Genomic DNA, 57,671 nt, shown 5'->3' on the forward strand with positions numbered 1-57,671 from the left:
ATCACCGACGTGGTGCCCTGCTTCGTCGACACCGTCGAGCACATCGGTGCGGACGGCGGTGCGACCGGCGTGAAGGTGCAGCACTTCTTCGTCTGCCACCTGGAGTCCATGGACACGTCGCTGCGGCACGGCCCCGAGGTGGACGAGCCGGCCGGCGAGTACGAGATCGTGCGCGTGCCGTTCACCCGTGTCGGGATCGCCTCGGTCCATCTCGTCCCGCTGTCGCTGCGGCACTACCTGGACGGCAACATCGAGGGTGTACGGGCCATGCACGCCCCGGACCTGGGCTGACCCCGGCCGGCTCAGCCCCCGGTTCCGACCAGTTCCTCGACCGAGTCGTGCCATATCCGCTCCGACGGGATGCCGATGTTCCGGAGGACGTCGACACCGCTGCGGATCATGCCGGGTGGGCCCGACAGATAGGCGTCGAACTCGTACCACGGGCCGTACTGGCGTACCGCGTCGGGGAGTTGGAGGTGCCCCTGCTGGTCGATGACTGCGCGGACCGAGAGCCAGGGGTGTGTCTGCTGGAGCCGGAGCATGGTGTCGATGTCGTACAGGTCGTGGTCGGTGCGGGCGCCGTAGAACACCTCGACCCGTCGGCGCTCACCGTGCTCGGCGACGTCCTCCACCAGGGCCTTGATCGGCGCTATGCCGGTGCCGCCGCCCAGGCACAGCAGTCCGCTGTCTGTGGTGTGGTCCACGGTCATCGAACCGGCCGGCGGACCGAGCCGGACGACGTCGCCGGGCCGGGCGCGGTGGACCAGGGCGTTCGAGACCCAGCCCGCCGGGACCGCCTTCACATGGAAGGTCAGCAGACCGTCGGAACGGGGTGCCGAGGCGAAGGAGTAGTGCCGCCAGATACGCGGCCACCAGGGCGTCTCCACGCTTGCGTACTGCCCGGCCAGGAAGGGGTAGGGCTGGTCCGGGCGGACGGTGACGACCGCGACGTTTGAGGTCCTGAGGTCGTGCGCGACGATCTCAGCGAACCACCAGGCGGGCGCGCGCAGTTCGTCCGCCGCCGCGGCATCGATCATGACCTGCGAGATCGTGGTGTACGCCCGGACCCAGGCCGCTTCCGTCTCCGCGTCCCAGACGCCCGTCGCGTACTTGCTCAGGGCCCCGATGAGGCACTCGCCCACCACCGGGTAGTGCTCGGCGCGGGTGCCGTACTTGCGGTGGCCGCGGCCGAGGTTCTGCAGATAGGCGACGAGGACCTCGGTGTTGTCGATGTGCTCGGCCGCCGTGAGCAGCGCCTTGAGCAGCCGGTCCCGCTGGGTGTCCATGGAGGCCGGGAACAGCGACCGCAGGTCGGGGTGTCGGACGAAGAGCAGTGCGTAGAAGTACGAGGTGACCTTGTCCGCGACCGGCGCGACCTCGGACATCGTCCGGCGGATGAGGACGGCGTCCGGTGACGCGGTCTCGGCCCGCACCGGGGCGAGGGAGTGCGGCGGTGCGGACCGGGCGGGGCGTTGGACGGGGACGCGGAGGCCGGCCGGGGGCAAGGCGGCCGTGGAACCGGCCGAGGCGAGGCGGGCGGGTGACGTGGCGGCTCCCTGCGTCGGCCTGGCCGGTACGGCGTCCGCGGGGGCCTCAGGCTGAGCGTGCGGCGTGAACCAGCCGCCCCCGTCGCCGGAAGTGCCGTTGTCGGCCGACGACGCGGTCGGAGCGTCCATGGTGTGCCTCGCCTCGAACATCTTTCGGTCGGTCTGCGCCCTTCCTCGCTCGGAAGGTGCCTGCTTTCCCCCGCAGACGGCTTACTTTCGTACGGACAAGTAAGGCGAGAGTGTGACATTGGCCGCAGTGCCCACACCGCAGCATCGCACCCCATTCGGACGGTGCGACCGCATAACCGAAAACACGGGTCTTCGATCTCCGCGTCCCGTTAGGCTGCAGTCGACCCTACCGGTCACCGATCCGATCAATTACCGGGCGCGGCGCACCAATTCATAGGCATCCCACAGATCGCCGCCCATGTACGAGTGTGTCGCAAGACCGGCGAGATGCCGGTCCGCATTGACCGCCACGGAGACCGGCACCGCACCGAACAGATCCCGGTCCGACAGCGAATCGCCGTAAGCAATGCAGTCCGCACGGGTCACTCCGAATTCCGCGCACAGACGGTCGGCAATCTCGACTTTCGCGGCCGCACTGAGAACTCCGGCCGGGTCCACGGGCTCGCTGAACGGCACAGCCGGAAAACGCGACCCGAATGCCGCGTGCGCACCCCAGCCAATGAGCCGCTCCACAAAGAACGAAGGCGAGAGCGATACGACGGCGCAGTATTCGCCCTGCTCCCGGATCTCCGCCCAGACTTCGCGGATCCGCTCCAGCCAGGGTGCTCCTTCGAAAGCAGCCGTCACATGCGCCTCGGTGAGGTCCGCCCAGAGGGCATACACCTCAGCCGCGTACTCCGGAGGGCCGATCAGTCCCGCCGAGATCGCCTCGTCCAGGGCCACCGCCTCGGCTTCGAGCCCCAACTGTCGTGAGATCTCCACGGGAGACGTGGTGCCGCGCAGCAGCGTGCCGTCGAGATCGAAGAGATGAAGTCTCGCCATGGGACCCGAGGCTAACCGGGCACCCCAAGGACCCCCTCGTGAGCCCCCGGACGCTCGCCGTTCGCTCATGTTTCACGTGAAACACCCGGCATCTGTCGGCGCCCTGTGCGGTTGACCACGACATGGCCAAAAGCTCTCGCGTCTCGGTGGAAAGAGGTGGACGCCGAGGGCACCCGTCAGACAGCCTGACCTGCGTGGCGACTCCTTCCCTCACTGCTCTCCCCGTCCGCCGTCTGACGCTTCGCGATCTCACCGCCTGCGCCGACTTGTCCGAGGACCGGGGGTGGCCACGCGAGGAGCACAAGTGGGGCTTCCTCCTCACAGCCGGGAAGGGGTACGGCATCGACGACCCCGACGGCGGTCTCGTCTGCGCCTGTGTCGTCACCGAGTACGGACCGCAGGACCGGCCCGATCTCGCCGCCATCGGGATGGTGTTGGTCGCCGAACGGCACGCCCGCCAGGGCATCGGGCGCCATCTGATGCGGCACATCGTCTCGGCGATGGGCCCCACCCCGCTGACCCTGCACGCCACCCCGAACGGCCGCCCGCTCTATGAGGAACTTGGCTTCAAGGTCACCGGCCGGGCCGAGATGCTGCGCGGACACTTCACTTCCGGCGGACCGGAGACCGAGGTCGTCACGAGGGCCGCGACCGCCGAGGATCTCGCCGCGATCGTCCGCCTCGACGAGGAGGTGTTCGGGGCCGACCGCACGCACATCGTCACGCGGCTGCCGGCCTTCGCCGACCGCCTGTGCGTCGCCGAGGAGAACGGCCGACTCATCGGATACGCGGGCGCCTGGCCGAACATGGAGACCCATGTGGTCGGCCCGCTGATCGCCCGGGACACGGAGACCGCGAAAGCGCTCATCGCCTCCCTCGCCGCCCAGACCGACCGCCCCTTGCGCACAGACATCGACGTACGCCACGAAGAGCTGCTGGCGTGGGCGAAGGAGCGAGGGCTGGAGTCCGTCGCGTTCAACGCCGTGATGGCGTACGGCATCGCGGAGCTGCCCGGCGACTGGACCCGGCGGTTCGCCCCCGTGACGGTGGCGGCAGGCTGAACCTGCTCCAGAAGGCCGGTGCGTAGGGTTGCCGGCATGGGAGATCTTGAGATGCGGCCCGCCACAGCGGAGGATGTGCCCGCGATCGTCGCGATGCTCGCCGACGACCCCCTCGGCGCCCAGCGCGAGTCGCCGGACGATCTGACGCCCTATCTGAGGGCTCTGGAGCGTCTGGTGGCCGACCCGAACCAGCATCTGATCGTCGCCACCCGCGAGGGCCGTGTCGTCGGCACACTTCAGCTGACGATCGTTCCCGGACTGTCGCGACGGGGTTCCACCCGGTCGATCATCGAAGGCGTCCGTATCCACGCGGCCGAGCGGGGCAGCGGGCTGGGCACGCGGCTCATCGAGTGGGCGATCGACGCGTCTCGGCGCGAGGGCTGCCAGTTGGTCCAGCTGACCTCCGACAACACGCGCACCGACGCTCACCGGTTCTACGAACGGCTCGGCTTCACGGCTTCACATGTGGGCTTCAAGCTCCAGCTGTGAAGGTGAGGCGTGGTGTTTCACGTGAAACACCACGCCGGGCCCGCCGATGGGGTCTAGCCGATCCCCCGCCATCCGTCCGGGTCCACCCCACCCGGCACAGAAGCCTCCTCGTCGTACGGCTGACGCGTGAACACGAACGACCCGAGGTCCAGGTGGCTCACGGTCCCGTCCGGGCGCCGTACGGCCCTCAGGAGCTCTCCGGCGTAGTAGCCCTCCAGTCCGGTCCAGGTGCCGTCGCCGTTCGCCCTGAAGCGCGAGCGTCGGCCCTTGCCGGTCAGCGGCTCCAGCGAGACGAGCCCGTCGGCCGTCAGTCTCAGAGCGAAACCGTACGTGCCCCAGTACCACTGGCCGGCCAACTCCAGTACGTCCGGCTCGACTTCGCGCATCGGCCGCCACGGCTCGGGAATCCGGGGCTCGGCCTCGGCGACGATCCGGACGAGATCGGCGGCCACGGTGCCGAGCAGCGGACCGGAGGTGCAGTTGGCGAGGACCACGGCCGCGACGTCGTCCTCCACGCTCATGGCGAGGCAGGCGAGGAAACCCGGCAGGGATCCCGAGTGCCCGACGAGGAGCCGCTCGTCCTGGCGCCGGATCTCCATGCCCAGGCCGTACGCATAGCCCGCGGCGACGTCCGGAGCCTCGGGCGGAGCCGCCGGGGTCCGCATCTCCAGCAGCGACTCGGCGCTCAGAACACGGTCGTCCCCCTTGGCCAGGAAGGCCGCGAAGCGCGCCAAGTCCCCTGTCGTCGACCAGAGTTGACCGGCCGGAGCCATGCGGCCGAGGTCCTCCGCGGGCTCCGGCAGCATCACGTCCGCCCAGGGGTGCACGGCCCAGCCGCCCGCGTGCGGAGCACGCGGTCGTCCGCTCGTGCGGTGGAGGCCGAGAGGTTCGAGCACTTCCCGCCGAAGAACCTCCTCCCAAGGGGCCCCCCGCAGCTCCTCGACCAGCGCGCCGAGCAGGGTGAAACCGGGGTTGGAGTAGTGGAATCTCCGGCCGACAGGATGCACCAGGGGCTGCTCGCCGAGAACGTCGCCGAGTCCGGGGCGCAGCACACCCGGTGTCCGCTCCCACCACGGTCCCGGTGACTCGGCGGCCAACCCGGCGGTGTGCGCGAGCAGTTCGGCGATGGTGGCCTCCCCCGCCCCGGTGCCCGGCAGATGCTTCTCCAGGGGGTCACCGAGGTCGAGCGCACCCTCGTCACGCAGCCGCATGACGAGAACGGCCGTGAAGGTCTTCGTGATCGAGCCGATGCGGTACTGCACGTTCTCGTCCGGCCCGTGCCCGTCCACGGAGGTCCGCGCGCCGTGCCACACCGCCTCCCCGCCCCGCACGACCGCCGCGACCAGCGACGGCGCCCGCCCCTCGGCTTGGGCCAAGGCGATCCGGTGCAGCAGGGACCTGCGGGTACCGGCGAGCAACTCTTCCTGGGATGTCGTCATGCCCCCAAGTGCATCGCGTGAGGTGCTCGGCCGTCGAGCTGATTTGCCCGACTCCTCGCAAGGGCGACGACCACCGGCGAGCCCGGATCGCGCACCGATGAGTTTCCCGCGCCACGCTGGTCTGTATCCCGGAGACCCGCGGACGGAAGGCTGAGCCATGCGCAAACTGATCTACGGCATGAACCTGACCCTGGACGGCTACATCGCCGCGGTCGGCGACGACATCGGCTGGAGCGGACCGCCGAGCGAAGAGCTGTTCCAGTGGTGGCTCGACCACGAGCAGGCGAGTGGCCTGACGCTGTACGGGCGCAAGCTGTGGGAGACGATGAGCTCCTACTGGCCGACCGGCGACCAGCAGCCGGGCGCCACCCCGGCGGAGATCGAGTTCGCGCGGACCTGGCGGGACACGCCGAAGGTGGTCTTCTCCTCGACGATCGACAAGGTCGACTGGAACACCCGTCTGGTCACCGGCGACGCGATCGCCGAGATCACCCGTCTCAAAGCCGAGGACGGCGGCCCGATGAACATCGGCGGCGCGACGCTCGCCGGGGCGGCCATGCGCGCCGGACTGATCGACGAGTACGTGATCGCCACCCATCCGGTCCTGGTGGGCGGCGGCACGCCGTTCTTCACCGCGCTGGACAGCTGGGTGAACCTGAACCTGGTGGAGACGCGGACCCTTCCCGGCGGCGTGCTCCTGACCAGGTACGAGACGAGGCGCTGAGCAGCAGCACCCACGCGCCGGTCTCAGGGCTCAGGTCTGCGCCATGTCCACGAACCGCGAGTAGTGGCCCTGGAAGGCGACGGTGATCGTCGCCGTCGGGCCGTTACGGTGCTTGCCGACGATGATGTCCGCCTCGCCCGCGCGCGGCGACTCCTTCTCGTAGGCGTCCTCGCGGTGCAGCAGGATGACCATGTCGGCGTCCTGCTCGATGGAACCGGACTCACGCAGGTCGGACACCTGCGGCTTCTTGTCGGTGCGCTGCTCGGGTCCACGGTTGAGCTGCGAGAGCGCGATCACCGGGACCTCCAGCTCCTTGGCCAGCAGCTTGAGGTTTCGGGACATGTCCGAGACCTCCTGCTGACGGCTCTCGGAGCGCTTGCCGGACTGCATCAGCTGGAGATAGTCGATGATCACGAGCTTGATGTCGTTGCGCTGCTTCAGGCGGCGGCACTTGGCGCGGATCTCCATCATCGACAGGTTCGGGGAGTCGTCGATGTAGAGCGGAGCGGACGAGACCTCGGGCATCCGGCGCGCCAGCCGGGTCCAGTCCTCGTCCGTCATCGTCCCGGAGCGCATGTGGTGCAGGGCGACGCGGGCCTCGGCGGACAGCAGGCGCATCGCGATCTCGTTGCGGCCCATTTCGAGGGAGAAGATGACGCTCGGCAGGTTGTGCTTGATCGAGGCCGCTCTCGCGAAGTCCAGCGCGAGCGTGGACTTGCCCATGGCGGGACGGGCCGCGATGACGATCATCTGACCCGGGTGCAGCCCGTTGGTGAGCGAGTCGAGGTCCGTGAACCCGGTGGGCACACCGGTCATCTCGCCGCTGCGCGAGCCGATCGCCTCGATCTCGTCGAGCGCGCCCTCCATGATGTCGCCGAGCGGCAGATAGTCCTCGCTGGTGCGCTGCTCGGTGACCGCGTAGATCTCGGCCTGGGCGCGGTTGACGATCTCGTCGACGTCGTCGTCGGCCGCGTATCCCATCTGGGTGATGCGGGTGCCCGCCTCGACCAGCCGGCGCAGGACCGCGCGCTCGTGCACGATCTCCGCGTAGTACTCGGCGTTGGCCGCCGTCGGCACCGTCTGGACAAGGGTGTGCAGATACGATGCGCCACCGACCTTGTTGATCTCGCCGCGCTTGGTGAGCTCGGCGCCGATCGTGATGGGGTCGGCGGGCTCGCCCTTGGCATAGACGTCGAGGATCGCCTGGAAGATCGTCTCGTGTGCCGGCTTGTAGAAGTCGTGGCCCTTGATGACCTCGACGACGTCGGCGATGGCATCCTTGGACAGCAGCATGCCGCCGAGGACGGACTGCTCGGCATCGAGATCCTGGGGCGGCACGCGTTCGAAGGCGACGCCACCGTCCCATTCGCCGTTCTCCCGGCCCCGCTCGTGCTGCTCCTCGCGACCCCGGCCCCCGTCGCCGCGTCGGCGGGAGGCAGGCAGACGATCACTGGGCCCGCTGTCGGCCCACGGGTCGTCCAAGGGCTCGGAAACGCTCACCGAGCCACCTCCTCCCGTCCGCAGGGCGGACCTAGCCATGCCCTCAGTTCTACGGCACGGCACTGACAAATGAGAGGCCCAACTCCGCTTGTGGCGCGTCGGTTTTGTGATGGTTTCCCGGCCGGCGGACGGAGTGGGCGCCGGACCACGGTAGGCCTGTGGGCACCGTCAGCCAATCTGGTTATCCACAGGCCATGTGGACGACGGCCCGGATGCTGTGGAGAACTCCGCAAAACCTGTGCACGACACGGTGGACAGCCCTGTGAACAAGCTCGGGCCACTTCCATCACACCTACCCTGACCTGCACCTTTCCCGTCCACCGGCTGTGCAGAAGAAAAACTTCCCCAGTCGGATCAAGATCGCCTCGAACGCCACGCCAAAGTACACACCCCGAGTGAATCGGTAAGGGTCACAAATACTTTGCATCTCTTACCTGTGGACGATTAGATTGGTGCACATGACACAGGCTCCCGCGACCCCCAGGGCCACTCGGCGACAGCACGATCGAGAGATCGTCGCACTGGCCGTCCCGGCCTTCGGCGCGCTCGTCGCCGAGCCGCTTTTCGTCATGGCCGACAGCGCGATCGTGGGCCACCTCGGCACGGCACAACTCGCCGGACTCGGCGTCGCCTCGGCCCTCCTCACGACAGCGGTCAGCGTCTTCGTCTTCCTCGCCTACGCCACCACCGCGGCCGTCGCCCGCCGCGTCGGCGCCGGCGACCTCCAGGCCGCCATCCGCCAAGGCATGGACGGCATCTGGCTGGCCCTCCTGCTCGGCGCCGCCGTCATCACGGCCGTACTCCCCACGGCACCGGCCCTGGTGGACCTCTTCGGCGCCTCCGACACCGCGGCCCCGTATGCGACCACGTATCTCCGCATCTCCGCTCTCGGCATCCCGGCCATGCTCGTCGTCCTCGCCGCGACCGGCGTCCTGCGTGGGCTGCAGGACACGAAGACGCCCCTCTACGTCGCCGTCGCCGGCTTCATCGCCAACGCCGCCCTCAACCTGGGCCTCGTCTACGGCGCCGGTCTCGGCATCGCCGGCTCCGCGTGGGGCACCGTCATCGCCCAGTGCGGCATGGCCGCGGTCTACCTCGTGGTGGTCGTCCGGGGAGCCCGCAGGCACGGGGCCTCCCTCCGCCCCGACGCCGCCGGGATCAGGGCCTCCGCCCAGACCGGCGTACCCCTGCTCGTCCGGACGCTCTCGCTGCGCGCGATCCTGATGATCGCGACAGCCGTCGCCGCCCGGCTCGGCGACGCCGACATCGCGGCACACCAGATCATCCTGTCCTTGTGGAGCCTGCTCGCCTTCGCCCTCGACGCCATCGCCATCGCGGGCCAGGCCATCATCGGGCGCTATCTCGGCGCCGGTGACGTCCAGGGAGCCCGTCAGGCATGCCGGCGGATGGTCGAGTGGGGCATCGCGGTCGGCGTCGTCCTCGGCGTGCTCGTCGTGATCACACGGCCGGTGTTCCTGCCCTTGTTCACCAGCGACTCGGTGGTGAAGGACGCGGCTCTGCCAGCCTTGGTGATCGTCGCCCTCTCCCAACCGATCTGCGGAGTCGTCTTCGTCCTCGATGGCGTCCTGATGGGCGCAGGTGACGGGACCTACCTGGCGGGTGCCATGCTCATCACGCTCGCGGTCTTCGCGCCCGTCGCCCTGCTCGTTCCCACGCTGGGCGGTGGGCTGACCGCCCTGTGGGCCGCGATGACGCTGATGATGGCCGTACGGATGCTGACCCTGTGGCTACGCGCCCGCTCGGGCCGCTGGCTGGTGACGGGAGCGACCCGCTGACAGAAGCGACCCGCTGGCGCGAGCGCTCTACTGACGGTTTCACGTGAAACACGTCCGCTCGGCAAACCCGTTCGGTCGGCCGGACTGACCGTTTCACGTGAAACATGTCGACCCGATCGGCGTCTCGGCACGCAGAAGGGGCCGCACCCGTGGGGGTGCGGCCCCTTCTCAGCTGTTCAGCCGAAGCTGTTCAAGCCGAGCGCAGCGATCAGGCCGCGACGACCTCGATGTTGACCTTGGCGGCAACCTCGGGGTGCAGACGCACGGACGTCTCGTGGGCGCCCAGGGTCTTGATCGGAGCGGTCAGCTCGATGCGGCGCTTGTCGACCTCGGGGCCACCGGAAGCCTTGATCGCCGAGGCGATGTCGGCCGGGGTGACGGAACCGAAGAGACGACCGGCGTCGCCGGAGCGGACGGCCAGACGGACCTTGACGGCCTCGAGCTGGCCCTTGACCTGGTTGGCCTGCTCGATGGTCTGGATCTCGTGGATCTTGCGAGCACGACGGATCTGCTCGACGTCCTTCTCGCCACCCTTGGTCCAGCGGATAGCGAACTTCCGCGGGATCAGGTAGTTGCGAGCGTAACCGTCCTTGACGTCGACGACGTCGCCCGCGGCACCGAGGCCGGAGACCTCGTGGGTGAGGATGATCTTCATGTGTCGGTCACCCTTCCCTTATCGCGCGGTGGAGGTGTAGGGCAGCAGCGCCATCTCACGGCTGTTCTTGACGGCCGTGGCGACGTCACGCTGGTGCTGCGTGCAGTTGCCGGTCACGCGGCGGGCACGGATCTTGCCGCGGTCGGAAATGAACTTCCGCAGCATGTTCGTGTCCTTGTAGTCCACGTACGTGACCTTGTCCTTGCAGAAAGCGCAGACCTTCTTCTTCGGCTTGCGCACAGGCGGCTTCGCCATGGTGTTTCTCCTGTGTGATCAAGAAGTTTGGGTACGACCCGCCCTCGACCCTGAGGTCTAGAAGGGGGGCTCGTCCGAGTAGCCGCCGCCACCGCCGCCGCCGGAGTTTCCACCCCAGCCGCCGCCACCGCCCTGGGTGCCACCGGCGGGAGCGCCGGTCGCCCACGGGTCGTCGGCGGGAGCACCGCCGCCGCCCTGCTGGCCGCCGCCGGAGCCACCGCCCCAGCCGCCGCCACCCTGGCCGCCACCGCCGCCGTAACCGCCCTGGCCACCGCGGCCGGCACCGCCGGCGGTCTTGGTGACCTTGGCCGTGGCGTTCCGCAGGCTGGCGCCCACTTCCTCGACGTCCAGCTCGTAGACCGTGCGCTTGACACCCTCACGGTCCTCGTAGGACCGCTGCTTCAGCCGGCCCTGCACGATGACGCGCATGCCTCGCTGGAGCGACTCGGCGACGTTCTCAGCCGCCTGACGCCAGACCGAGCAGGTCAGGAACAGGCTCTCGCCGTCCTTCCACTCGTTCGTCTGACGGTCGAAGGTGCGGGGAGTGGACGCGACACGGAACTTCGCGACCGCCGCACCGGAGGGGGTGAAGCGCAGCTCGGGGTCATCGACAAGATTGCCGACGACCGTGATGACGGTCTCGCCTGCCATGGGGGAACCTCTCGGCGGGTTTGCTGCTCTGGCTGCTTGGTTGCTGCTACTCGAATCCCGAGATCAGCTGAGCGGGAGAGCTCAGTGGGTCTCGGGGCGGAGGACCTTGGTCCGGAGGACCGACTCGTTCAGGTTCATCTGGCGGTCGAGCTCCTTGACGACCGCAGGCTCGGCCTGCAGGTCGATGACCGAGTAGATGCCCTCGGGCTTCTTCTTGATCTCGTACGAGAGACGACGACGGCCCCAGGTGTCGACCTTCTCGACCTTGCCGTTGCCCTCACGGACGACGGAGAGGAAGTTCTCGATCAGGGGGGCGACAGCGCGCTCCTCCAGATCGGGGTCGAGGATGACCATCACCTCGTAGTGACGCATGTGGAACCCACCTCCTTTGGACTCAGCGGCCACGGTCGTTCCGTGGCAGGAGGGTCGTGATGCGTACGCAACGGTATCGGCCGCCACTGACAATCCGGGCTGACCTCGCGGTTCGCCCGAGCTGGCCTGGGCAGACACCGGTGCAGACGGTACAGAGTACCCGCACACCGGCTTCCGGTTGAAATCCGGCCGTGCGGACCGTCAATCTGTACACATCGGGTGTGTATGGCGCTACGATGCGCCGCCTTTCGCAGGAGGTGCCCCATGGCACAAGCATTGCGACCCAACACCGTCGGAGGCCTCTTCGCCACGGACGGAAAGCCCCACCCGCTCCAGGACACACTGCTCGCGGTGACCCTGGTGCTCGGTCTGACGGCATTCGTGACGGGCTTCTTCCACAACCTGCACCTGCTCAGCTCCTGGACCGGCCTGGTGGGGATCCTCACCGGCGCGTACGGCCAGTGGATCTCGGAGACGACACGCGAGCGCTTCGGACTCATCCTGGGTCTCGGCGCCGCGGGTGTCGGCTTCTTCCTCGGCATGGCGCACGGCGGCCTCTTCGGCGGGGTCATCAGCTGATGCCAGGGACACCGTCCCCTTAACTCCACGCAAAGCACCGCGGAACGCCTCGGTGGCCCATGAGCCGGGGCGCAGGTTCCGTACGCCCAGTCGGGGCGCTCGCAAGGCGCAGTAGGCTTCGGCGCGAGAGCCGGAGCCCCTGTACCCATGGGGACACACCAGCCCGAGGAGCGCCCCGAATGAGCCTGACCCTGAGGACGATCAGCCGCGAGCAGCATCTGGCGTACATCCAGAGCCTGCCGGCGGCGAGCCACATGCAGGTTCCGGCCTGGGCGGACGTCAAGGCGGAGTGGCGCTCGGAGAGCCTGGGCTGGTTCGACGAGCGCACCGGCGAGATGGTCGGCGCGGGCCTCGTCCTCTACCGGCAACTCCCCAAGATCAAGCGCTACTTGGCCTATCTGCCCGAGGGCCCGGTCATCAACTGGTTCGCGCCGAATCTGACCGAGTGGCTGGAACCGATGCTCGCGCACCTCAAGCAGCAGGGCGCCTTCTCCGTGAAGATGGGCCCGCCGGTGATCATCCGCCGCTGGGAGGCGAACTCCATCAAGGCGGGCATCCAGAACCCGGATGTGAAGCGGCTGCGCGACATCGAGGCCGACTTCATCGAGCCGCGCGCCTTCGAGGTCGCCGACAAGCTGCGCCGCATGGGCTGGCAGCAGGGCGAGGACGGCGGCGCCGGCTTCGGCGACGTGCAGCCCCGCTATGTCTTCCAGGTGCCGCTGGCCAACCGCTCCCTGGAAGAGGTCCACAAGAACTTCAACCAGCTGTGGCGCCGCAACATCAAGAAGGCCGAGAAGGCCGGCGTCGAGGTCGTCCAGGGCGGCTACCAGGATCTCGAGGAATGGCAGCGGCTGTACGAGATCACGGCCGTGCGCGACCACTTCCGGCCCCGCCCGCTGTCGTACTTCCAGCGCATGTGGACGGCCCTCAACACCGAGGACCCCAACCGCATGCGACTGTACTTCGCCCGCCACAACGGCGTGAACCTGTCGGCGGCGACCATGTTGATCGTCGGCGGGCACGTCTGGTACTCCTACGGCGCCTCCGACAACATCGGCCGTGAGGTCCGGCCCTCGAACGCGATGCAGTGGCGGATGCTGCGCGACGCCTACGCGCTCGGCGCGACCGTCTACGACCTGCGCGGGATCTCCGACTCGCTGGACGAGACCGACCACCTCTTCGGCCTGATCCAGTTCAAGGTCGGCACGGGCGGCCAGGCCGCCGAGTACCTCGGCGAGTGGGACTTCCCGCTCAACAAGCTGCTCCACAAGGCGCTCGACATCTACATGTCGCGCCGCTGACGTCGCGTTCTTCGCTTCAATTGGTTCCATACCTCTGATACACCGCAGCCACGAGAAAGGTTCCGGGTCCGGCCATGGCGCTCACGCTCTACGTCGACACCGCGCGCTGGCGTGCGCACCACAAGCACGTGCAGGACCAGTTCCCGGGGCTCGTCCCGGTCTGCAAGGGCAACGGCTACGGCTTCGGGCACGAGCGGCTGGCCGAGGAGGCCACGCGGCTGGGCTCCGACGTCCTCGCCGTCGGCACCACGTACGAGGCCGCGCGCATCAAGGACTTCTTCGGCGGCGACCTGCTGGTGCTGACGCCGTACCGGCGCGGCGAGGAGCCCGTCCCGCTGCCCGACCGGGTCATCCGCTCCGTGTCGTCCATCGACGGCGTGTACGGCCTCGTGGGCGCCCGCGTGGTCATCGAGGTGATGTCCTCGATGAAGCGGCACGGCATCAGCCCCCAGGACCTGCCCCAGCTGCACGCCGCCATAGAGAACGTCCGACTGGAGGGCTTCGCCATCCACCTGCCGCTGGACCGCACGGACGGCTCGGACGCCGTCGAGGAGGTCATCGGCTGGATGGACCAGCTGCGCGCCGCCCGGCTGCCACTGCACACGATGTTCGTGAGCCATCTGAAGGCCGAGGAACTCCACCGGCTGCAGCAGCAGTTCCCGCAGACCCGGTTCCGGGCCCGTATCGGCACCCGGCTGTGGCTGGGCGACCACGAGGCCACCGAGTACCGCGGAGCGGTCCTGGACGTCACCCGCGTCGCCAAGGGCGACCGCTTCGGCTACCGCCAGCAGAAGGCGGCCTCGGACGGCTTCCTGGTGGTCGTGGCGGGCGGAACGTCGCACGGGGTGGGCCTGGAGGCCCCGAAGGCCCTGCACGGCGTCATGCCGCGCGCCAAGGGCGTCGCCCGGGCCGGCCTCGCCACGGTCAACCGGAACCTTTCTCCGTTCGTCTGGGGCGGCAAGCAGCGCTGGTTCGCGGAGCCGCCGCACATGCAGGTGTCGATCCTGTTCGTGCCGTCGGACGCGCCCGAGCCGAAGGTCGGCGAGGAACTGGTGGCCCATCTGCGGCACACCACCACGCAGTTCGACCGGATCGTCGACCGCTGAGCCACCGGGCGGACCGACCAGGCCGGGTCCGGGTCACAAGGCAGCAGCGGACAGAGCGAAGGCCGTACACGGGACTCCGTGTACGGCCTTCTGCGTGAGCCTCGCTGGGCCTCGCTCGCTCTGTTCGCTCAGAGCGAACTGTCCGTGGAGGACGCCGATCCACGACTGCCCCACTCCACCTGCTGGCCCTCGAAGTAGGCCGCGTGCCGCGGGGGATGGGCCGCGGGGCCGACGACGAAGACGTCCTCCGCGCCGTCCAGCACGCCTCCTGAGGGGTCGTCGTCCCCGGAGCTGCGCACCGGATCCCGCTCCGGCATGAGGATGTCGCGCACGATGACGCCGCACAGGTAGAGCGTCCCCACCAGATGCACGCCGATCGCCCAGTGGTAGCCGTCCTGCGGCAGTCCCTTGTGGGCGTCGCCGCTGGTCGTGTACGCGAGGTACATCCAGATACCCAGGAAGTACGCGACCTCGCACGCCTGCCAGATCAGGAAGTCCCGCCACTTGGGCCGGGCCAGAACGGCCAGCGGGACCAGCCACAGGACGTACTGCGGCGAGTAGACCTTGTTGGTGACGATGAAGGCCGCGACGATCAGGAACGCGAGCTGGGCGAAGCGCGGGCGGCGGGGAGCGGTCAAGGTGAGTACCGCGATGCCGACACAGCAGAGCACCACCAGCGCGGTGGCCAGGTTGTTGACGGTGTCGGTGGTCAGCGGGTCGGACGAGTTCTGGGCCATGATCAGCCAGAACGAGCCGAAGTCCACGCCCCGGTCGTGGCTGAACTTGTAGAACTGCGACCAGCCGTCCCAGGCGAAGAGCATCACGGGCAGGTTCACGACGATCCAGGCGACGACCGTGCCCCCCAGCGCCTTGCCGAAGTCCCGCCACTTGCCGGCCCGCCAGCACAGCAGGAACAGCGGGCCGAGCAGGAAGACGGGATACAGCTTGGCGGCCGTGGCGAGCCCCAGGAGGACGCCGAAGGCGAGGGGGCGGCTACGGGACCACATCAGCATCGCCGCGGCCGTCAGCGCGACTGCCAGCAGGTCCCAGTTGATGGTGGCGGTCAGCGCGAAGGCGGGCGCCAGGGCGACCAGGAGACCGTCCCAGGGCCGGCGGGCGTGCGTCCGGGTCACACAGACCGCGATGACGGCCGCGCAGGCCATCAGCATCCCGGCGTTGACCATCCAGTACCACTGCTCCTGGTCCTGGATGCTGCCGCTGCCCGGTGTGAGCCAGGCGGCGACCTCCATGAACACGCCGGTGAGTACCGGGTATTCGAGGTACGGCATGTCGCCGGAGAGCTTGTCGAAGTACGGCACGAGGCCGTCGGCGAAACCACGGCCCTGGTAGAGGTGGGGGATGTCCGAGTAGCAGGCCTTCGTGTACTGCGAGCTGGCGCCGAAGAACCAGGCGCCGTTGTAGCAGGGCGCCTTCTGGATCAGGCCGAGGGCGAACATGCCGATCGCGACGAGCGCGACGACCCGGACGGGAGTCCACCAGGACGTCCCGAGCAGGGCGCGCCGCCCGAGGGGGCCGCCGATCAGCTCGCTGCCGGCCGTGGCGACCTTGTCCTCCTTGGTCGGCCGCACGGTGTCCGGCTCGTGCACGCTCGCTTGCGTCGATTCTGCGCTGGGCATGGCGCACATCCTGCCGTACATGTCTAGGAATACGCCGAGGGCCGCCGCACCTACTCAGGTGCGGCGGCCCCTGTTTCACGTGAAACATGTGGACGTTTCACGTGAAACACCTGTGCCGGATGCTTTGACGCTTAGCCGGTCGAGCCTCCGAAGAGGCCTCCATTGCCATTGCCTCTGGTGTTGCCGTTGCCGCTGCTCTCGGTGGCCGTCGGCGTAGAGGTCACCCCGCCGTCGGTCCCGCCCGTGTCCGTGCCGCCGGTGTCGGTGCACTGCCAGCTGAACCGGCAGGACTCGCTCGCCGTGGGACTCGGGCTGGTCAGCGTCTCGCTGGGCGTCGGGCTCGGCGTCGGGCTGGTCAGCGTCTCGCTCGGCGTCGGAGTCGGCGTCGGGCTGGGCACGTCGTTGACGACCTCGCCGATGGGCTCGGGCGTCGGGAAGTCCTTCGCCTCCGTGCCCTTCAGCGCTTCGGCCATGTAGTCGTGCCAGATCTCGGCCGGGAACGAGGCACCGTGGATCTTCTCCTGACCGCCCGTTCCGTACATCTCCAGGAAGGTGCGGTTCTTCTGGGACTCGTCGTCGTCGTACCGGAACATCGTGATCGACGTCGACAGCTGCGGGGTGTAGCCGACGAACCAGGCGGACTTGTTGCCGTCGGTCGTACCGGTCTTGCCGGCCACCTGACGTCCGGGCAGCTGGGCGTTGGTACCCGTACCCTTCTCGACCACCGTCTTGAGCACGTCGGTGACGTTGTCGGCGACGGCCGAGGTGAACGCCTGGGTGACCTTGTCCTCGTGGGTGAAGACCGTGCCGTCCTTGCTCGTCACCTTGGTGACGGAGAAGGGGTCGCGCTGCTTGCCGCTGGAGGCGAAGGTGCCGTAGGCGCCGGCCATGCGGATCGCGCTCGGGTCGGAGATACCGATCGAGAAGGACGGGAAGCTGGTGCCGGCCAGGCTGTCCTTCTTGAGGCCGGCGGCGATCGCCGCTTCCTTCACCTTGTCCAGCCCGACGTCCATGCCGAGCTGCACGAAGGCCGAGTTCACCGACTCCCGCATCGCCTCACGCAGGTCGATCTGGTAGTTGGGAGGACTGCCGTACGACTCGTTGCCGTCGTTGGTCTGCAGCCACTCCTGGCCCTTCTCGTTCTTCCAGATCGTCCCGTCGTAGTCCTTGATCTTGAGCTTGTTCTTGCCGCTGTACAGGCTCTTCGGGGAGACCTGGGTGCGCTCGTCCTGCGCCTGCTCCGGGCCGAGGCTCTTGTCCCGCACGCCCCACTGCATGGCCGCCGCGAGCACGAACGGCTTCATGGTCGAACCGATCTGGGCGCCGGTCACGTCCGCGTTGTTGGTGAAGTGCTTGGTCGCGTCCTCACCGCCGTAGATCGCCTTGATGGCGCCGGTCGTCGGATCCACGGACGCACCGCCGAACTGGACGTGGGTGTCCGTCTTCGGGCGCTGCTTGGGCTTGATGTTGGCCTTCTGGACGTTCGTGACCGCGGTCTCGAGCTCCTTGACCTTCTTCTTGTCGAAGGTCGTGTAGATCGAGTAGCCGCCCTTCTGCAGGTCGTCGGCGGAGATGTTGGTGTTGTTGACCAGGTACGCCTTGGCGAGGTCGACGAGATAGCCGACCTGGCCGCTCAGCTTGTTGTTCGAGCGCGGGTTCTGCCACTTGGGGAGGGTGGTGTACTTGGCCCGCTCCGTGGCACTCAGGTGGCCGTACTCGACCATCTTGTCGAGGGTGTCCTGCATCTGCGCCAGCGCCCGCTTGCTGTTGGCCTGCGGAGTGGCGGCCGGGTCGAGGGAGGTCGCGCCCGCGGGGTCGTAGTACGTGGCGCCCTTGAGCATCGCCGCCAGGAACGCGCACTCGCCGGGCTTCAGATCGACGGCGTCCTTGTTGAAGTACGCGCGCGCGGCCGCCTGGATGCCGTAGGCCCCGCGTCCGTAGTACGCGGAGTTCAGGTAGCCGGCCATGATCTGGTCCTTCGAGACCGTGGTGCCCACCTTGATCGAGACGAAGATCTCCTTGAACTTCCGGGAGATCGTCTGCGACTGGTCGTCCAGCATCGCGTTCTTCACGTACTGCTGGGTGATGGTGGAGCCGCCCTGGGTCTCACCGCCCCTGGCCATGTTGAACACGGCGCGGGCGATGCCCTTCGGGTCGATGCCGCTGTCGGTGTAGAAGGTCTTGTTCTCCTGGGAGATGACCGCGTACTGCATCGCCTTGGGGATCTGCGAGAGGTTCACGATCTGGCGGTTCGTCTCACCGCCCGTGGCGACCATCTCGCTGCCGTCGGCCCAGTAGAAGACGTTGTTCTGGGCCTCGGCGGTCTTCGCGATGTCCGGGACCCCCACCATGGCGTACGCGATGCCCGCGACGGCGACCATGCTGCCGAAGAACCCGATGAAGAGGCCCGCCACCAGCTTCCACGACGGCACCCAGCGCGCCACGCCGTACTTGCCGGCGCGCGGGTAGTCGATGATCCGCTTCTTGCCGGGAACGGCGGCGCGTCCTCGGCCTCGCCCGGGTCCGGTGGGACCGTCGGGCATGCCGCGTCGACCTCCGCGGCCAGGTTCGGCCGCTCTGCGCCGGCCGCCCCCACTTCTCTGGGCCGCGCGACGGGCCTCGGCGCGGCCACCGTAGGAAGGCTCCTCGCCTGCCGACCCGTAATTCAACCCGTACGCGTCGGAGGGAGACCCGGTGGCGCCTCGCGGTGCCGCGCGGCGGCCGGAGGACGAGCCGGACTGGCCGCGTCGGGCCGCGGCACGTCCGCCTCCCTGCGGCTGCGGCGGTTTGCGACGGTGCTCGCTCATCGAACGACTACTCCTCGGGCAGGCGCACGCCTGTGCGCCTGGAGACGACGGCTGGTTTCCGGTCCCCCCGAAGTACGGATGTGGTCGATCGCGCATTCATCCGTACTGCACCCAGGACGACGACGCCCCCCTGCGTCACTCGGTTCCCGGTGGTGTGCATGGCGCACAGACTACGCACCGTCAAAACCCTCCGAGCCCCGAAGTTCACCCCAAATCAGGCAACTTGCCTCGGATGAATAAGTGATGTGATCCCGTTCACCGTCTCCCCACTTGTCGCATCCGGAAGGCCGTTCTATCGTCTGGATGTATCGAGTCGATACATCGGAGCGAGATAAGGGCGAGGAGGCGAGGGGATGAGCCGCAGGTCCGGGATCCTCGAGTTCGCCGTACTCGGCCTGCTCCGCGAGTCCCCGATGCACGGCTACGAGCTGCGCAAGCGGCTCAACACGTCTTTGGGCGTGTTCCGCGCGTTCAGCTACGGGACGCTCTACCCCTGCCTCAAGACGCTGGTCGCCAACGGCTGGTTGATCGAGGAAACGGGGAACACCCCCGAGGACGCCCTGGCAGCTCCACTCGCAGGGCGTCGCGCCAAGATCGTCTACCGGTTGACGGCGGAAGGTAAGGAGCACTTCGAGGAGCTGCTCTCGCAGACGGGCCCCGACGCGTACGAGGACGAGCACTTCGCCGCCCGCTTCGCCTTCTTCGGGCAGACGTCGCGCGATGTGCGCATGCGCGTACTGGAGGGCCGCCGCAGCCGGCTGGAGGAGCGCCTGGAGAAGATGCGCGCCTCCCTGGCGCGCACCCGGGAGCGCCTCGACGACTACACGCTTGAGCTCCAGCGCCACGGGATGGAGTCCGTGGAGCGCGAAGTGCGCTGGCTGAACGAGCTCATCGAGAGCGAGCGGGCCGGACGGGACCTGAAGGGTCCTGCCTCCGGGGGGTCCGCTCAGCAGAACAACACATCTGGAGCGCCGGGCGTCCTGCCCCGGCCCGGGGACACCCCCGGGCCGGATACGCCCGACGACACCGCCACGTGAGCGCCCAGTCAGGGCCTCACTCGTACACACAGGGAGCAACCGGAATGGGTTCGGTTCGCGTAGCCATCGTCGGCGTGGGCAACTGCGCCGCGTCGCTGGTGCAGGGAGTCGAGTACTACAAGGACGCCGACCCGGCGTCGAAGGTCCCCGGCCTGATGCACGTTCAGTTCGGTGACTACCACGTCGGCGACGTGGAGTTCGTGGCCGCGTTCGACGTCGACGCGAAGAAGGTCGGCCTCGACCTCGCGGACGCCATCGGCGCCTCCGAGAACAACACCATCAAGATCGCCGACGTGCCGAACACCGGTGTCACGGTCCAGCGTGGCCACACCCTCGACGGCCTCGGCAAGTACTACCGCCTCACCATCGAGGAGTCCGCCGAGGAGCCGGTCGACGTCGTCCAGGTCCTCAAGGACAAGCAGGTCGACGTCCTCGTCTGCTACCTGCCGGTGGGCTCCGAGGACGCGGCGAAGTTCTACGCCCAGTGCGCCATCGACGCCAAGGTCGCCTTCGTCAACGCCCTTCCGGTCTTCATCGCCGGCACCAAGGAGTGGGCGGACAAGTTCACCGCGGCGGGCGTCCCGATCGTCGGCGACGACATCAAGTCCCAGGTCGGCGCCACCATCACGCACCGCGTCATGGCGAAGCTGTTCGAGGACCGAGGCGTCATCCTGGACCGCACGATGCAGCTGAACGTCGGCGGCAACATGGACTTCAAGAACATGCTCGAGCGTGACCGCCTGGAGTCCAAGAAGATCTCCAAGACGCAGGCCGTCACCTCCCAGATCCCCGACCGGGACCTCGGCGAGAAGAACGTCCACATCGGCCCGTCCGACTACGTCGCCTGGCTCGACGACCGCAAGTGGGCGTACGTGCGCCTCGAGGGCCGCGCCTTCGGTGACGTCCCGCTGAACCTGGAGTACAAGCTCGAGGTCTGGGACTCCCCGAACTCCGCGGGTGTCATCATCGACGCCCTGCGCGCCGCGAAGATCGCCAAGGACCGCGGCATCGGCGGCCCGATCCTCTCCGCGTCGAGCTACTTCATGAAGTCCCCGCCGGTCCAGTACTTCGACGACGAGGCCCGCGAGAACGTCGAGAAGTTCATCAAGGGAGAGGTCGAGCGCTAGCGAGACCCATCGCTGCACGCTCGAGCTCGCTACAACGCTCCTGCCAGGGCTGTGAGGGTCCCCGGGTCCACGACCCGGGGACCCTCTCCGTATGTGAGGCTGTGCCCCATGGCCGTCGTCCGTGACCTGCGCGTCCTGCTCCGCTTCCGGAACTTCCGACGCCTGCTCGCCGTACGGCTGCTCTCCCAGGGCGCGGACGGTGTCTACCAGGTCGCGCTCGCCGCCTACGTCGTCTTCTCGCCCGAGAAGCAGACCTCGGCCGCCGCGATCGCCTCCGCGATGGCGGTCCTGCTGCTCCCGTACTCCCTCGTGGGCCCCTTCGCCGGTGTCCTCCTGGACCGCTGGCGCCGCCGCCAGGTCTTCCTCTACGGCAACCTGCTACGTGCCCTGCTGGCCTGCGCCACGGCCGTGCTGATCCTGGCCCAGGTCCCGGACTGGCTGTTCTACGTCTCCGCGCTGTGCGTCACCGCCGTCAACCGCTTCGTCCTCGCCGGCCTGTCCGCCGCCCTCCCGCGCGTGGTCGACGCCGAGCGACTCGTGATGGCCAACTCCCTTTCCCCGACCGCCGGTACGCTCGCCGCGACCGCGGGCGGCGGACTTGCCTTCGTGGTACGGCTGGTGGTGGCGGACTCCGACGCCGCCGTGGTGCTGCTGGGCGCGTTCCTGTACCTGTGCGGGGCACTCGCCTCCTTGCGCTTCTCGCCCGAACAGCTGGGCCCCGACCGCGCGTTGGTCCGGCCGAGCCTGACGGTCGCGCTCTCCGGCACCGCCCGCGACCTGACCGCGGCGGTACGCCATCTCGCGACACCGGCGCGCCGGGAGGCCGCCTGGGCGCTCCTCACGATGACCCTGATGCGGTTCTGCTACGGCGCCCTGCTGGTCATGCTGCTGATGCTGTGCCGGTACTCCTTCTCCTCGGACACGGACGAGGGACTACGGCTGCTGGGGCTGGCCTTGGGCACGTCCGCGGCCGGCTTCTTCGCGGCGGCCGTGGTGACGCCCTGGGCGGCGGGCCGGCTCGGGCCGGGCCGCTGGATCGTCGTGTGCGCGGCGTCGGCCGCGATCCTGGAGCCCGCTCTGGGCCTCCCGTTCGCCGTCGGCCCGATGCTCGCCGCGACCTTCGTCCTCGGCCTGACCACCCAGGGCGCGAAGATCGCGACGGACACGCTCGTGCAGTCCTCGGTCGACGACGGCTTCCGCGGCCGGATCTTCTCCGTCTACGACGTCCTGTTCAACATCGCCTTCGTCGGCGCCGCCGCGGTGGCCGCCCTGATGCTTCCCCCGGGCGGCCGCTCGGTGGTGCTGGTGGTGACGGTCGCCGTTGTCTACGGGGCGGTTGCTGGGGCTATGGCCCGCTTTGAACACCGGTAAGTGTCACATCAAAGCCACAGAGTCCCTCTGGAGCACATCAGTGTCAGTGGGGGCCGGTAACTTACCTGCGTCTTACGCGCCTCTTATGTGCGCAGCTCATCTACTTGTTCTAGGGGGACCCCCAAGTGACCACACCGCCGCCCCAGGGCCAGAACCCGTTCGCTCAGGGCCAGCAGCCGTACGCCCAGCCGCAGCCCCAGGCCCCGTACCCTCCGCAGGGCGGCTACCCGCAGCAGCCGGGCCAGCCCGGGTTCCCCCAGGGCGGAGCGCCTTACGCCCCGGTTCCGCAGCAGCCCCGCCGCCGCTTCAGCTTCAAGGCGATACGGATCGCCGTCGTCCTCGTGATCGCCCTTGTCGCGGCCATCGGCGGCTACATAGCCAGCCGGGACGACGCCAACACGGCAAAGGTCGGCGACTGCATGCACCGCGGCAGCACCTCCGACACCAACCCGGACCTCGAGGTCGTCAAGTGCAGCGACTCGAAGGCCCAGTACGTGGTGCTGGCCAAGATCAAGGGCTCGTACACCACCGAGATCACCGCTTCCTCGAAGTGCGAGGAGGCGGCCAAGGACTTCCAGTACACGTACACCGAGTCCGGTGACGGCAGCGACTTCCTGCTCTGCCTGAAGGACTACAAGTAAGTAAAAGGAAACGCGATGGGGGGGCGTTGTTTCACGTGAAACAACGCCCCCCGTGCCATGTTTCACGTGAAACATGGCCTCGCTACATGGCCTCAGCCCTGCTCGGCCCACCACTCCTTGAGGGCCGCCACAGCCGCGTCGTACTCCATCGGCCCGTTCTCCAGCCGGAGTTCCAGCATGTGCTTGTAGGCGTTGCCGATGACCGGGCCGGGACCGACACCCAGGATCTCCATGATCTGGTTGCCGTCGAGGTCCGGACGGATCGAGTCCAGCTCCTCCTGCTCCTGGAGCTGGCCGATGCGCTCCTCCAGGCCGTCGTACGCCCGTGAGAGCGCCGCCGCCCTGCGCTTGTTGCGGGTCGTGCAGTCCGAGCGGGTCAGCTTGTGGAGGCGGTCGAGGAGCGGGCCCGCGTCACGGACGTAACGACGGACCGCCGAGTCCGTCCATTCACCGGTGCCGTATCCGTGGAAGCGCAGGTGAAGTTCGACGAGTCGTGAGACGTCCTTCACCAGTTCGTTGGAGTACTTCAGCGCCGTCATGCGCTTCTTCGTCATCTTCGCGCCGACCACCTCGTGGTGGTGGAAGGAGACCCTGCCGTCCTTCTCGAACCGGCGGGTGCGCGGCTTGCCGATGTCGTGCAGCAGCGCGGCCAGCCGGAGGGTCAGGTCGGGACCGTTCTCCTCCAGGGCCATCGCCTGCTCCAGGACGATGAGCGTGTGCTCGTAGACGTCCTTGTGACGGTGGTGCTCGTCGCTCTCCAGCCGCAGGGCCGGCAGCTCGGGCAGCACATGATCGGCGAGGCCGGTGTCGACGAGGAGCGTCAGACCCTTGCGGGGGTGCGCGGCGAGGATCAGCTTGTTGAGCTCGTCCCGGACCCGCTCGGCGGAGACGATGTCGATGCGCCCGGACATCTCCTTCATGGCCGTCACGACCTCGGGAGCCACCTCGAAGTCCAGCTGTGCCGCGAAACGGGCGGCACGCATCATCCGCAGGGGGTCGTCGGAGAAGGACGCCTCGGGGGTGCCGGGGGTGCGCAGCATGCGTGCCGCGAGGTCGGCGCGGCCGTTGTGGGGGTCGATGAACGTCTTCTCCGGCAGCGCGAGCGCCATCGCGTTCACGGTGAAGTCGCGCCGGACGAGGTCTTCCTCGATGGAATCGCCGTACGAGACCTCGGGCTTGCGTGAAGTCCGGTCGTAGGCCTCGGACCGGTAAGTCGTGACCTCGATCTGGTAGCCGTCCTTCTGCGCACCGACGGTGCCGAAGGCGATGCCGACCTCCCACACGGCGTCCGCCCACGGCCGGACGATCTTGAGGATGTCCTCGGGGCGGGCGTCGGTCGTGAAATCCAGGTCGTTGCCGAGCCGCCCGAGCAGCGCGTCCCGGACCGAGCCGCCGACCAGGGCGAGTGAGAACCCGGCCTGCTGGAAACGGCGGGCGAGGTCGTCGGCGACAGGCGCCACCCGGATCGCGTCGCTCGACGCGGCGGGCTGCACCCGGCTCAGGGCACTGGAAGTGTCTTCGTTGGCGTTCGGCACAACAGAAGAGGGTACGTGGCCCTGGCGACCGCGAGCGCCTCCATTAAACGTCCACACTCCACCGAGGGCGCGTCTTTACACCGATACATAAGGGACGCCCCGGCCTTGCTGCCCGATCTTGTGGAGCAGACCGCGGCACTTCACCTCAGCGCGCATCGTTACCATGCGTGGACGCACATTGCGACGACCACTGACGACGACGAGGGACGGGCGAGCGCGTGGCCGAAGCGGCAGACCACCAAGGGACGAGTCCCTCACCTGCCCGCCGCTGGCTGCGGCGCTCCGGAGCACTGCTCGCCGGAGCGCCTCTGCTGGCAGGCCTGCTGCAGCTGCCCGCCGCCGCGCCCGCGGGCGCCACCGGCCAGGCCTCGCTGCAGGACGCCTCCGGCGCCGGCTCGGTGTCCGTCGCCCTCGACTCCCTCAGCCCCAGCGCCCCCACCGACGGAGACACGCTGACCGTCTCCGGCACGGTGACCAACAACGGCAAGCAGGCCGTCACCGGCGCCCACGTGGACCTCCGCGTCGGCCCCCAGCTCAGCACCCGCTCGGGCATCGAGACCGCCGCCAAGGACAGCGACAGCGTCCAGGGCACGACCGGCCCTGTGATCGGCGGCAAGTACGTCGAGAAGTTCACCAAACTCACCCCGGGCGTCGCCGAGCACTTCAGCATCTCCGTACCGGTCGACAAACTGGACCTGGGCGACGACGGGGTCTACCAGTTCGCCGTCTCCCTGTCCGGCGAGACCTCCGCGCAGCCGTGGGACCAGGTCCTCGGCATCCAGCGGACCTTCCTGCCGTGGCAGCCCGAAGGGGCGGACACGAAGACGAAGACGACGTTCCTGTGGCCGCTCGTCTCCACGGTCCACATGACGGCGGAGACGGGGTCGAACGAGCAGCAGACGCCGGTCTTCCTCAACGACGACCTCGCGAAGGAGATCAGTGCCGGCGGCCGCCTGGACGAGATGCTCTCGCTCGGCAAGGACCTCGACGTCACCTGGGTGATCGACCCGGACCTGCTGGCCTCCGTCGACGCGATGACCGGCAGCTACAAGATCCGCAACGCGGACGGCACCACCACGACCGGCACGCACCAGGCGATCGCCAAGCAGTGGCTGGCCGACCTGCAGACGGCGGTGGCGGGCAACGAGGTCGTCGCCCTGCCCTTCGCCGACCCGGACCTGGCCTCCCTGGCCCACAACGGCACCAGCGTCACCGGCTCCCTCAGCCACCTCAAGGAGGCCACCGACGTAGCCGCCACCACGGTGGAGACGGTGCTGCACGTGACGCCGAGCACCGACTTCGCCTGGCCCGTGGACGGCGCCGTCGACCCGTCGATCGTCAAGGTCGCCACCTCGGCCGGAGCCGACAACGTGATCGCCCGCAGCGACAGCCTCCAGGAGACCGGCAACCTGCCCTACACGCCCTCCGCGGCCCGCCCGATCGGCGGCGGCACGACCGCGGTGGTCGCGGACGCCCGGCTGTCGACGGCCTTCCAGGGCGACCTGACGAAGGCGAACGCCACGACGCTCGCCGTACAGCAGTTCCTCGCCCAGAGCCTCGCGCTGAACGCCCAGACCGACCAGCAGCGCAGCATCGTCGTCGCCCCACAGCGCATGCCCACGGCCCGCCAGGCCCAGGCGATGGCCGAGGCGCTGACGGCCCTGCAGGGCGGGAACTGGAACCAGACCCAGAAGCTCAGTGCCGCCGCCAAGGCCAAGCCGGACTCCGGCGCCACCACGAAGGTGCCGTCCTCGTCGGCATACCCCTCCTCGCTGCGCAAGCAGGAGCTGCCGCGCTCCGCGTTCGAGCAGATCGCGGCCACGCAGGACAGCCTCGACAACTTCCGGGTGATCCTCACCGACGAGTCGCGGGTGGTGACGCCCTTCGGACGGGCCACGAACCGCGAGATGTCCACGTCCTGGCGCGGCCGCCCCGGCTCCGCGCAGAGCTTCCGCGACGACGTCCAGACCTACCTCACCGGCCTGACCAGCCAGGTCAAGCTGATCGACAAGTCCGACACCAAGCTCTCCGGACGCAGCGCCACGATCCCCGTGACCGTCCAGAACAACCTGGTACAGGGCGTGGAGCACCTCACCCTGCGGCTCACCTCCAAGAGCCCCAACCGCCTCCAGATCGGCGGCCACGACTACGACGAGCAGCCCGTCGAGGTCTCCGGCGGCCACAGCCAGACGGTGAAGTTCACCACCTCGGCCAAGGCCAACGGCCAGGCGACGGTGGTCGCCCAGCTGTACACGCAGGACGGCCAGAAGTACGGCGCCGAGGTCGACTTCGACGTCAAGGTCACCGAGTTCACCGCCACGGTGATGCTGGTCATCGGCGGCGGCTTCCTGCTGCTCGTCCTCGCCGGTTTCCGGATGTACACCCAGCGCAAGCGGGCCGCCGCCCGTGAGGCCGAGGAGAACGGTCCCGAGGAGACGGACGAGGGGGCCGACGCGCCGGAGAACCCCCAGGGCCCCACGGATCGTCTTGATGAGGAGTCGGGCACGAAGGCGCGGGCAGGCGACCCGCAGCAGCCGAGTGACCCTGCACCGGACACCGCAGCGGAAAGCGCCGACCCGTCCGGCACGGGTGAGAGAGTGGACCGTTGAGCGATGTCGTGGCCGGTGGGCCCGGGACGATGAGGTGGGGTAACCATGAACGCGCCGTACGACGGTGACCGCGGCCAGGCCGCAGGTCCCTCGGGTCACCCCGAGGGCCCGCCGCCCGAGCCCGGTCAGGTGCCGCCGCAGCCGCCCGCCGACATGTACCTCCAGGACGCCTACGCCCAGGACCCGTACCGCGCGCAGGACCTCTCCGCCCAGGACCCGGTCGCCGAGGCGCTCTACGACCGCGCCGCGCACCCGCCGCCGCCCCCGGGCACGTACCAGCCGCAGCAGCCCCTGTACGGCCGGCCCCAGCAGTCCCCGTACGCCCCCGACCCGAACATGTGGGCCCGGCCCCCGGCGCCGGAGCCGGAGGGGCCGACCCAGTACCTGCCCTACGGCGACAACCCCCGTACGACCCAGTTCGTGGGCGTCGACGACCTGGTGACCCAGGCCGGCGAGGAGCGCCACGAGCCCGACGCCTTCGCCCACCTCTTCCGGGACCAGCAGCAGGGCAGTGGCCGCCCGACGGATCCCCCGTCGGTGCCCGGCCCCGCCGCCGCGCCCGGCGAGCCGGCCCCGGCGTCGCAGTACGCGCAGCCGACGGCTCCCGTGCCTGCCGACCAGACCATGAACCTCGGCGCCGTGCCCGCGGCCGACCAGACGCTGAACCTGGGCGCCGCGGCACCGGCCCCCGCCGCGCAGAAGGGCGGGAAGGCCTCGGGCCTGCTCAAGTCGAGCGCCGTGATGGCGGCGGGCACGATGGTCTCCCGCCTCACCGGCTTCGTCCGCTCGGCGCTCATCGTCTCCGCCCTGGGCACGGCACTGCTCGGTGACACCTTCCAGGTCGCCTACCAGCTGCCGACCATGATCTACATCCTCACCGTGGGCGGCGGCCTCAACTCCGTCTTCGTGCCGCAGCTCGTGCGGGCCATGAAGGAGGACGACGACGGTGGCGAGGCCTTCGCCAACCGGCTGCTGACCCTGGTGATGGTGGCGCTGGCGGCGCTCACCGCGGTGGCGGTGTTCGCCGCGCCGCTGCTGGTGCGGGTGCTCTCCAGCTCCGTCGCCGGCGATCCCGCCGCCGACGACGTCGCCATCACCTTCACCCGCTACTTCCTGCCCTCGATCTTCTTCATGGGCATCCACGTGGTGATGGGCCAGGTCCTCAACGCCCGCGGCAAGTTCGGCGCGATGATGTGGACCCCGGTCCTCAACAACATCGTCATCATCGTGACGTTGGGGATGTTCCTCTGGGTGTACGGCACCTCGGCCGGCTCCGGCATCACGGTCACGAACATCCCGCCGGAGGGCCAGCGGCTGCTCGGCATCGGCGTCCTTCTCGGGCTCGTCGTCCAGGCCCTGGCCATGATCCCGTACCTGCGCGAGACCGGGTTCCGGCTGCGGCCGCGCTTCGACTGGAAGGGCCACGGCCTCGGCAAGGCGGCGATGCTCGCCAAGTGGACGGTGCTGTTCGTCCTCGCCAACCAGGCCGGCGCACTCGTCGTCACACAGCTGGCCACGGCGGCCGTGAAGGACACGAACATCGCGGGCACGGGCTTCAGCGCCTACGCCAACGCCCAGCTGATCTGGGGCCTGCCGCAGGCCATCATCACCGTCTCCCTGATGGCCGCCCTGCTGCCGCGCATCTCGCGCTCTGCGGCCGAGGACGACGCCGGTGCCGTCCGCGACGACATCTCGCAGGGACTGCGCACCACGGCCGTCGCCATCGTGCCGATCGCCTTCGGCTTCCTCGCCCTCGGCATCCCCATGTGCACGCTCATCTTCGGCACCTCGGGCACCGGCGCCGCCACCAACATGGGTTACATGCTGATGGCGTTCGGCCTCGGCCTGATCCCGTACTCCGTGCAGTACGTCGTCCTGCGAGCGTTCTACGCCTACGAGGACACCCGGACGCCCTTCTACAACACGGTGATCGTGGCGGCGGTCAACGCGGTCGCCTCGGCGCTGTGTTACTTCCTGCTGCCGGCCCGCTGGGCCGTGGCCGGCATGGCCGCCGCGTACGGACTCGCCTACGCGATCGGTGTCGGCGTCGCCTGGAACCGGCTGCGCAAGCGGCTGGGCGGCGACCTGGACGGCGCCAGGGTCCTGCGGACGTACGCCAGGCTCTGCATCGCCTCGGTGCCGGCCGCCGCGCTCAGCGGCGCCGCCTGCTACGCGGTCGGCCACACGCTCGGCCAGGGCGTCGTCGGTTCGTTCGCGGCCCTCCTGGTCGGCGGGGCGATTCTCCTCGGGATCTTCTTCGTCGCCGCACGCAAGATGCGCATCGAGGAGCTGAACTCGCTGGTCGGCATGGTCCGCGGGCGTCTGGGGCGCTGACGCGGGGGTACGCGCACAACCATCGTCCGCCACCGTGTGTCGTGCATAGCGGCGGACTGTGGGCACAATTGGTTTCGGCGTCGGACGGCGCGCACGGAAGTCGGTCGGCGCGCAAGGAATGGGGAGGCAGGAACGACGGTGGCGGAACGGAGCACGGCTGCCGTCGACGTGGCAGACAACAGCGGCGACGAGCCGCTGACCGCACAGGCGGACCAGTCCACGGCCGACGGGGTGGCCCAGAACCGGGAGCGGGACACGGACATCGACGAGGCACAGGGGAGTGGCGGGACCGAGGGTCCCGAGAAGGCCTCACCGCCAGAGCTGCACAGCGGTCACAAGCTGGCCAGACGGTACCGGCTCGAGGAGTGCGTCACCCGTCTGGACGGATTCAGCAGTTGGCGCGCGGTGGACGAGAAACTCCGGCGTGCCGTCGGTGTCCACATCCTCCCGGCCGACCACGCGCGGGCACGTTCCGTGCTGGCCGCGGCCCGTTCCTCGGCGCTGCTCGGTGACCCGCGCTTCGTCCAGGTGCTCGACGCGGTCGAGGAGAACGACCTCGTCTACGTCGTCCACGAATGGCTGCCCGACGCCATCGAGCTGACCACCCTGCTCGCCTCCGGTCCCCTGGAGCCGCACGAGGCCTACCAGATGGTCAGTCAGATCGCCTCGGCGATGGCCGCCGCGCACCGTGAGGGCCTGGCCCATCTGCGGCTGAACCCCAATGCCGTGCTGCGCACCTCTAGCGCACAGTGGCGCATCCGCGGTCTCGCCGTGAACTCCGCGCTGCGCGGCATCACTTCCGAGACCCCGCAGCGCACGGACACCGAGTCCATCGGTGCGCTCCTGTACGCCGCGCTCACCCAGCGCTGGCCGTACGAGAGCGACGCGTACGGCCTGTCGGGGCTGCCGAAGGACGTCGGTCTGATCGCGCCCGACCAGGTGCGGGCCGGTGTCCACCGGGGCCTGTCCGAGCTGTCCATGCGCGCGCTCGCCAACGACGGCGCGACCGCCTCCCGCCACGAAGCTCCGTGCACCACGCCGGAGGAGCTGGTGAAGGCGATCGGCGAGATGCCCCGCATCCGCCCGCCGGAGCCGGCGTACACCGCGCCGCCGGAGTACCAGCGCACGACGTACCAGCAGGGCACGTACGGCCGCCCGGCACCGCACCCCGGCGCCACCCAGCCCGTACCGGCCCCGCCGGCTCCACTGCAGAGCCGCACCGGCAAGGCGCTGAAATGGGCCGTGTCGGCGCTCCTCATCGCCGCGCTGGGACTGGGGAGTTGGCAGCTCGCGGACGCCCTGATGGACAGCGGCAACAAGTCCGACGACACCAACAAGACCCAGACGACGGACGGGAACGACAAGAGCGGCGACAAGACCAAGCCCGCCAAGACCCTGACGATCCAGGACGCCCAGGAGTTCGCGGTGGAGGGTTCGCTCCAGGCGCCCGAGGACGTCGGCAAGACCTACGACAAGGACAGCTCCACCTACTGGCGGACCAAGAGCTACAACGCCGGCCCGAAGCTCGCCCCGTACAAGCCGGGCGTCGGCATCGTCTACGAGCTCAGCTCCGCCCAGACGATCTCGACGGCGACCATAGGGCTCCGGTACGCGGGCAATCACACGACGGTCCACCTGTACGCGACCGACTCGCTCTCCCCCTCGACATCCGTCGACGCGATGCAGGAGATCGGAACCGCCACCACCAATGGCACCTCTCTCACCGTGAAGGCCACCAAGAAGCTGAAGACCCAGTACGTTCTGCTGTGGCTCACCGACGTGCCCAAGGCGCCCGGCGACAGCTACAGCGGCGCCGGCTACAAGCAGGCCATCACGGACGTGAAGTTCACCGGCTGACAGGAAACCGCATCCCAGGGGAGGGGGTCCGATGGCAGATGACACCGCATACGGCGACACCAGCGATCAGGACCTCCTGGCCCGTCACGTAGAGGGCGACCCGGAGGCCTTCGGTGAGCTTGTGCGGCGTCATCGCGACCGACTCTGGGCCGTGGCCCTGCGGACGCTGGGCGACCGCGAGGAGGCCGCTGACGCCGTCCAGGACGCCCTCGTCTCCGCATACCGGGCCGCCCACACCTTCCGCGGCCAGTCGGCCGTCACGACGTGGCTGCACCGGATCACGGTGAACGCCTGCCTCGACCGCGCCCGCAAGGCCGCCTCCCGCAAGACATCTCCGGTGGACGACACGGAGCGGCTGGAGCAGCTCCTGGAGCCCCACGAGGAGGCCTCCGCCCCCGCCGAGCGCAACGATCTCCACCGTCAGCTGCTGGAGGCGCTCGGCACCCTCCCGCCGGACCAGCGCGCCGCGCTCGTCCTCGTGGACATGCAGGGCTACCCCGTCGCCGAGGCCGCCCGGGTGCTCGACGTTCCGACCGGCACGGTGAAGAGCCGTTGCGCCCGGGGCAGAGCCAGACTTCTGCCCCTGCTCACCCATCTGCGGCCGGAAAGCGCCGGAGGCGGAAACCAACAGGGCGAAGGGCGGAACCGGACGCAGGGGACATCCGTCCCACCGGCAGCGGGGCCGCCGACAGCCGGTCCACGCGATACCGGGCCGAGTGATTCAGCTGCAATGAAGGGCGGAGGTGGGCGAGCGTGACATCCACGACGGACATGGCCGGACACCCGGACGTCGCCGAGCTCTCCGACCTCACCGAGGGACTGCTCACTCCGTCCAGGACCACCGACGTCCGGCAGCATCTGGACGGGTGCGAGCTCTGCGCCGACGTCTACGCGTCGCTGGAAGAGATCCGGGGACTGCTCGGCACGCTTCCGGGACCGCCCCGGATGCCGGCCGACGTGGCAGGCCGGATCGATGCCGCCCTCGCGGCGGAGGCCCTGCTGAACGCGACGGCACCCGGCACCGCGCATGTTTCACGTGAAACATCGGTATCGGGAGACCGGCCTTCCGGCCATGCGCGCGGTTCGAGCACCGGGCCCGGTCGCAAGAACCGGAAGCGTCTCGGACGCCGCCGGGTCGCCGTCCTCGGCAGTGTCTTCGCAGTCGCCGCGCTCGGACTCGGCTCCGTGCTGATCGCGACGTTCAACGACGGCAAGCCCTCCGATACGGAGGCGAACGGACGGCAGACCACCGCTGCTGACACCTTCTCCGAGAAGAAGCTGCAGACGCAGGTCGCCGACCTCCTCGTCCAGAAGGAGAGCTCGGGCCGCGGATCCACCGCCCCGCACAACAGCGTCGGCGCGCTGGGGGGCGACGACCCCGGTGTCGTGTCACCCAAGATCGACAAGGTTCCCAAGATCCCCGACTGCATCCAGAGGGGAATCGCCAGTGACGACGCGCCTCTGGCGACCAAGAACGGCGTCTTCAAGGGAACGGACGCACTCCTTGTCGTGCTCGCCGACACCTCGGACAGCACCAAGGTGACCGCGTACATCATGGACGCGACCTGTGTGACACACCCGTCGTCCGGTGACGCGAAGATCCTTCTGAAGGGGTCCTACAACCGCTCCTGAGCGCGCACGCTTCAGCGGCTTCCTCCGTGGTATCCCGTTCGGTGTCGCATCGCCGTGTGCCCGGACACACCGGGAATGCGCGCCCCTTAGGATCCGTTGGGTGGGGTGAGAGTTCCGAGAGGTCTCCCACCGGTCCGACGACGCAGTCCAGAGACGAGGAAACAAGCCGTGAGCGACGTCCGTAACGTGATCATCATCGGCTCCGGGCCCGCCGGCTACACGGCGGCGCTCTACACCGCGCGCGCGTCGCTGAAGCCGCTGGTCTTCGAGGGCGCCGTCACCGCCGGTGGTGCGCTCATGAACACCACCGAGGTGGAGAACTTCCCCGGCTTCCAGGAAGGCATCATGGGCCCCGAGCTCATGGACAACATGCGCGCCCAGGCCGAGCGCTTCGGTGCCGAGCTCGTCCCGGACGACATCGTCTCCGTCGACCTGACCGGTGAGATCAAGACCGTCACGGACACCGCGGGCACCGTGCACAAGGCGAAGGCCGTCATCGTCGCCACCGGCTCGCAGCACCGCAAGCTCGGCCTGCCGAACGAGGACGCCCTCTCCGGCCGCGGCGTCTCGTGGTGCGCCACCTGTGACGGATTCTTCTTCAAGGACCAGGACATCGCCGTGATCGGCGGCGGCGACACCGCGATGGAGGAGGCCACCTTCCTCTCCCGCTTCGCCAAGTCCGTGACGATCGTCCACCGCCGGGACACCCTGCGCGCCTCCAAGGCGATGCAGGAGCGTGCCTTCGCCGACCCGAAGATCAAGTTCGTGTGGGACAGCGAGGTCGCCGAGATCCAGGGCGACCCGAAGCTGGCCGGGCTGAAGCTGCGCAACCTGAAGACGGGCGAGCTGAGCGACCTGGCGGTCACCGGCCTGTTCATCGCGATCGGCCACGACCCGCGCACCGAGCTCTTCAAGGGCCAGCTCGACCTGGACGAGGAGGGCTACCTCAAGGTCGCCGCCCCCTCGACCCGCACCAACGTGACCGGCGTGTTCGCCGCCGGTGACGTGGTCGACCACACCTACCGCCAGGCGATCACCGCGGCCGGCACCGGCTGCTCCTCCGCCCTCGACGCCGAGCGCTACCTCGCCGCGCTCGCGGACGAGGAGCAGGCCGAGCCCGAGAAGACCTCCGTCTGACCCCCTTCCGCCCCACCGCACACCAGTAAAAGGAGCCCTTGCCGTGGCCGACCTGAAGAACGTGACCGACGACTCCTTCGAGCAGGACGTCCTCAAGAGCGACAAGCCCGTCCTGGTGGACTTCTGGGCCGCCTGGTGCGGTCCGTGCCGCCAGATCGCTCCGTCGCTCGAGGCGATCGCCAAGGAGTACGGCGACAAGATCGAGGTCGTGAAGCTCAACATCGACGAGAACCCGGGTACGGCTGCCAAGTACGGCGTGATGTCCATCCCGACGCTGAACGTCTACCAGAACGGCGAGGTCGCCAAGACCATCGTCGGCGCGAAGCCGAAGGCCGCGATCGTGCGCGACCTCGAGGACTTCATCGCTGAGTGACGTTTCACGTGAAACATCGAAGGGGCCGACCCGAATGGGTCGGCCCCTTCGATGTTGGCGACATCATCGCGGCATCATCCGGGGCCTACAGAGGTCGCAGCACCGGTTCCTTCTGCACGGCCCCCAGCAACCGGTCCAGGGCCATCTCCACGTCTTCCTTCCACGAGAGCGTGGTCCTCAGCTCCAGCCTCATCCGTGGATACGTGGGATGTTGCCGCACGGTCTTGAACCCCACGGCCAGGAGATGGTCGGCGGGCAGCACACAGGCCGGCTCCTTCCAACGGGCGTCCCCGAACGCCTCGATGGCCTTGAAGCCCCGGCGCAGCAGATCCTTGGCCACCGTCTGCACCATCACCCGGCCGAGCCCCTGCCCCTGGTAACCGGGCAGGATGAAGCCGGTCATCAACTGCACCGCGTCCGGCGACACAGGGCTCGTGGGGAACGCCGTGGAGCGGGGGACGTAGGCCGGAGGGGCGTACAGGACGAAGCCCACCGGTGCGTCATCGACGTAGACGACCCGGCCGCAGGATCCCCAGTCGAGGAGGACGGCCGAGATCCAGGCCTCCTTCTCCAGGGCAGCCGTGCCCGCCTTTACCGCGGCCTCACCGCTGACTGGGTCCAGCTCCCAGAAGACGCACGAGCGACAGCGCTGGGGAAGGTCCTGAAGGTTGTCCAGCGTGAGCGGTACAAGCCGACGCCCCATGAAGGCTGTTCCTCGCTTCCTTCGCCCGCCGCGCCGCGGGCGGCCGTCAGAGCGCTCCGCTCCCTCAGCAGGCTGCCGACGAAGCCGCCGACCGCGCCCAGCCCCAGGCCCGCGCTCACCAGTCCGGTGCGGCTCATCGTTCGCATGGCCGCTGCCTCCCTCTCAGAGGTACTGCCAGGTGGATGCGCCATACCCGAACGCATCGTATCCACGAAGCGATTCCATCGATACCGCCTGAAAGCAAAGAGCGAGCCGTGTTCCGGTACACACCGGACACGGCCCGCTCGATCGGCCCACGGAGCGAAACCGCCCCTCTGTCGGCCATCTGCTCTCTAGGCCTCGTCGTCCTCGGACTCGCCGTCCATCAGGCTCTTCTGCAGCACGGGCCCCTCGCCGGGAGCCAGGCTGCTGAGGATCCGTTCCAGGTCCTCCATCGAGGCGAACTCGACGGTGATCTTGCCCTTCTTCTGGCCGAGGTCGACCTTCACCCGCGTCTCGAAGCGGTCCGAGAGACGGGTCGCGAGGTCGCTCAGTGCCGGGGAGACCCGGGTGCCGGCCCGCGGTCCCTTGGAGCGCTGGGCCGTCTGGGGACGCGAGCCCATGAGGGTCACGATCTCCTCGACGGCCCGCACCGAGAGGCCCTCGGCCACGATGCGGTGGGCGAGCCGGTCCTGCTCCTCCGAGTCGTCCACGGAGAGCAGGGCCCGCGCGTGACCGGCGGAGAGCACTCCGGCAGCCACCCGGCGCTGGACCGCCGGCGAGAGCTTCAGCAGACGCAGCGTGTTGGAGACCTGCGGGCGCGACCGCCCGATGCGGTCGGCCAGCTGGTCGTGCGTGCAGTTGAAGTCCTTCAGGAGCTGGTCGTAGGCGGCCGCCTCTTCCAGCGGGTTCAGCTGCGCGCGGTGCAGGTTCTCCAGAAGGGCGTCCAGGAGGAGCTTCTCGTCCTCCGTGGCCCGCACGATCGCCGGGATCGCCTCCAGGCCGGCCTCTCGGCAGGCCCGCCAGCGCCGCTCGCCCATGATCAGCTCATAGCGGGCGGGACCCAACTGCCGTACGACAACCGGCTGGAGGAGACCGACCTCCTGGATGGAGGTGACGAGTTCCTGCAGTGCGTCCTCGTCGAAGACCTCACGCGGCTGGCGCGGGTTCGGCGTGATGGAGTCGAGGGGCAGCTCGGCGAAGTGCGCGCCCATCGGGGGCGCGGGCGTCTCCGCATAGCCGTTGACCGAAGGCTCCTCTGTTTCATGTGAAACAGGCGGCAGCGTTGTCACCTTCGCCGCAGCCACTCCGCGGTCGCCGGTCAGCACCGGTACCGCTGTCGGGGAGGCGGAAGCCGCACTCCCCACCGCGGCCGGGGCCGGCGTCTTCTCCGTCGGGGCAGCAGGGATCAGTGCGCCGAGACCACGGCCCAAACCCCTCCGTCGCTCGCTCACTGGATCCCCTCCACCATGCTCGGGTTGTTCTGGGCCCCGATATGGGCCTGCGTCGGGTCGTAGTTGACGCCGACACCCTTCAGCGCGATTTCTCGTGCCGCCTCAAGATAGGACAGGGCACCGCTCGATCCCGGATCGTAGGTGAGAACCGTCTGTCCGTAGCTCGGCGCCTCGGAGATACGGACCGAGCGGGGAATGCTCGTCCGCAGCACCTCGTCGCCGAAGTGGGTGCGCACCTCGTCCGCGACCTGGGACGCGAGCCGCGTCCGGCCGTCGTACATGGTGAGCAGGATCGTCGATACATGCAGCGCGGGGTTGAGGTGCCCTCGCACCAGATCGACGTTGCGCAACAGCTGCCCCAGTCCCTCCAGCGCGTAGTACTCGCACTGGATCGGGATGAGGACCTCGGCACCGGCGACCAAGGCGTTGACCGTAAGGAGACCGAGTGAGGGCGGGCAGTCGATGAGGATGTAGTCCAGCGGGTGCTCGTACGCCTGGATGGCCCGTTGCAGTCGGCTCTCACGTGCCACCAGGGACACCAGCTCGATCTCCGCACCGGCGAGATCGATGGTGGCGGGTGCGCAGAAGAGTCCCTCGACATCCGGGACCGGCTGGACGACTTCGGCCAGCGGCTTGCTGTCGATCAACACGTCGTAGATCGATGGCACTTCGGCGTGATGATCGATCCCCAGGGCTGTGGACGCGTTGCCCTGCGGGTCGAGGTCGATGACAAGGACGCGACCGCCGTGGACAGCCAGCGAAGCGGCGAGGTTGACCGTGGTCGTCGTCTTGCCCACGCCACCCTTCTGGTTGGCGACGACGATGACACGGGTCTGCTCGGGCCGTGGCAGGCCCTCGCCGGCTCGGTTCAGAGCCTCCACTGCCAGTTGGGCAGCACGACCGATCGGAGTGTCGTCCATCGGGGGCGGTGTTTCACGTGAAACATCCTCCCCCAACGACTCGGTACGGGGACCGGGGACCGGATCGGTCATCGGTCCCGCGATGTTGGCGTCGGACCGCAAGGATTCACTCTCCTCGACTTCAGGCTCGCAATGAACAGAGCCTCCCATGCCTTCGGGGTCGTGAACCAGTGAGGCCTGGTGTTCTGTGGAGAAATCCACCTCTGTGGACAACTCGGTGCCCTCATCGAGTGATCCGAGAGGCTTACGGTCGCGGTTTTCGGCCGCGGCGCGGCCACGTCCGATGATGCCGTGCAGCAGTGAGCGACGTTTCACGTGAAACACGATGCACAGCACTCGGGGCCGAACTGTCGCGACACTCCGGCATGCGTAGGTTTGGCAGCTTGTGTGGAGTACGTCTCGTCGTCAGGACGGATCAGCGACGCCGACGGGTCCGTCCGGTGCGGGCCGCCTTGGCACGCTTGGCGGCGAAACGCACGCCTCCCGGGCTCTCCCCGACCTCGACCCGCACCACCGTGGACAGCGGGTCCACCACTCCCTCACCCACATGCAGGACAGAGGTCTCCACCGCGCCCAGCTTGCTCAGTGCCGTGGAGGCCGCCTTCAGCTCCTCCTCGGCGGTGTCCCCCTTGAGCGCCAGCATCTCCCCGTACGGGCGCAGCAGCGGAATGCCCCAGGTGGCCAGCCGGTCCAGCGGAGCGACGGCCCGTGCGGTCACGACATGCACCGGCGTCAGCTTGCCCATGACTTCCTCGGCCCTGCCGCGCACGACCGTCACATGGTCCAGGCCCAGCAGCTCCACGACCTCGGTGAGGAAGTTCGTCCGGCGCAGCAGGGGCTCCAGAAGAGTGATCTTCAGGTCCTCGCGGACGAGTGCCAGGGGAATCCCCGGCAGGCCGGCACCGGAACCGACGTCGCACACCGTCACGCCCTCGGGAACGACCTCCGAGAGCACCGCGCAGTTCAGCAGATGCCGCTCCCACAGACGCGGCACTTCGCGTGGGCCGATCAGCCCACGCTGCACACCCGCCTCGGCGAGCAGCTCCGCATAGCGAACCGCGTCCGCGAAGCGATCGCCGAACACCTCGCGCGCCTGCTCGGGCGCAGGGGGGAGCTCCGCTGCCTCCGTCACGGGGACCGTCCTTCCGTACCGCATCGGCGCATCGAGCGCCGACCACCAGAACTATCAGGCTGACAAAGACCGGCCCCGTCTGCGCTACAGACGGGGCCGGTGGAACGTATGAACCGATCAGGCAGGAAGCACGACGACGAAGCGCTGCGGCTCCTCGCCCTCGGACTCGCTGCGCAGACCCGCGGCCTTGACCGCGTCGTGCACGACCTTGCGCTCGAACGGCGTCATCGGCTTGAGCTTGACGGGCTCACCGGTGTTCTTGACGTCGGCGGCGGCCTTCGCGCCCAGCTCGGAGAGCTCGGCGCGCTTCTTGGCCCGGTAGCCCGCGATGTCCAGCATCAGCCGGCTGCGGTCCCCGGTCTCCCGGTGCACGGCCAGGCGCGTGAGCTCCTGGAGCGCCTCCAGCACCTCACCGTCGCGGCCGACCAGCTTCTGCAGGTCTCGGCCTCCCGAGTCGCTGATGATCGAGACAGCGGCGCGGTCGGCCTCGACGTCCATGTCGATGTCGCCGTCGAGATCGGCGATGTCCAGCAGACCCTCGAGGTAGTCCGCCGCGATCTCGCCCTCCTGCTCCAGGCGGGTCAGGGTGTCTGCACCCTCGGCGGCGGCGGAGGTGGTGCCTTCCGTCACGGGATGGGCTCCTTCTTACTTCTTGGACGGGGACTTGGGGCGCTGCGGGCCCTTGCGCTGCCCGGACTGGGCCTTGCTGCGGGTGCCTGTGCCCGGCTGCTGAGCGGGTTTCTTGGCAGCGGAGGCAGGCTTGGCGTCCTCGGGCTCGTCGGACTTGCTCAGCGAGGTGGTCTCACCGGCCGGCTTGGGACCGCCGGTCTGCCGCTGGGCCTTGGTCTGACGCTTGGGCTGCTGGCGCTTGGGGGCGGCGGGCGTACCGGTCGTCGGCGTGCCGTCCTCGGTCTGGGCGGCCACGGCCGCGTCGCTCTTCACCACGCTGCCGTCGGCCTGGGCCGCGAGGCCCGCCTTGTTCAGACCGTTGATGAACTTGCGCTCGAACTCGTTGCGGTCGCGGCCCTTGGCGACGATCGCCTTGATGATGGTGCGCTCGCTGCGCTTGCGGGCCTTGCCGTGGTTCGTGACGTGCTTGGTCAGGCGCTCCAGATAGGCGGCCTGGGCCTTGGAACCCGGGGTCGGGTTGTTGTGGATCACGTACATCTGCTGGCCCATGGTCCACACGTTGGTGGTCAGCCAGTAGACGAGGACACCGACCGGGAAGTTGATGCCGAAGACGGCGAACATGACCGGGAAGACGTACATCAGCATCTTCTGCTGCTGCATGAACGGCGTCTTGACCGTGGTGTCGACGTTCTTCGTCATCAGCTGGCGCTGCGTGTAGAACTGCGACGCCGACATCAGGACGATCATGATCGCGGTGACGACGCGGACGTCGGTCAGCGTGGCGCCGAGCTGGGCGACCTTGTCGGAGCTGTCGGTGAACTTCGCGGCGAGCGGGGCCCCGAAGATGTGTGCCTGACGGGCGCTGGCCAGCAGCGAGTCGTTGATGACACCGATCGTCTTGCCGGTCGCGATGCCGTTCAGCACGTGGTACAGGGCGAAGAAGAACGGCGACTGCGCCAGGATGGGAAGGCACGAGGAGAGCGGGTTGGTACCCGTCTCCTTGTACAGCTTCATCATCTCTTCGGACTGGCGCTGTTTGTCGTTCTTGTAGCGCTCCTGGATCTTCTTCATCTCCGGCTGGAGCGTCTGCATCGCGCGCGTCGACTTGATCTGCTTCACGAAGAGCGGGATCAGGCAGATGCGGATCAGGATCACCAGGGACACGATGGACAGGCCCCAGGCCCACCCGGTGTCGGGGCCGAAGATGGCCCCGTACATCTTGTGGAACTGGACGATGACCCAGGAGACGGGTGTCGTGATGAAGCTGAAGAGGCTGGCAATCGTGTCCACTAATCATGCTCCTTGGGCATGGGACGAGGTCTCTGCGGCCGGGCTCGAAGGAGGATTCTCTTCCGTGCTCGAAACAGGATTCTCTTCGGGGGCCGGTTCGGCGGCGGAGGACCCGCCCTTGCGTGCACGCCACGCGTCACGCAGCATTTCGTGCCACCGCGGACGCTTGCGCGGCGGGACATGGTCCACACCGCCCAGCGACCACGGATTGCACCGCAGGATGCGCCAGGCGGTGAGCGCCGTGCCCTTGATCGCGCCGTGCCGGTCGATGGCCGTGTAGCCGTAGTGGGAACACGACGGGTAGTACTTGCACACCGGCCCGAGCAGCGGACTGATCGTCCACTGGTACAGCTTGATCAGAGCCAGCAGCGGGTACTTCATCGCGCGCCCCCTCCCAGCAACCGCTCGATGGCGGCATCCAGGTCTTGGGCCAGTTGTCCATGGTCGGCGTCGCCCGCACCGGGCAGCGCTCGTACGACTACCAGGCTACCGGGGGGCAGCAGGGCGACCCGGTCCCGCATCAGATGACGCAGTCTGCGCTTCACCTTGTTGCGTACGACGGCTCCGCCCACTGCTTTGCTCACGACGAAACCCGCACGCGTCGGGGGAGCGCTCTCCCCAGGCGCGTGCGGGTCCGTGGCACCGCTACGTAGATGGACGACGAGGGACGGGCGGCCGGCCCGGCGCCCTCGTCGTACCGCGGTCGCGAAGTCCTCGCGCCGCCTCAGCCGGTTCTCGGTGGGCAGCACGACGGCATGAACCTGACCGGAATCAGGCCGACAGGCTGGCGCGACCCTTGGCGCGACGGTTCGCGAGAATCGCGCGGCCGGCGCGGGTACGCATCCGCAGGCGGAAGCCGTGGGTCTTCGCGCGACGACGGTTGTTCGGCTGGAAGGTGCGCTTGCTCACTCGGGGGCTCCAGAAATCAAATCGTTGGTTGCGGGTGCCGTCCTGGCTGTCACCGTGCGCCCACGAGTAGCTCTCGTTACGCCCGAGTGCACCGCTTCCCGATCACCTGACGCGATCTGTGCCCATCGGAGGCAGGCGGCAGCAGCCATCGACAACTCGACCTGGTTACGGTACGCGGGGCTACGCCATCCGGTCAAACCAGCGGTCACTGAGAGACACTATCCACAGGCTGGGGACAACAACTTGAACCGCACCCGTCGCCCTGACTACCGTGGCTGAACTCCGATTCGTTCCCTTGAACCCTTGTTCATGGCTCCACCCCACTCGAATCCCGACCCGTCCCACCATCACACGTTCGTGGGACCCGTGAGAGAGCGTGCCCTGTGGCTGACGTACCTGCCGATCTTGCCGCAGTGTGGCCACGAGTACTGGAACAACTCCTCGGCGAGGGCCGTGGACAGGGCGTGGAGACCAAGGACGAGCACTGGATCCGGCGCTGCCAGCCGCTCGCGCTGGTTGCCGACACCGCGCTGCTCGCCGTACCGAACGAGTTTGCGAAGGGCGTCCTCGAAGGCCGGCTCGCGCCGATCGTCAGCGAGACGCTGAGCCGCGAGTGCGGCCGCCCGATCCGCATCGCGATCACCGTCGACGACTCCGCCGGCGAGCCCCCCGCGCCACCGGCCCCGCCGACCCGCCCCCAGCCACGCTACGAGGAGCCCGAGCTCCCCTCCGGCCAGTACGAAGGACAGGGCCAGTACGAGGGCCGGCGCCAGGAGCACTACGACAGCCAGGGGCAGGGCCAGTACGAGGGCTACGGTCGTCACCGCGCCGACGACCAGCGCCCCGCCCGCGGCGAGCAGCTCCCCGGCGGCCCCTCCGACCAGCTGCCGCCCCCGCGCGCGGAGCAGCTTCCGACCGCGCGCCCCGCGTACCCTTCCGAGTACCAGCGCCCCGAGCCCGGCTCCTGGCCGCGGCCGTCGCAGGACGAGTACAGCTGGCAGCAGCAGCGCCTCGGCTTCCCGGAGCGCGACCCGTACGCCTCGCCCTCGCAGGACTCCTACGGGTCACCGCAGGACTCGTACCCGCCCCAGGGCCAGGACTCGTACGCACAGCCGTCCCAGGACTACCGTCCGCAGTCGATGGAGCGTCCGTCGTACGACGGCCAGCGCCGCGACTACGACCAGCCGCGGTCGGACTACGACCAGGGCCGCGCCGACTACGAGCCACGCGACGCGCGCCGGGAGCTGCCCGAGCCGTCGGCCGGCTCCGGGCACGTGCACCGCGGCGGCCCCGGCGGCGCCGGCCTGCCGACCACCGGCGCCCCCGGCCCGCTGGCAGCGAAGCCCGCGCCGGCGTCCGGTCCCGGCGAGCCCACCGCGCGGCTGAACCCGAAGTACCTCTTCGACACGTTCGTCATCGGCGCCTCCAACCGGTTCGCGCACGCGGCCGCGGTGGCCGTCGCCGAGGCGCCCGCGAAGGCGTACAACCCCCTCTTCATCTACGGGGAGTCGGGGCTCGGCAAGACGCACCTGCTGCACGCGATCGGGCACTACGCGCGGAGTCTCTATCCCGGCACGCGCGTGCGTTACGTGAGCTCGGAGGAGTTCACCAACGAGTTCATCAACTCCATCCGCGACGGCAAGGGCGACAGCTTCCGCAAGCGGTACCGCGAGATGGACATCCTGCTCGTCGACGACATCCAGTTCCTCGCGGACAAGGAGTCGACGCAGGAGGAGTTCTTCCACACCTTCAACACGCTCCACAACGCCAACAAGCAGATCGTGCTCTCCAGCGACCGGCCGCCCAAGCAGCTGGTGACCCTGGAGGACCGGCTGCGCAACCGCTTCGAGTGGGGCCTGATCACCGACGTCCAGCCGCCCGAGCTGGAGACGCGCATCGCGATCCTGCGCAAGAAGGCGGTCCAGGAGCAGCTCAACGCCCCGCCGGAGGTGCTGGAGTTCATCGCCTCCCGCATCTCGCGCAACATCCGCGAGCTGGAGGGCGCGCTGATCCGGGTGACGGCGTTCGCGTCGCTCAACCGGCAGCCGGTGGACCTGGGCCTGACCGAGATCGTGCTGAAGGACCTGATCCCCGGCGGCGAGGACTCGGCGCCCGAGATCACCTCGACGGCCATCATGAGCGCCACCGCCGACTACTTCGGCCTGACCGTCGAGGACCTGTGCGGCACCTCGCGCGGCCGCGCGCTCGTCACGGCCCGCCAGATCGCCATGTACCTGTGCCGTGAGCTCACGGACCTCTCGCTGCCGAAGATCGGCGCGCTGTTCGGCGGTCGCGACCACACGACCGTCATGCACGCGGACCGCAAGATCCGCAATCTGATGGCCGAGCGGCGCTCCATCTACAACCAGGTCACCGAGCTGACGAACCGCATCAAGAACGGCTGACAGAAGCAGAGTCACGGCGTCCAGGGCGCCCTGGGGACGAGGTCCCCGGGCGCCCTTCGTCATGTCGCGGGTAACGCCGTCGTAGCCGCATGTTCGATTCCCGGCCTGGTTACGGCCTCTCTCCACAGATTCGGTGACTTTCTGCCGTCCACATCCTGGGGACCGCGAAGTTGTCCAGACCGTGGTCCACAGGCAGCCTGTCGAAAGACGATCAGCCCAGGTCACCTGGTTGTGGATTCGTGGACGAACGATCTCCACAGACTGTGGACAGAGCGGAGATCCACAGGCTGTGCATCGAGTTGTCCACCGACAACCCACAGGCTGGGGGCGGTTGTCCCCAGCGATCACCGGCTTCTCCACATGGCTGTCCACTGTTCGGCAACGCGACGCGCCTGATCACCGGCGCGAGTGAAAGGCGTCACACGAAGGTGCCGGGTTGGGCTGTGGGAAAGGCGGGTAAAGCTGGGGACGGTGCTGGGGAGAAGTCGCCTCAGGCTGTGCACGGGGTGTGCAGAACTTTCCGTTCTCCACAGAGACCCCGAGTTGTCCACCGGTGTCGCCCACAGGGTCCGTGGACAAAATCTCAGGTCTGACCTGCGCAAACGGGGTTATCCACGGTTTCCACAGCCCCTACTACTACTCCCAACTAGAGAGAGCTGGGAATCCGTTTCGAAGGGGGTCCTGTGCACAACTCGCCGTCCGGCTCCCGGCTGCCCCTCGTCACGACTTGACCCCGAGAGGCACCTACTGTCAGTGCCGTGCGTCAGACTGTTCCCCGGTGTCCTTCCCATCACAGGGGCCGACGACACCGAGACAGACGACGAAGCCAGGCAGGCCGTAGAAGCGCCGGCAACAGCAGGAGGCGGCAACAGTGAAGATCCGGGTGGAACGCGACGTACTCGCGGAGGCAGTGGCCTGGGCGGCGCGCAGCCTCCCGGCCCGTCCGCCGGCGCCTGTCCTCGCCGGCCTTCTGCTGAAGGCCGAGGACGGGGCTCTCAGCCTCTCCAGCTTCGACTACGAGGTCTCCGCGCGCGTCAGCGTCGAGGCCGAGGTCGAGGAGGAGGGCACGGTCCTCGTCTCGGGCCGCCTGCTCGCCGACATCTGCCGTGCGCTGCCCAACCGCCCGGTGGAGATTTCCACAGACGGTGTACGGGCGACGGTGGTCTGCGGCTCCTCGCGGTTCACACTCCACACCCTGCCTGTGGAGGAGTACCCGGCACTGCCGCAGATGCCGAACGCCACGGGCACGGTCCCCGGCGAGGTCTTCGCCTCCGCGGCCGCCCAGGTGGCCATCGCGGCCGGCCGTGACGACACGCTGCCGGTGCTCACCGGTGTGCGCATCGAGATCGAGGGCGACACGGTCACCCTGGCCTCCACCGACCGCTACCGCTTCGCGGTCCGCGAGTTCCTGTGGAAGCCGGAGAACCCGGAGGCGTCCGCGGTCGCCCTGGTGCCCGCGAAGACGCTCCTGGACACCGCCAAGGCGCTGACCAGCGGCGACAGTGTGACCCTGGCGCTGTCCGGCTCGGGTGCCGGTGAGGGCCTGATCGGTTTCGAGGGCGCCGGGCGCCGCACGACCACCCGCCTCCTCGAAGGCGACCTGCCGAAGTACCGCACGCTGTTCCCGACCGAGTTCAACTCCGTCGCCGTGATCGAGACCGCCCCCTTCGTGGAGGCCGTCAAGCGTGTGGCGCTGGTCGCCGAGCGGAACACCCCGGTGCGGCTCAGCTTCGAGCAGGGCGTGCTGATCCTGGAGGCCGGCTCCAGTGACGACGCACAGGCTGTGGAAAGGGTCGACGCCCAGCTGGAGGGCGACGACATCTCGATCGCCTTCAACCCGACCTTCCTGCTGGACGGCCTGAGCGCCATCGACTCCCCCGTCGCCCAGCTCTCCTTCACGACGTCCACCAAGCCCGCGCTGCTCAGCGGCAAGCCGGCCCTGGACGCCGAGGCGGACGAGGCCTACAAGTACCTGATCATGCCGGTGCGCCTCAGCGGCTGAGCGGCTGAGACGAAGGCCCAGGTGAGGGCATACGTTTGAGCGCGTATGCCCACAGGTGTGCGTGAGCGTCCGGGTTTAGGCTCGGACGTGGGTACGAACAGTGCCTCACACGCCACACAGCAACCTAAGGAACAACTGATGGAGCTCGGTCTCGTCGGCCTCGGCAAGATGGGCGGCAACATGCGCGAGCGGATCCGCCGCGCAGGCCACACCGTCGTCGGATACGACCGCAACCCGGACCTCGCCGATGTCCACAGCCTCGAAGAGCTTGTGGGCAAGCTCAGCGGTCCGCGCGTGGTCTGGGTGATGGTCCCGGCCGGTGCCGCCACCCAGTCGACGATCGATGAGCTCGCCGAGCTCCTGCAGCCGGGCGACGTCGTCGTGGACGGCGGCAACTCCCGCTGGACGGACGACGAGAAGCACGCCGAGGAGCTCGCGGCCAAGGGCATCGGGTTCGTCGACTGCGGTGTCTCCGGCGGCGTCTGGGGCCTGGAGAACGGCTACGCGCTGATGTACGGCGGCGACGCGGAGAACGTCGCCAAGGTGCAGCCGGTCTTCGACGCCCTCAAGCCCGAGGGGTCGTTCGGCGCGGTGCACGCCGGCAAGGTCGGCGCGGGCCACTTCGCGAAGATGGTCCACAACGGCATCGAGTACGCGATGATGCAGGCCTATGCCGAGGGCTGGGAGCTCCTGGAGAAGGTCGACTCCGTGACCGACGTCCGGGAGGTGTTCCGCTCCTGGCAGGAGGGGACCGTGATCCGCTCCTGGCTGCTGGACCTCGCCGTGAACGCCCTCGACGAGGACGAGCACCTCGACCGGCTGAAGGGTTTCGCACAGGACTCCGGCGAGGGCCGCTGGACTGTGGAGGCCGCCATCGACAATGCCGTGCCGCTCCCGGCGATCACGGCCTCCCTCTTCGCGCGGTTCGCGTCGCGCCAGGAGGACTCTCCGCAGATGAAGATGGTCGCGGCGCTGCGCAACCAATTCGGCGGCCACGCGGTCGAGACGAAGTAGTCCACAAGGGCTGTTGAGAACGGCCCACGACTTGGGGGAGGTCGGCACCGACCATGCACGTCACGCATCTGTCGCTGGCCGACTTCCGCTCGTACGCCCGGGTCGAGGTCCCGCTCGACCCGGGCGTCACCGCCTTCGTCGGCCCGAACGGCCAGGGCAAGACCAACCTCGTCGAGGCGATCGGCTATCTCGCCACCCTCGGCAGCCACCGCGTCGCCTCCGACGCCCCCCTGGTCCGCATGGGCGCCGACCGCGCGATCATCCGGGCGCAGGTCAGACAGGGCGAGCGGCAGCAGCTGGTCGAGCTGGAGCTGAACCCCGGCAAGTCCAACCGCGCCCGCATCAACAGGTCCTCGCAGGTCAGGCCCCGTGACGTGCTGGGCATCGTACGGACCGTGCTGTTCGCGCCCGAGGATCTCGCCCTGGTCAAGGGCGACCCCGGTGAGCGGCGGCGCTTCCTCGACGAGCTGATCACCGCGCGCTCCCCGCGCATGGCGGGTGTGCGCTCCGACTACGAGCGCGTCCTCAAGCAGCGCAACACCCTGCTGAAGTCGGCCGCGCTCGCCCGCAGGCACGGCGGCCGGTCGATGGACCTGTCCACCCTCGACGTATGGGACCAGCATCTGGCGCGTGCGGGCGCCGAGTTGCTCGCCCAGCGCCTCGACCTGATCGCCGCGATCCAGCCCCTCGCGGACAAGGCGTACGAGCAACTCGCCCCCGGCGGCGGGCCGATCGCCCTCGACTACAAGCCGTCGGCGCCCGGTGAGGCGCAGACGCGTGAGGATCTGTACGAGCAACTGATGGCGGCGCTCGCGGAGGCGCGCAAGCAGGAGATCGAGCGCGGGGTGACCCTCGTGGGCCCGCATCGGGACGATCTGCTGCTCAAACTCGGTCAGTTGCCCGCCAAGGGGTACGCCTCGCACGGCGAGTCCTGGTCGTACGCGCTGGCGCTGCGGCTGGCCTCCTACGACCTGCTGCGCGCCGAGGGCAACGAGCCGGTGCTGGTGCTCGACGACGTCTTCGCCGAGCTGGACACGCGCCGGCGCGAGCGGCTGGCGGAGCTGGTCGCGCCCGGCGAGCAGGTGCTGGTGACGGCCGCGGTCGACGACGACGTACCGCACGTACTGACGGGGACCCGGTACGCCGTGTCCGGGGGGACGGTGGAGCGCGTATGAGCAACGAGCCGGGCCCCGAGAAGAGTTCCGGGAAGAAGGCCCCCGAGCCGTCCGGCATCGACCTCGCGCGCGTGGCGCTCAGGGCGGCGAAGGAAGCGGCACGCGCGCGTGGCGACGCCGCGCAGCAGAAGAAGCAGGCGCGGCGCGGGGGCCTGCGCTCCGGCGCGGGCGCGGACGGCCGCGACCCCATGGCCTTCGGTGCGGCGATCAACCGGCTGATCACCGAGCGCGGCTGGGAGACCCCGGCGGCGGTCGGCGGGGTGATGGGGCGCTGGCCGCAGATCGTCGGTGAGGACGTGGCCAAGCACTGCGAGCCGGAGAAGTACGACGAGGACGAGCGGGTGCTCGTCGTGCGCTGCGACTCCACGGCCTGGGCGACGAATCTGCGGCTGCTCGCGCCGACGCTCGTCGCGCGCCTCAACGAGGACCTGGGGCACGGCGCGGTCCGGATGATCAAGGTGCACGGCCCCGCCGGCCCCGCCCGTCGCTACGGTCCCCTGCGTGCCCCGGGCAGCACCGGACCCGGCGATACGTACGGGTGACAGACCTCACATCTGTGGGCCGTCGGCGGTCTTGGGACATCGCCGGCGGCCTTTGCTCCGTACGACCGCACGCGGTTGCGAATCGCCACCTGACTCCCAAGTAGCCAAGGGTTGACAGCCCGAAGCGCTGAGTGCCTCCGTGAGCCTCTTGGAGCCCCGTTCCGCATATGGGGAGTCGGACGAGACCGGTTGAGGGCGCCACATGCGGACTCAGGTACCGGCAAACCCCCATCACTGTCGGCGCTACCGGTAGACTGGAAGCTAATCCCGCCCCATTCGTGGGGACCGTCCGGGAAAAGCTGAGCAACGCTGATCAAGGCTTACCAACGCAACATGCCGCAGCCGCTCCGGCAACCCGCCGACGAGCCTGGCTCGTGCTGTGCCAGAAAGGGCGCTTCGTGGCCGATTCCGGCAACCCCAACGAGAACATCCCGTCCACCGACGCCGGCGAGAGCGACGCGGTGACCTCGTCGAACGGTGAGGTCACCGCCTCCTACGACGCCAGCGCCATCACCGTCCTCGAAGGCTTGGACGCGGTCCGCAAGCGCCCCGGTATGTACATCGGCTCGACCGGTGAGCGAGGGCTCCACCACCTCGTGTACGAGGTCGTCGACAACTCGGTCGACGAGGCGCTGGCCGGCCACGCGGACACCATCGACGTGACGATCCTGGCCGACGGCGGCGTGCGCGTCGTCGACAACGGCCGTGGCATCCCCGTCGGCATCGTCGCGTCCGAGGGCAAGCCGGCCCTGGAGGTCGTGCTGACCGTGCTGCACGCGGGCGGCAAGTTCGGCGGTGGCGGCTACGCGGTCTCCGGTGGTCTGCACGGCGTGGGCGTGTCCGTCGTCAACGCGCTGTCGTCGAAGGTCGCCGTCGAGGTGAAGACCGACGGCCACCGGTGGACGCAGGACTACAAGATGGGCGTCCCGACGGCGCCGCTCGTCCAGCACGAGGCCACGGACGAGACCGGCACCTCGGTCACCTTCTGGGCCGACGGCGACATCTTCGAGACCACGGAGTACTCCTTCGAGACGCTGTCGCGGCGTTTCCAGGAGATGGCGTTCCTCAACAAGGGTTTGACGATCAAACTCACTGACGAGCGCGAGTCGGCGAAGGCGGTCGCCGGGGCGGACGAGGCCGGGGCCGACGAGAAGGCCGAGGTCAAGACCGTCACGTACCACTACGAGGGCGGCATCGTCGACTTCGTGAAGTACCTCAACTCCCGCAAGGGAGACGTGGTGCACTCCACCGTGATCGACCTGGAGGCCGAGGACAAGGACAAGAGCCTGTCCCTCGAGGTCGCCATGCAGTGGAACAGCGGCTACAGCGAGGGCGTCTACTCGTTCGCCAACATCATCCACACGCACGAGGGCGGCACCCACGAGGAGGGCTTCCGCGCGGCGCTCACCTCGCTGATCAACAAGTACGCGCGCGACAAGAAGCTGTTGCGCGAGAAGGACGACAACCTCACGGGTGACGACATCCGCGAGGGTCTGACGGCGATCATCTCGGTGAAGCTGAGCGAGCCGCAGTTCGAGGGCCAGACCAAGACCAAGCTGGGCAACACGGAGGCCAAGACCTTCGTGCAGAAGGCGGTCTACGAGCACCTGAACGACTGGCTGGACCGCAACCCGAACGAGGCCGCGGACATCGTCCGCAAGGGCATCCAGGCGGCCACCGCGCGCGTGGCGGCCCGCAAGGCGCGCGACCTGACCCGTCGCAAGGGTCTGCTGGAGTCGGCCTCGCTGCCGGGCAAGCTCTCCGACTGCCAGTCGAACGACCCCACCAAGTGCGAGATCTTCATCGTCGAGGGTGACTCCGCCGGCGGCTCGGCCAAGTCCGGCCGCAACCCGCAGTACCAGGCGATCCTCCCGATCCGCGGCAAGATCCTCAACGTCGAGAAGGCCAGGATCGACAAGATCCTGCAGAACCAGGAGATCCAGGCGCTGATCTCCGCCTTCGGCACCGGCGTGCACGAGGACTTCGACATCGAGAAGCTCCGCTATCACAAGATCATCCTGATGGCGGACGCCGACGTCGACGGCCAGCACATCAACACCCTGCTGCTGACCTTCCTGTTCCGCTTCATGCGGCCGCTGGTCGAGGCCGGGCACGTGTTCCTGTCGCGTCCCCCGCTCTACAAGATCAAGTGGGGCCGGGACGACACCGAGTACGCGTACTCGGACCGCGAGCGCGACGCGCTCCTGGAGATGGGCCGCCAGCGCGGCAAGCGTGTGCGCGAGGACTCGATCCAGCGCTTCAAGGGTCTCGGCGAGATGAACGCCGAGGAGCTGCGCGTCACGACCATGGACCAGGAGCACCGCGTCCTCGGCCAGGTCACCCTGGACGACGCCGCCCAGGCCGACGACCTGTTCTCGGTGCTGATGGGCGAGGACGTCGAGGCCCGGCGCCAGTTCATCCAGCGCAACGCCAAGGACGTCCGCTTCCTCGACATCTGAGTCGGTCTCAGCTGACCGCACCAGGAAGGATCTTCACCAGCAATGGCCGACGAGAACACTCCTGTCACCCCTGAAGAGGGCGGCGACGTCGTCATGCGGATCGAGCCCGTCGGGCTCGAGACCGAGATGCAGCGCTCGTACCTCGACTACGCGATGTCCGTCATCGTGGCCCGCGCGCTGCCGGACGTCCGGGACGGCCTCAAGCCCGTCCACCGCCGCGTCCTGTACGCGATGTACGACGGCGGCTACCGCCCCGAGCGCGGCTTCTACAAGTGCGCCCGCGTGGTCGGCGACGTCATGGGCAACTACCACCCCCACGGCGACTCCTCCATCTACGACGCCCTGGTGCGCCTCGCCCAGCCCTGGTCGATGCGCATGCCGCTCGTCGACTCCAACGGCAACTTCGGCTCTCCGGGCAACGACCCGGCGGCGGCCATGCGCTACACCGAGTGCAAGATGGCGCCGCTGTCGATGGAGATGGTCCGTGACATCGACGAGGAGACCGTCGACTTCACGGACAACTACGACGGCCGCTCCCAGGAGCCGACCGTCCTGCCGGCCCGCTTCCCGAACCTGCTGATCAACGGCTCGGCCGGTATCGCGGTCGGCATGGCGACCAACATCCCGCCGCACAACCTGCGCGAGGTCGCCGCCGGTGCCCTGTGGTACCTGGACAACCCGGAGGCCTCGCACGAGGAGCTCCTGGACGCGCTGATCGAGCGCATCAAGGGCCCCGACTTCCCGACCGGCGCGCTGGTCGTGGGCCGCAAGGGCATCGAGGAGGCCTACCGCACGGGCCGCGGCTCGATCACCATGCGGGCGGTCGTCGAGGTCGAGGAGATCCAGAACCGCCAGTGCCTGGTGGTCACGGAGCTGCCGTACCAGGTCAACCCCGACAACCTCGCGCAGAAGATCGCCGACCTGGTGAAGGACGGCAAGGTCGGCGGCATCGCGGACGTCCGCGACGAGACGTCCTCGCGCACCGGTCAGCGCCTGGTGATCGTGCTGAAGCGGGACGCGGTCGCCAAGGTCGTCCTGAACAACCTCTACAAGCACACGGACCTGCAGACCAACTTCGGCGCCAACATGCTGGCCCTGGTCGACGGCGTCCCGCGCACGCTCTCGCTGGACGCGTTCATCCGCCACTGGGTGACGCACCAGATCGAGGTCATCGTCCGCCGTACGCGCTTCCGGCTGCGCAAGGCCGAGGAGCGGGCGCACATCCTGCGCGGTCTGCTCAAGGCGCTGGACGCGATCGACGAGGTCATCGCGCTGATCCGGGCCAGTGAGACCGTCGAGATCGCGCGCACGGGCCTGATGAACCTCCTGGAGATCGACGAGATCCAGGCGAACGCCATCCTCGAGATGCAGCTGCGCCGACTCGCGGCCCTGGAGCGGCAGAAGATCGTCCAGGAGCACGACGAGCTGCAGGCGAAGATCAACGAGTACAACGCGATCCTGGCCTCCCCGGTCCGCCAGCGCGGCATCGTCAGCGAGGAACTCACCGCGATCGTCGAGAAGTACGGCGACGACCGCAAGACGATGCTGGTCCCCTTCGACGGCGACATGTCCATCGAGGACCTCATCGCCGAGGAGGACATCGTCGTCACGGTCTCGCGCAGCGGTTACGTCAAGCGCACCAAGACCGTCGACTACCGGGCGCAGAAGCGCGGCGGCAAGGGCGTGCGCGGCACGAAGCTCAAGGAAGACGACATCGTCGACCACTTCTTCGTGTCGACCACGCACCACTGGCTGCTGTTCTTCACCAACAAGGGCCGGGTGTACCGGGCGAAGGCGTACGAGCTTCCGGACGCCGGCCGGGACGCGCGCGGCCAGCACGTCGCCAACCTGCTGGCCTTCCAGCCGGACGAGGCGATCGCCGAGATCCTCGCGATCCGCGACTACGAGGCGGCGCCGTACCTGGTCCTGGCGACCAAGGGCGGTCTGGTCAAGAAGACGCCTCTGAAGGATTACGATTCGCCCAGGTCCGGCGGTGTCATCGCGATCAACCTCCGTGAGACGGAGGACGGTTCGGACGACGAACTGATCGGGGCCGAGCTGGTTTCGGCCGAGGACGATCTGCTTCTGATCAGCAAGAAGGCGCAGTCGATCAGGTTCACCGCCACGGACGAGGCACTTCGCCCCATGGGCCGTGCCACCTCCGGTGTCAAGGGCATGAGTTTCCGCGAGGGCGATGAACTTCTGTCGATGAATGTTGTTCGACCCGGTACGTTCGTGTTCACTGCCACAGACGGCGGGTACGCGAAGCGGACCGCCGTCGACGAGTACCGCGTCCAGGGTCGCGGTGGCCTCGGCATCAAGGCCGCCAAGATCGTGGAGGACCGCGGGTCGCTCGTCGGCGCGCTGGTGGTCGAGGAGAGCGACGAGATCCTCGCCATCACGCTGTCGGGCGGTGTGATTCGTACGCGAGTCAACGAGGTCAGGGAGACGGGCCGTGACACCATGGGCGTCCAACTGATCAACCTGGGCAAGCGCGATGCCGTCGTCGGTATCGCACGTAACGCCGAGGCGGGGCGCGAGGCGGAGGAGGTCGACGGCGATGTGGCCGAAGACGAGACCGCCGAGGGTGCCGCGACCACCGGCACGGACGAGGGTGAGTCGCCCTCGGCCGAGTAGCACGAGGAGTGAGTCATCGTGAGCGGAGCCACGGGCGCCGGATCGGCCGGTACCTCCACCGGGTCCTCCCCGGGTACGGAGACGGACGGCGGCGGCCGTGGCTCCGCCGCGCGTGCGGCCGACCCGCACACGACCCAACTTCGCAAGGTCGAGGCGGACCCGACCAGTCCGTCCTCGTCCGACAAGCAGGGTTCCCAGCAGGGATCCAGGCAGGGATCACAGGGGGGAACTGTGACGGACACCCGAGGCCCGCAGACCCAGCAGGCGGCTCCGGCCGCCGCGGGCGCGCCGCCCCAGCCGCCGGTGCAGCCCGCGCCGCCGCAGCAGCAGACGGCCTCCCCGCTCCCCGGTGAGCGGCAGCCGCAGCAGCAGCCCGCCGCGCCGTACCACCCGCCGCAGGCCTACCCGAGCCAGGCGGCGGCCCAGGCGCCGGCCGGCGCGGTCCGCAGGCCGCGCACCGGCGCCCGCACCACGCCCCGCATCCGCAAGGCACGGCTGCGGGTGGCCAAGGCCGACCCGTGGTCGGTGATGAAGGTCAGCTTCCTGCTCTCCATCGCGCTGGGCATCTGCACGGTCGTCGCCTCCGCCGTGCTGTGGATGGTCATGGACGCGATGGGCGTTTTCTCCTCCGTCGGCGGCACCATCTCCGAGGCGACCGGCTCGAACGAGTCCAACGGCTTCGACCTGCAGTCCTTCCTGTCCCTCCCGCACGTCCTGACGTTCACGTCGATCATCGCGGTCATCGACGTCGTCCTCGCGACGGCCCTCGCGACCCTCGGCGCGTTCATCTACAACCTCTCCGCCGGCTTCGTCGGCGGCATCGAGCTGACGCTCGCCGAGGACGAGTGACGGACGTCGCTGATCAGCTGCGGATTACCGATTTTGGGACTGCCTGGGCCATGCGCTAATCTTCAGGAGTCAGCGCGCGGGACACACACCGCAGAGCGCGGCGGGGCTATAGCTCAGTTGGTTAGAGCGCATCCCTGATAAGGATGAGGCCACAGGTTCAAATCCTGTTAGCCCCACCGGACAAAGAGACCCCCGGTCCACTCGGACCGGGGGTCTCTTGCATGCGCCCTCGGCATCGGGTGCGCGGGTACGAAAAGACCCGACCGCTGGCGACGGGGGATGCACCAGCGGTCGGGCTATGGCCAAGGGTAACAAGGTCGGTTGCGCGGTGGGAGCCAACTGTTCGGGGTGGTCCGAGAGTTGTGATCCGGATCACCGGGTTCCGCGGTCAGTCGCCTTCGCACGGGGGGTCGTACGAGAGTCTGGGCAGGTATTCGTGCCACTTGCCCGGCGTCAGGACGCCATGTGTGGTCGAGCAGATGCGGGCGATGGCCGCGTCGACGTCGAGGTTCCACAGGCGGACCGTGTCGGAGCCGCTGGAGACGCCGAGGAGGTTGCTGGTGGGGCTGAAGGCGAGGAAGTGGCCGGTCCTGGCGTTCGGGCTCATCGACTGGCCGATGGGGGCCGCGTCCGACGGGTCGGCGACGTTCCACAGGCGGACCGTGTTGTCGTTGCCGCCGCTGGCCAGGGTGCGGCCGTCCCGGCCGAAGGTCAGCGAGACGACCGCCTCGGAGTGGCCGGTGAGCGGCGGGCCCAGGGACCTCGCCTTCGCGGGGTCGGAGGTGTCCCACAGGCGGACGGTGTCGTCGTCGCTGCCGCTGGCCAGGGTGTGGCCGTCCGGTGTGAAGGCCAGGGCGTTGACCGGGCCGTGGTGGCCCGTGAGGGGCTTGCCGAGCAGTGTCGGCCGGGTGGCGTCGCGCACGCTCCACAGGCGGATGGCGCCCTCCTCGCTGCCCGCGGCGAGGGCGTGGCCGTCCGGGGTGAAGGCGAGGGAGTCGATGAAGCCGCCCGGACCGGTGAGGGGCTCGCCGAGCGGCTTCGCGTGGGCCGGGTCGGCGACGTTCCACAGCCGGATCGTGCGGTCCTCGTAGGCGGTGGCGAGGATGCGGCCGTCGGGGCTGTAGGCGATCGCCTCGGGGCCCATGAAACGGGTCTTGAGGATGATGTCCGCCCTGGTCGGGACCGGGTGGGCCGGGTCGGTGACGTTCCACAGCGCCACCGAGCGCTGGCCGGTCAGGACGGCGAGGGTGCGGCCGTCGGGCGAGAACACCGGGGAGGGGTCGCCGTTGCCCGCGGTCATGAACGGCTTGCCCAGCAGCACCGGCCGGGCGGCGTCGCGCACGTCCCACAGCCGCACGCGTCCGTCGCTCGCGGCCGTGGCCAGCACCTTGCCGTCCGGGCGGAAGGTGCCGCGGCCGCCGATCATGTCCGAGGTCGGCAGCGACCACAGGCGGACCTTGCTGTCGCCGCTGCCGGTCGCGAGGGTCTTGCCGTCGGGGCTGAAGCCGAGGGCGTACATCTCGCCGCTGCCGCCCGCGAGCGGCTCGCCGATCTGGGAGGGGTAGGCGGGATCGCGGACGTTCCACAGGCTGGCCGTGCTGTCGGCGCTGCCGGCCGCGAGCATGCTGCCGTCGGGGCTGAAGGCCACCGACCAGACCAGGCCGGTGTGCCCGGTCAGCGGGGAGCCGATGGCCTGCGCGTGGGCGGGGTCGGCCACGTTCCACAGCCGTACCGTGTCGTCGGCGCTGCCGCTGGCCAGCGTCTTCCCGTCCGGGCTGAAGGCCACGGAGTGGACGGTGGAGGAGTGGCCGGTCAGGGTCGGGCCGGTCCGCTCGGGCCTGCTCGGGTCGGCGATGTTCCACAGCATCACCGTGTTGTCGTCGCCGCCCGCGGCGATGGTCCCGCCGTCCGGGCTGAAGGCGATGGAGCGCACGGCGGCGGTGTGGCCGGTCAGGGTGGACAGCGACGTCGGGTGGGTACGGTCCCGCATGTCCCACAGGCGGACGGTGTGGTCCTCGTTCGCGGTGGCCAGGGTGTGGCCGTCCGGGGCGAAGGCGATCAGGTAGATCGTGCCGTCGTGGCCGGTCAGCGGGGCGCCCAGGGACTTCGGACGGCTCGGGTCGCTGACGTCCCACAGCCGTACCGTGCCGTCGTCCGAGGCGCTGGCGAGGGTCTTGCCGTCGGGGCTGAAGATCGCGCTGCTGACCCAACTGGTGTGCCCGGTCAGCGGCTTGCCCAGCGCCTTCGGGCGGGTGCGGTCGCGCACGTCCCACAGGCGTACGGTCCGGTCGGCGCTGGCGGTGGCCAGCAGGCGGCCGTTCGGGCTGAAGGTCGTCAGGTAGACGGCGCCCCTGTGGCCGGAGAGCGGGGTGGCCAGCGGGGCGTTGACGATCGAGAGCAGCCGGTTGTTCGTACCGGCGTCGCCCGAGCGCAGCCGGTGGGCGACCAGGTCCAGCTGGGCGGAGAGCGACGGGTCCGTGTACTGCACTCGGTCCGCCTCCGCGAGCACCTGCTCGAACACGGCGTCGTCCCGCTGCTGCCACGCCACCACCGCGGCCCCGCCGGCGAGCACGGCCAGCGCCACCAGGGCCGCCACCGCGCTCCGGCCGATCCAGACCATACGGCGGCGCAGCCGGACCGAGGCCGCCAGGAACTCCACCGCGCTGCGGGTCAGGAAGGTGTCGCCGGCCGACTTCGCCCAGGTGTGGGCCTGTTCCAGCCGGGAGCCGCGGTAGAGCAGCGAGGAGTCGCGCCCCGAGCTCTCCCAGGCGTGCCCGTCCTCCTCCAGCCGCTGGCGCAGCAGATGGTCGCCGCGGTCCTCGTCGATCCACTCGCGCAGCCGCGGCCAGGCGTGCAGCAGCGCCTCGTGGGTGATCTCCACGGTCTCCGCGTCCAGCGTCACAAGCCGGGCCCGGACCAGCGCCTCCAGGGACTCCTCCGTCTTGCCGGGGTCGGCCGACTCCTGGGCCAGCTGGCGCCGGGTGCCGC

48 protein-coding genes and 1 tRNA gene (2 of these 49 cut by a window edge) are annotated in these 57,671 nt (G+C 68.9%); 28 read left to right on the forward strand and 21 right to left on the reverse strand.

Annotated features, from left to right (window positions below; translation table 11 throughout):
- Positions 1-291, forward strand: partial view of an NUDIX hydrolase gene (locus MQP27_RS26725; RefSeq protein ID WP_242768341.1) — the 3' portion only. It extends 192 nt beyond the left edge of the window; only the last 291 of its 483 coding nucleotides appear in the window; its start codon lies off the left edge, out of view; it ends in the stop codon at positions 289-291.
- Positions 292-302: 11 nt separating this feature from the next.
- On the opposite strand, the gene MQP27_RS26730 is transcribed toward MQP27_RS26725, so the two are convergent.
- A complete protein-coding gene (locus MQP27_RS26730; RefSeq protein ID WP_242768343.1) occupies positions 303-1,697 on the reverse strand; it encodes a globin domain-containing protein in 1,395 nt (464 codons plus the stop codon).
- Positions 1,698-1,925: 228 nt separating this feature from the next.
- The gene (locus MQP27_RS26735; RefSeq protein WP_242768345.1) at positions 1,926-2,558 is read right to left on the reverse strand and encodes an HAD family hydrolase; all 633 of its coding nucleotides are present in this window, start codon (positions 2,556-2,558) and stop codon (positions 1,926-1,928) included.
- A 194-nt stretch (positions 2,559-2,752) separates the two neighbouring features.
- Between MQP27_RS26735 and MQP27_RS26740 the strand changes: the two genes are divergently transcribed.
- Both MQP27_RS26740 and MQP27_RS26745 read left to right on the forward strand, forming a co-directional pair.
- Positions 2,753-3,619 carry a GNAT family N-acetyltransferase gene (locus MQP27_RS26740; protein WP_242768354.1) on the forward strand — a complete coding sequence of 289 codons (867 nt, stop codon included), beginning with the start codon at positions 2,753-2,755 and terminating at the stop codon, positions 3,617-3,619.
- Between the two features lie 36 nt (positions 3,620-3,655).
- Complete coding sequence (locus tag MQP27_RS26745; RefSeq protein WP_242768356.1) at positions 3,656-4,108, forward strand: GNAT family N-acetyltransferase; 453 nt, start codon at positions 3,656-3,658, stop codon at positions 4,106-4,108.
- 53 nt (positions 4,109-4,161) lie between these two features.
- Here MQP27_RS26745 and MQP27_RS26750 read toward each other — a convergent pair whose 3' ends face one another.
- A complete protein-coding gene (locus MQP27_RS26750) occupies positions 4,162-5,547 on the reverse strand; it encodes a serine hydrolase domain-containing protein (RefSeq protein ID WP_242768358.1) in 1,386 nt (461 codons plus the stop codon).
- 157 nt (positions 5,548-5,704) lie between these two features.
- Here MQP27_RS26750 and MQP27_RS26755 point away from each other — a divergent pair, with 157 nt between their 5' ends.
- The gene (locus tag MQP27_RS26755) at positions 5,705-6,271 is read left to right on the forward strand and encodes a dihydrofolate reductase family protein (RefSeq protein ID WP_242768360.1); all 567 of its coding nucleotides are present in this window, start codon (positions 5,705-5,707) and stop codon (positions 6,269-6,271) included.
- A 30-nt stretch (positions 6,272-6,301) separates the two neighbouring features.
- Here the strand turns inward: MQP27_RS26755 and dnaB are convergent, their stop codons facing one another.
- On the reverse strand, positions 6,302-7,771 hold the full coding sequence (gene dnaB, locus MQP27_RS26760; protein ID WP_242768362.1) for a replicative DNA helicase: 1,470 nt from the start codon (positions 7,769-7,771) through the stop codon (positions 6,302-6,304).
- Between the two features lie 458 nt (positions 7,772-8,229).
- Between dnaB and MQP27_RS26765 the strand changes: the two genes are divergently transcribed.
- On the forward strand, positions 8,230-9,567 hold the full coding sequence (locus MQP27_RS26765; RefSeq protein ID WP_242768364.1) for an MATE family efflux transporter: 1,338 nt from the start codon (positions 8,230-8,232) through the stop codon (positions 9,565-9,567).
- A gap of 208 nt (positions 9,568-9,775) precedes the next feature.
- Here the strand turns inward: MQP27_RS26765 and rplI are convergent, their stop codons facing one another.
- From rplI to rpsF, 4 genes are all read right to left on the reverse strand, one after another.
- The gene (rplI, locus tag MQP27_RS26770) at positions 9,776-10,222 is read right to left on the reverse strand and encodes a 50S ribosomal protein L9 (RefSeq protein ID WP_142153548.1); all 447 of its coding nucleotides are present in this window, start codon (positions 10,220-10,222) and stop codon (positions 9,776-9,778) included.
- Positions 10,223-10,240: 18 nt separating this feature from the next.
- On the reverse strand, positions 10,241-10,477 hold the full coding sequence (gene rpsR / locus MQP27_RS26775) for a 30S ribosomal protein S18 (protein WP_003949403.1): 237 nt from the start codon (positions 10,475-10,477) through the stop codon (positions 10,241-10,243).
- 57 nt (positions 10,478-10,534) lie between these two features.
- Positions 10,535-11,128 (reverse strand): single-stranded DNA-binding protein, encoded by a 594-nt coding sequence (locus tag MQP27_RS26780; RefSeq protein ID WP_242768366.1) that lies wholly within the window; start codon positions 11,126-11,128, stop codon positions 10,535-10,537.
- 81 nt (positions 11,129-11,209) lie between these two features.
- On the reverse strand, positions 11,210-11,500 hold the full coding sequence (rpsF, locus tag MQP27_RS26785; RefSeq protein WP_005482942.1) for a 30S ribosomal protein S6: 291 nt from the start codon (positions 11,498-11,500) through the stop codon (positions 11,210-11,212).
- Positions 11,501-11,764: 264 nt separating this feature from the next.
- On the opposite strand from rpsF, the gene MQP27_RS26790 reads away from it, so the two are divergent.
- The 3 genes from MQP27_RS26790 (at position 11,765) to MQP27_RS26800 (ending at position 14,486) form a co-directional block, all read left to right on the forward strand.
- Positions 11,765-12,079 (forward strand): hypothetical protein, encoded by a 315-nt coding sequence (locus tag MQP27_RS26790; RefSeq protein WP_242768368.1) that lies wholly within the window; start codon positions 11,765-11,767, stop codon positions 12,077-12,079.
- 179 nt (positions 12,080-12,258) lie between these two features.
- Positions 12,259-13,380, forward strand: coding sequence for a peptidoglycan bridge formation glycyltransferase FemX (gene femX, locus MQP27_RS26795; RefSeq protein ID WP_242768370.1), 1,122 nt, complete (start codon positions 12,259-12,261; stop codon positions 13,378-13,380).
- Positions 13,381-13,454: 74 nt separating this feature from the next.
- Positions 13,455-14,486, forward strand: a complete 1,032-nt coding sequence (locus MQP27_RS26800; protein WP_242768372.1) for an alanine racemase — start codon at positions 13,455-13,457, stop codon at positions 14,484-14,486.
- A 128-nt stretch (positions 14,487-14,614) separates the two neighbouring features.
- Here the strand turns inward: MQP27_RS26800 and MQP27_RS26805 are convergent, their stop codons facing one another.
- Entirely contained in the window at positions 14,615-16,123 is a 1,509-nt protein-coding gene (locus MQP27_RS26805; RefSeq protein ID WP_242768374.1) for a glycosyltransferase family 87 protein, read from the reverse strand.
- A gap of 131 nt (positions 16,124-16,254) precedes the next feature.
- Complete coding sequence (locus MQP27_RS26810; protein WP_242768376.1) at positions 16,255-18,930, reverse strand: transglycosylase domain-containing protein; 2,676 nt, start codon at positions 18,928-18,930, stop codon at positions 16,255-16,257.
- A 353-nt stretch (positions 18,931-19,283) separates the two neighbouring features.
- Between MQP27_RS26810 and MQP27_RS26815 the strand changes: the two genes are divergently transcribed.
- From MQP27_RS26815 to MQP27_RS26830, 4 genes are all read left to right on the forward strand, one after another.
- Entirely contained in the window at positions 19,284-19,967 is a 684-nt protein-coding gene (locus MQP27_RS26815; RefSeq protein ID WP_242768378.1) for a PadR family transcriptional regulator, read from the forward strand.
- 44 nt (positions 19,968-20,011) lie between these two features.
- Complete coding sequence (locus MQP27_RS26820; protein ID WP_242768380.1) at positions 20,012-21,094, forward strand: inositol-3-phosphate synthase; 1,083 nt, start codon at positions 20,012-20,014, stop codon at positions 21,092-21,094.
- A gap of 108 nt (positions 21,095-21,202) precedes the next feature.
- Positions 21,203-22,465, forward strand: coding sequence for an MFS transporter (locus MQP27_RS26825; protein ID WP_242768382.1), 1,263 nt, complete (start codon positions 21,203-21,205; stop codon positions 22,463-22,465).
- Between the two features lie 125 nt (positions 22,466-22,590).
- A complete protein-coding gene (locus tag MQP27_RS26830) occupies positions 22,591-23,106 on the forward strand; it encodes an LppU/SCO3897 family protein (protein ID WP_242768384.1) in 516 nt (171 codons plus the stop codon).
- 92 nt (positions 23,107-23,198) lie between these two features.
- Here MQP27_RS26830 and MQP27_RS26835 read toward each other — a convergent pair whose 3' ends face one another.
- On the reverse strand, positions 23,199-24,641 hold the full coding sequence (locus MQP27_RS26835; protein WP_242768386.1) for a CCA tRNA nucleotidyltransferase: 1,443 nt from the start codon (positions 24,639-24,641) through the stop codon (positions 23,199-23,201).
- 218 nt (positions 24,642-24,859) lie between these two features.
- Here MQP27_RS26835 and MQP27_RS26840 point away from each other — a divergent pair, with 218 nt between their 5' ends.
- The 7 genes from MQP27_RS26840 (at position 24,860) to trxA (ending at position 34,583) form a co-directional block, all read left to right on the forward strand.
- Positions 24,860-27,250, forward strand: coding sequence for a DUF6049 family protein (locus tag MQP27_RS26840; RefSeq protein ID WP_242768388.1), 2,391 nt, complete (start codon positions 24,860-24,862; stop codon positions 27,248-27,250).
- A 45-nt stretch (positions 27,251-27,295) separates the two neighbouring features.
- Positions 27,296-29,584, forward strand: coding sequence for a murein biosynthesis integral membrane protein MurJ (gene murJ / locus MQP27_RS26845; protein ID WP_242768390.1), 2,289 nt, complete (start codon positions 27,296-27,298; stop codon positions 29,582-29,584).
- A gap of 138 nt (positions 29,585-29,722) precedes the next feature.
- Positions 29,723-31,441, forward strand: coding sequence for a protein kinase family protein (locus MQP27_RS26850; RefSeq protein ID WP_242768392.1), 1,719 nt, complete (start codon positions 29,723-29,725; stop codon positions 31,439-31,441).
- A 31-nt stretch (positions 31,442-31,472) separates the two neighbouring features.
- Positions 31,473-32,198: an RNA polymerase sigma factor SigM gene (gene sigM / locus MQP27_RS26855; protein ID WP_242768394.1), complete on the forward strand. Its 726-nt coding sequence runs from the start codon at positions 31,473-31,475 to the stop codon at positions 32,196-32,198.
- On the forward strand, positions 32,195-33,073 hold the full coding sequence (locus tag MQP27_RS26860; protein WP_242768395.1) for an anti-sigma factor family protein: 879 nt from the start codon (positions 32,195-32,197) through the stop codon (positions 33,071-33,073). Before sigM ends, MQP27_RS26860 begins: the two co-directional genes overlap by 4 nt.
- Positions 33,074-33,241: 168 nt before the next feature.
- Complete coding sequence (gene trxB, locus MQP27_RS26865) at positions 33,242-34,210, forward strand: thioredoxin-disulfide reductase (RefSeq protein ID WP_242768397.1); 969 nt, start codon at positions 33,242-33,244, stop codon at positions 34,208-34,210.
- 43 nt (positions 34,211-34,253) lie between these two features.
- Entirely contained in the window at positions 34,254-34,583 is a 330-nt protein-coding gene (gene trxA / locus MQP27_RS26870) for a thioredoxin (RefSeq protein ID WP_242768399.1), read from the forward strand.
- A gap of 85 nt (positions 34,584-34,668) precedes the next feature.
- Here trxA and MQP27_RS26875 read toward each other — a convergent pair whose 3' ends face one another.
- The 9 genes from MQP27_RS26875 to rpmH form a co-directional block, all read right to left on the reverse strand.
- The gene (locus MQP27_RS26875) at positions 34,669-35,286 is read right to left on the reverse strand and encodes a GNAT family N-acetyltransferase (protein WP_242768401.1); all 618 of its coding nucleotides are present in this window, start codon (positions 35,284-35,286) and stop codon (positions 34,669-34,671) included.
- A gap of 332 nt (positions 35,287-35,618) precedes the next feature.
- The gene (locus tag MQP27_RS26880; protein ID WP_242768402.1) at positions 35,619-36,719 is read right to left on the reverse strand and encodes a ParB/RepB/Spo0J family partition protein; all 1,101 of its coding nucleotides are present in this window, start codon (positions 36,717-36,719) and stop codon (positions 35,619-35,621) included.
- Complete coding sequence (locus MQP27_RS26885; RefSeq protein WP_278196622.1) at positions 36,716-37,789, reverse strand: AAA family ATPase; 1,074 nt, start codon at positions 37,787-37,789, stop codon at positions 36,716-36,718. The genes MQP27_RS26880 and MQP27_RS26885 overlap by 4 nt, the downstream gene beginning before the upstream one ends.
- A gap of 265 nt (positions 37,790-38,054) precedes the next feature.
- Positions 38,055-38,771 (reverse strand): 16S rRNA (guanine(527)-N(7))-methyltransferase RsmG, encoded by a 717-nt coding sequence (gene rsmG, locus MQP27_RS26890; protein ID WP_242768404.1) that lies wholly within the window; start codon positions 38,769-38,771, stop codon positions 38,055-38,057.
- Between the two features lie 117 nt (positions 38,772-38,888).
- The gene (locus MQP27_RS26895; RefSeq protein ID WP_015659255.1) at positions 38,889-39,401 is read right to left on the reverse strand and encodes a Jag family protein; all 513 of its coding nucleotides are present in this window, start codon (positions 39,399-39,401) and stop codon (positions 38,889-38,891) included.
- Positions 39,402-39,416: 15 nt separating this feature from the next.
- Positions 39,417-40,691, reverse strand: a complete 1,275-nt coding sequence (yidC, locus tag MQP27_RS26900) for a membrane protein insertase YidC (RefSeq protein ID WP_242768406.1) — start codon at positions 40,689-40,691, stop codon at positions 39,417-39,419.
- Positions 40,692-40,694: 3 nt separating this feature from the next.
- Positions 40,695-41,072: a membrane protein insertion efficiency factor YidD gene (gene yidD, locus MQP27_RS26905; RefSeq protein ID WP_242768408.1), complete on the reverse strand. Its 378-nt coding sequence runs from the start codon at positions 41,070-41,072 to the stop codon at positions 40,695-40,697.
- Positions 41,069-41,440, reverse strand: coding sequence for a ribonuclease P protein component (gene rnpA / locus MQP27_RS26910; protein ID WP_242768410.1), 372 nt, complete (start codon positions 41,438-41,440; stop codon positions 41,069-41,071). Before rnpA ends, yidD begins: the two co-directional genes overlap by 4 nt.
- A 22-nt stretch (positions 41,441-41,462) precedes the next feature.
- Positions 41,463-41,600 (reverse strand): 50S ribosomal protein L34, encoded by a 138-nt coding sequence (rpmH, locus tag MQP27_RS26915; RefSeq protein ID WP_015659252.1) that lies wholly within the window; start codon positions 41,598-41,600, stop codon positions 41,463-41,465.
- Between the two features lie 383 nt (positions 41,601-41,983).
- On the opposite strand from rpmH, the gene dnaA reads away from it, so the two are divergent.
- From dnaA to MQP27_RS26960, 9 genes are all read left to right on the forward strand, one after another.
- Positions 41,984-44,005, forward strand: coding sequence for a chromosomal replication initiator protein DnaA (dnaA, locus tag MQP27_RS26920; RefSeq protein WP_308289995.1), 2,022 nt, complete (start codon positions 41,984-41,986; stop codon positions 44,003-44,005).
- 871 nt (positions 44,006-44,876) lie between these two features.
- Positions 44,877-46,007: a DNA polymerase III subunit beta gene (dnaN, locus tag MQP27_RS26925; RefSeq protein ID WP_242768412.1), complete on the forward strand. Its 1,131-nt coding sequence runs from the start codon at positions 44,877-44,879 to the stop codon at positions 46,005-46,007.
- A gap of 138 nt (positions 46,008-46,145) precedes the next feature.
- Complete coding sequence (gene gnd / locus MQP27_RS26930; protein WP_242768420.1) at positions 46,146-47,021, forward strand: phosphogluconate dehydrogenase (NAD(+)-dependent, decarboxylating); 876 nt, start codon at positions 46,146-46,148, stop codon at positions 47,019-47,021.
- Positions 47,022-47,074: 53 nt separating this feature from the next.
- A complete protein-coding gene (recF, locus tag MQP27_RS26935; RefSeq protein WP_242768423.1) occupies positions 47,075-48,196 on the forward strand; it encodes a DNA replication/repair protein RecF in 1,122 nt (373 codons plus the stop codon).
- Entirely contained in the window at positions 48,193-48,738 is a 546-nt protein-coding gene (locus MQP27_RS26940) for a DciA family protein (RefSeq protein ID WP_242768425.1), read from the forward strand. The genes recF and MQP27_RS26940 overlap by 4 nt, the downstream gene beginning before the upstream one ends.
- 398 nt (positions 48,739-49,136) lie before the next feature.
- Positions 49,137-51,197 (forward strand): DNA topoisomerase (ATP-hydrolyzing) subunit B, encoded by a 2,061-nt coding sequence (gene gyrB, locus MQP27_RS26945; protein ID WP_242768427.1) that lies wholly within the window; start codon positions 49,137-49,139, stop codon positions 51,195-51,197.
- A gap of 42 nt (positions 51,198-51,239) precedes the next feature.
- Complete coding sequence (gene gyrA / locus MQP27_RS26950; RefSeq protein ID WP_242768436.1) at positions 51,240-53,834, forward strand: DNA gyrase subunit A; 2,595 nt, start codon at positions 51,240-51,242, stop codon at positions 53,832-53,834.
- An 18-nt stretch (positions 53,835-53,852) separates the two neighbouring features.
- Positions 53,853-54,683, forward strand: coding sequence for a DUF3566 domain-containing protein (locus MQP27_RS26955; RefSeq protein ID WP_242768438.1), 831 nt, complete (start codon positions 53,853-53,855; stop codon positions 54,681-54,683).
- A gap of 102 nt (positions 54,684-54,785) precedes the next feature.
- Positions 54,786-54,859, forward strand: a tRNA-Ile gene (locus MQP27_RS26960).
- A gap of 212 nt (positions 54,860-55,071) precedes the next feature.
- Here the strand turns inward: MQP27_RS26960 and MQP27_RS26965 are convergent.
- Positions 55,072-57,671, reverse strand: the 3' portion of a protein-coding gene (locus MQP27_RS26965; RefSeq protein ID WP_242768440.1) for an nSTAND1 domain-containing NTPase. 1,381 nt of this gene lie beyond the right edge of the window; the window shows 2,600 of its 3,981 coding nt (coding positions 1,382-3,981); its start codon lies beyond the right edge, outside the window; the stop codon is at positions 55,072-55,074.

It is taken from the genome of Streptomyces cylindrosporus, from assembly GCF_022698165.1.
Lineage (GTDB): Bacteria > Actinomycetota > Actinomycetes > Streptomycetales > Streptomycetaceae > Streptomyces > Streptomyces cylindrosporus.

Bases quoted from the DNA above. Each gene is read 5' to 3' on its own strand.
- MQP27_RS26780 (WP_242768366.1), bottom strand. From the start codon at position 11,128: ATGGCAGGCGAGACCGTCATCACGGTCGTCGGCAATCTTGTCGATGAC.
- MQP27_RS26940 (WP_242768425.1), top strand. From the start codon at position 48,193: ATGAGCAACGAGCCGGGCCCCGAGAAGAGTTCCGGGAAGAAGGCCCCC.
- MQP27_RS26765 (WP_242768364.1), top strand. From the start codon at position 8,230: ATGACACAGGCTCCCGCGACCCCCAGGGCCACTCGGCGACAGCACGAT.
- MQP27_RS26800 (WP_242768372.1), top strand. From the start codon at position 13,455: ATGGCGCTCACGCTCTACGTCGACACCGCGCGCTGGCGTGCGCACCAC.
- rplI (WP_142153548.1), bottom strand. From the start codon at position 10,222: ATGAAGATCATCCTCACCCACGAGGTCTCCGGCCTCGGTGCCGCGGGC.
- MQP27_RS26735 (WP_242768345.1), bottom strand. From the start codon at position 2,558: ATGGCGAGACTTCATCTCTTCGATCTCGACGGCACGCTGCTGCGCGGC.
- MQP27_RS26755 (WP_242768360.1), top strand. From the start codon at position 5,705: ATGCGCAAACTGATCTACGGCATGAACCTGACCCTGGACGGCTACATC.
- recF (WP_242768423.1), top strand. From the start codon at position 47,075: ATGCACGTCACGCATCTGTCGCTGGCCGACTTCCGCTCGTACGCCCGG.
- MQP27_RS26805 (WP_242768374.1), bottom strand. From the start codon at position 16,123: ATGCCCAGCGCAGAATCGACGCAAGCGAGCGTGCACGAGCCGGACACC.
- yidD (WP_242768408.1), bottom strand. From the start codon at position 41,072: ATGAAGTACCCGCTGCTGGCTCTGATCAAGCTGTACCAGTGGACGATC.
- MQP27_RS26745 (WP_242768356.1), top strand. From the start codon at position 3,656: ATGGGAGATCTTGAGATGCGGCCCGCCACAGCGGAGGATGTGCCCGCG.
- MQP27_RS26810 (WP_242768376.1), bottom strand. From the start codon at position 18,930: ATGAGCGAGCACCGTCGCAAACCGCCGCAGCCGCAGGGAGGCGGACGT.
- MQP27_RS26875 (WP_242768401.1), bottom strand. From the start codon at position 35,286: ATGGGGCGTCGGCTTGTACCGCTCACGCTGGACAACCTTCAGGACCTT.
- MQP27_RS26820 (WP_242768380.1), top strand. From the start codon at position 20,012: ATGGGTTCGGTTCGCGTAGCCATCGTCGGCGTGGGCAACTGCGCCGCG.
- gnd (WP_242768420.1), top strand. From the start codon at position 46,146: ATGGAGCTCGGTCTCGTCGGCCTCGGCAAGATGGGCGGCAACATGCGC.
- rpsR (WP_003949403.1), bottom strand. From the start codon at position 10,477: ATGGCGAAGCCGCCTGTGCGCAAGCCGAAGAAGAAGGTCTGCGCTTTC.
- murJ (WP_242768390.1), top strand. From the start codon at position 27,296: ATGAACGCGCCGTACGACGGTGACCGCGGCCAGGCCGCAGGTCCCTCG.
- MQP27_RS26815 (WP_242768378.1), top strand. From the start codon at position 19,284: ATGAGCCGCAGGTCCGGGATCCTCGAGTTCGCCGTACTCGGCCTGCTC.
- MQP27_RS26790 (WP_242768368.1), top strand. From the start codon at position 11,765: ATGGCACAAGCATTGCGACCCAACACCGTCGGAGGCCTCTTCGCCACG.
- sigM (WP_242768394.1), top strand. From the start codon at position 31,473: ATGGCAGATGACACCGCATACGGCGACACCAGCGATCAGGACCTCCTG.
- MQP27_RS26825 (WP_242768382.1), top strand. From the start codon at position 21,203: ATGGCCGTCGTCCGTGACCTGCGCGTCCTGCTCCGCTTCCGGAACTTC.
- gyrA (WP_242768436.1), top strand. From the start codon at position 51,240: ATGGCCGACGAGAACACTCCTGTCACCCCTGAAGAGGGCGGCGACGTC.
- MQP27_RS26885 (WP_278196622.1), bottom strand. From the start codon at position 37,789: ATGGGAGGCTCTGTTCATTGCGAGCCTGAAGTCGAGGAGAGTGAATCC.
- femX (WP_242768370.1), top strand. From the start codon at position 12,259: ATGAGCCTGACCCTGAGGACGATCAGCCGCGAGCAGCATCTGGCGTAC.
- MQP27_RS26750 (WP_242768358.1), bottom strand. From the start codon at position 5,547: ATGACGACATCCCAGGAAGAGTTGCTCGCCGGTACCCGCAGGTCCCTG.
- MQP27_RS26730 (WP_242768343.1), bottom strand. From the start codon at position 1,697: ATGTTCGAGGCGAGGCACACCATGGACGCTCCGACCGCGTCGTCGGCC.
- rpsF (WP_005482942.1), bottom strand. From the start codon at position 11,500: ATGCGTCACTACGAGGTGATGGTCATCCTCGACCCCGATCTGGAGGAG.